Annotated in this window: 45 protein-coding genes, 1 tRNA gene and 1 riboswitch (1 of these 47 only partly in view); of the genes, 13 read left to right on the top strand and 33 right to left on the bottom strand. The window is 73.8% G+C overall.

Annotated elements, in window-relative coordinates:
• A protein-coding gene (locus AMK13_RS04855) for a response regulator (protein WP_049659617.1) crosses the window boundary here: on the top strand, positions 1 to 484 show its 3' portion. The gene continues 164 nt to the left of window position 1, outside the view; 484 of the gene's 648 nt are visible here — the last part of the coding sequence; the start codon falls outside the window, past its left edge; it ends in the stop codon at positions 482 to 484.
• Positions 485 to 525: 41 nt separating this feature from the next.
• On the opposite strand, the gene AMK13_RS04850 is transcribed toward AMK13_RS04855, so the two are convergent.
• The 4 genes from AMK13_RS04850 to mca all read right to left on the bottom strand — a co-directional run bounded on the left by AMK13_RS04850 (position 526) and on the right by mca (position 4,398).
• Positions 526 to 1,443, bottom strand: coding sequence for a winged helix-turn-helix domain-containing protein (locus AMK13_RS04850; protein ID WP_158077669.1), 918 nt, complete (start codon positions 1,441 to 1,443; stop codon positions 526 to 528).
• Between the two features lie 316 nt (positions 1,444 to 1,759).
• Entirely contained in the window at positions 1,760 to 3,115 is a 1,356-nt protein-coding gene (locus tag AMK13_RS04845; protein ID WP_143204486.1) for a sensor histidine kinase, read from the bottom strand.
• Between the two features lie 136 nt (positions 3,116 to 3,251).
• The gene (locus AMK13_RS04840; RefSeq protein WP_049654716.1) at positions 3,252 to 3,443 is read right to left on the bottom strand and encodes a hypothetical protein; all 192 of its coding nucleotides are present in this window, start codon (positions 3,441 to 3,443) and stop codon (positions 3,252 to 3,254) included.
• 49 nt (positions 3,444 to 3,492) lie between these two features.
• A complete protein-coding gene (mca, locus tag AMK13_RS04835; protein WP_049654715.1) occupies positions 3,493 to 4,398 on the bottom strand; it encodes a mycothiol conjugate amidase Mca in 906 nt (301 codons plus the stop codon).
• A gap of 244 nt (positions 4,399 to 4,642) precedes the next feature.
• Between mca and AMK13_RS04830 the strand changes: the two genes are divergently transcribed.
• Positions 4,643 to 5,056 carry a DUF4307 domain-containing protein gene (locus AMK13_RS04830; RefSeq protein ID WP_049654714.1) on the top strand — a complete coding sequence of 138 codons (414 nt, stop codon included), beginning with the start codon at positions 4,643 to 4,645 and terminating at the stop codon, positions 5,054 to 5,056.
• Between the two features lie 352 nt (positions 5,057 to 5,408).
• Positions 5,409 to 5,909, top strand: coding sequence for a transcription elongation factor GreA (gene greA, locus AMK13_RS04825; RefSeq protein WP_049654713.1), 501 nt, complete (start codon positions 5,409 to 5,411; stop codon positions 5,907 to 5,909).
• A gap of 161 nt (positions 5,910 to 6,070) precedes the next feature.
• On the opposite strand, the gene AMK13_RS04820 is transcribed toward greA, so the two are convergent.
• The 3 genes from AMK13_RS04820 to ilvA all read right to left on the bottom strand — a co-directional run bounded on the left by AMK13_RS04820 (position 6,071) and on the right by ilvA (position 9,365).
• Positions 6,071 to 6,928, bottom strand: coding sequence for an ABC transporter permease (locus AMK13_RS04820; protein ID WP_049654712.1), 858 nt, complete (start codon positions 6,926 to 6,928; stop codon positions 6,071 to 6,073).
• Between the two features lies 1 nt (position 6,929).
• On the bottom strand, positions 6,930 to 7,997 hold the full coding sequence (locus tag AMK13_RS04815; RefSeq protein WP_079271856.1) for an ATP-binding cassette domain-containing protein: 1,068 nt from the start codon (positions 7,995 to 7,997) through the stop codon (positions 6,930 to 6,932).
• A gap of 153 nt (positions 7,998 to 8,150) precedes the next feature.
• The gene (gene ilvA / locus AMK13_RS04810) at positions 8,151 to 9,365 is read right to left on the bottom strand and encodes a threonine ammonia-lyase (RefSeq protein ID WP_074001308.1); all 1,215 of its coding nucleotides are present in this window, start codon (positions 9,363 to 9,365) and stop codon (positions 8,151 to 8,153) included.
• A gap of 122 nt (positions 9,366 to 9,487) precedes the next feature.
• Here ilvA and AMK13_RS04805 point away from each other — a divergent pair, with 122 nt between their 5' ends.
• Complete coding sequence (locus AMK13_RS04805; protein ID WP_049654708.1) at positions 9,488 to 9,973, top strand: MarR family winged helix-turn-helix transcriptional regulator; 486 nt, start codon at positions 9,488 to 9,490, stop codon at positions 9,971 to 9,973.
• Between the two features lie 23 nt (positions 9,974 to 9,996).
• Here the strand turns inward: AMK13_RS04805 and AMK13_RS04800 are convergent, their stop codons facing one another.
• The gene (locus AMK13_RS04800) at positions 9,997 to 11,151 is read right to left on the bottom strand and encodes a cystathionine gamma-synthase (protein ID WP_049654707.1); all 1,155 of its coding nucleotides are present in this window, start codon (positions 11,149 to 11,151) and stop codon (positions 9,997 to 9,999) included.
• Positions 11,152 to 11,428: 277 nt separating this feature from the next.
• Here AMK13_RS04800 and msrA point away from each other — a divergent pair, with 277 nt between their 5' ends.
• Together msrA and AMK13_RS04790 are read left to right on the top strand one after the other, a co-directional pair.
• Entirely contained in the window at positions 11,429 to 12,094 is a 666-nt protein-coding gene (gene msrA, locus AMK13_RS04795; protein ID WP_049654705.1) for a peptide-methionine (S)-S-oxide reductase MsrA, read from the top strand.
• A gap of 169 nt (positions 12,095 to 12,263) precedes the next feature.
• Entirely contained in the window at positions 12,264 to 12,626 is a 363-nt protein-coding gene (locus AMK13_RS04790; protein ID WP_049654704.1) for a cupin domain-containing protein, read from the top strand.
• A gap of 34 nt (positions 12,627 to 12,660) precedes the next feature.
• On the opposite strand, the gene AMK13_RS43355 is transcribed toward AMK13_RS04790, so the two are convergent.
• From AMK13_RS43355 to AMK13_RS04765, 5 genes are all read right to left on the bottom strand, one after another.
• Positions 12,661 to 13,446: a hypothetical protein gene (locus AMK13_RS43355; protein WP_074001307.1), complete on the bottom strand. Its 786-nt coding sequence runs from the start codon at positions 13,444 to 13,446 to the stop codon at positions 12,661 to 12,663.
• Positions 13,443 to 13,994 carry a SigE family RNA polymerase sigma factor gene (locus AMK13_RS04780; RefSeq protein WP_074001306.1) on the bottom strand — a complete coding sequence of 184 codons (552 nt, stop codon included), beginning with the start codon at positions 13,992 to 13,994 and terminating at the stop codon, positions 13,443 to 13,445. Before AMK13_RS04780 ends, AMK13_RS43355 begins: the two co-directional genes overlap by 4 nt.
• Positions 13,995 to 14,101: 107 nt before the next feature.
• The gene (locus tag AMK13_RS04775) at positions 14,102 to 15,382 is read right to left on the bottom strand and encodes a L,D-transpeptidase (RefSeq protein WP_049656491.1); all 1,281 of its coding nucleotides are present in this window, start codon (positions 15,380 to 15,382) and stop codon (positions 14,102 to 14,104) included.
• A 202-nt stretch (positions 15,383 to 15,584) separates the two neighbouring features.
• On the bottom strand, positions 15,585 to 15,923 hold the full coding sequence (locus AMK13_RS42785; protein ID WP_063780291.1) for a hypothetical protein: 339 nt from the start codon (positions 15,921 to 15,923) through the stop codon (positions 15,585 to 15,587).
• A gap of 513 nt (positions 15,924 to 16,436) precedes the next feature.
• Complete coding sequence (locus AMK13_RS04765; RefSeq protein WP_074001305.1) at positions 16,437 to 17,837, bottom strand: cystathionine beta-synthase; 1,401 nt, start codon at positions 17,835 to 17,837, stop codon at positions 16,437 to 16,439.
• Between the two features lie 228 nt (positions 17,838 to 18,065).
• On the opposite strand from AMK13_RS04765, the gene AMK13_RS04760 reads away from it, so the two are divergent.
• The 3 genes from AMK13_RS04760 (at position 18,066) to AMK13_RS04750 (ending at position 21,661) form a co-directional block, all read left to right on the top strand.
• Positions 18,066 to 19,148, top strand: a complete 1,083-nt coding sequence (locus tag AMK13_RS04760; RefSeq protein ID WP_074001304.1) for an SGNH/GDSL hydrolase family protein — start codon at positions 18,066 to 18,068, stop codon at positions 19,146 to 19,148.
• Between the two features lie 63 nt (positions 19,149 to 19,211).
• On the top strand, positions 19,212 to 20,432 hold the full coding sequence (locus AMK13_RS04755) for an acetyl-CoA C-acetyltransferase (protein WP_074001303.1): 1,221 nt from the start codon (positions 19,212 to 19,214) through the stop codon (positions 20,430 to 20,432).
• A gap of 290 nt (positions 20,433 to 20,722) precedes the next feature.
• On the top strand, positions 20,723 to 21,661 hold the full coding sequence (locus AMK13_RS04750) for a hypothetical protein (protein WP_049656499.1): 939 nt from the start codon (positions 20,723 to 20,725) through the stop codon (positions 21,659 to 21,661).
• A gap of 93 nt (positions 21,662 to 21,754) precedes the next feature.
• On the opposite strand, the gene AMK13_RS04745 is transcribed toward AMK13_RS04750, so the two are convergent.
• The 3 genes from AMK13_RS04745 to AMK13_RS04735 all read right to left on the bottom strand — a co-directional run bounded on the left by AMK13_RS04745 (position 21,755) and on the right by AMK13_RS04735 (position 23,345).
• Complete coding sequence (locus tag AMK13_RS04745) at positions 21,755 to 22,153, bottom strand: hypothetical protein (RefSeq protein WP_143204485.1); 399 nt, start codon at positions 22,151 to 22,153, stop codon at positions 21,755 to 21,757.
• A gap of 86 nt (positions 22,154 to 22,239) precedes the next feature.
• A complete protein-coding gene (locus AMK13_RS04740; RefSeq protein WP_074001301.1) occupies positions 22,240 to 23,124 on the bottom strand; it encodes a Bax inhibitor-1/YccA family protein in 885 nt (294 codons plus the stop codon).
• A gap of 139 nt (positions 23,125 to 23,263) precedes the next feature.
• A tRNA-Leu gene (locus AMK13_RS04735) sits at positions 23,264 to 23,345 on the bottom strand.
• A 288-nt stretch (positions 23,346 to 23,633) separates the two neighbouring features.
• On the opposite strand from AMK13_RS04735, the gene AMK13_RS04730 reads away from it, so the two are divergent.
• Both AMK13_RS04730 and AMK13_RS04725 read left to right on the top strand, forming a co-directional pair.
• Complete coding sequence (locus AMK13_RS04730) at positions 23,634 to 24,407, top strand: ABC transporter ATP-binding protein (RefSeq protein WP_049651964.1); 774 nt, start codon at positions 23,634 to 23,636, stop codon at positions 24,405 to 24,407.
• 48 nt (positions 24,408 to 24,455) lie between these two features.
• Entirely contained in the window at positions 24,456 to 27,011 is a 2,556-nt protein-coding gene (locus AMK13_RS04725; RefSeq protein ID WP_074001300.1) for an ABC transporter permease, read from the top strand.
• Between the two features lie 177 nt (positions 27,012 to 27,188).
• Here the strand turns inward: AMK13_RS04725 and AMK13_RS04720 are convergent, their stop codons facing one another.
• The 7 genes from AMK13_RS04720 to AMK13_RS04690 form a co-directional block, all read right to left on the bottom strand.
• Positions 27,189 to 28,556, bottom strand: a complete 1,368-nt coding sequence (locus tag AMK13_RS04720; RefSeq protein ID WP_049651966.1) for an NAD(P)/FAD-dependent oxidoreductase — start codon at positions 28,554 to 28,556, stop codon at positions 27,189 to 27,191.
• Positions 28,557 to 28,984: 428 nt separating this feature from the next.
• Positions 28,985 to 29,926, bottom strand: a complete 942-nt coding sequence (locus tag AMK13_RS04715; protein ID WP_074001299.1) for a Ppx/GppA phosphatase family protein — start codon at positions 29,924 to 29,926, stop codon at positions 28,985 to 28,987.
• Positions 29,923 to 30,594, bottom strand: coding sequence for a DUF501 domain-containing protein (locus AMK13_RS04710; protein ID WP_079271855.1), 672 nt, complete (start codon positions 30,592 to 30,594; stop codon positions 29,923 to 29,925). The genes AMK13_RS04715 and AMK13_RS04710 overlap by 4 nt, the downstream gene beginning before the upstream one ends.
• Positions 30,566 to 31,063, bottom strand: coding sequence for an FtsB family cell division protein (locus tag AMK13_RS45740; RefSeq protein ID WP_074001298.1), 498 nt, complete (start codon positions 31,061 to 31,063; stop codon positions 30,566 to 30,568). The genes AMK13_RS04710 and AMK13_RS45740 overlap by 29 nt, the downstream gene beginning before the upstream one ends.
• Before the next feature lie 118 nt (positions 31,064 to 31,181).
• On the bottom strand, positions 31,182 to 32,468 hold the full coding sequence (eno, locus tag AMK13_RS04700) for a phosphopyruvate hydratase (protein ID WP_049651968.1): 1,287 nt from the start codon (positions 32,466 to 32,468) through the stop codon (positions 31,182 to 31,184).
• A gap of 354 nt (positions 32,469 to 32,822) precedes the next feature.
• Positions 32,823 to 33,728 carry a LysM peptidoglycan-binding domain-containing protein gene (locus tag AMK13_RS45735; protein WP_074001297.1) on the bottom strand — a complete coding sequence of 302 codons (906 nt, stop codon included), beginning with the start codon at positions 33,726 to 33,728 and terminating at the stop codon, positions 32,823 to 32,825.
• A 5-nt stretch (positions 33,729 to 33,733) separates the two neighbouring features.
• Positions 33,734 to 33,902, bottom strand: a riboswitch (cyclic di-AMP (ydaO/yuaA leader).
• A 221-nt stretch (positions 33,903 to 34,123) separates the two neighbouring features.
• The gene (locus AMK13_RS04690) at positions 34,124 to 35,461 is read right to left on the bottom strand and encodes a cytochrome P450 family protein (RefSeq protein ID WP_074001296.1); all 1,338 of its coding nucleotides are present in this window, start codon (positions 35,459 to 35,461) and stop codon (positions 34,124 to 34,126) included.
• Positions 35,462 to 35,749: 288 nt separating this feature from the next.
• On the opposite strand from AMK13_RS04690, the gene AMK13_RS04685 reads away from it, so the two are divergent.
• Complete coding sequence (locus tag AMK13_RS04685; protein ID WP_049651970.1) at positions 35,750 to 36,172, top strand: SDR family NAD(P)-dependent oxidoreductase; 423 nt, start codon at positions 35,750 to 35,752, stop codon at positions 36,170 to 36,172.
• Positions 36,173 to 36,176: 4 nt separating this feature from the next.
• Here AMK13_RS04685 and AMK13_RS04680 read toward each other — a convergent pair whose 3' ends face one another.
• From AMK13_RS04680 to AMK13_RS04665, 4 genes are all read right to left on the bottom strand, one after another.
• A complete protein-coding gene (locus AMK13_RS04680) occupies positions 36,177 to 37,220 on the bottom strand; it encodes a MazG family protein (RefSeq protein ID WP_241852759.1) in 1,044 nt (347 codons plus the stop codon).
• A gap of 2,311 nt (positions 37,221 to 39,531) precedes the next feature.
• Positions 39,532 to 41,187, bottom strand: a complete 1,656-nt coding sequence (locus AMK13_RS04675) for a serine/threonine-protein kinase (RefSeq protein WP_274538667.1) — start codon at positions 41,185 to 41,187, stop codon at positions 39,532 to 39,534.
• Positions 41,184 to 41,849 carry a hypothetical protein gene (locus AMK13_RS04670; protein WP_143204484.1) on the bottom strand — a complete coding sequence of 222 codons (666 nt, stop codon included), beginning with the start codon at positions 41,847 to 41,849 and terminating at the stop codon, positions 41,184 to 41,186. Before AMK13_RS04670 ends, AMK13_RS04675 begins: the two co-directional genes overlap by 4 nt.
• A 304-nt stretch (positions 41,850 to 42,153) precedes the next feature.
• Positions 42,154 to 44,319, bottom strand: a complete 2,166-nt coding sequence (locus tag AMK13_RS04665; protein ID WP_241852758.1) for an N-6 DNA methylase — start codon at positions 44,317 to 44,319, stop codon at positions 42,154 to 42,156.
• A 243-nt stretch (positions 44,320 to 44,562) separates the two neighbouring features.
• On the opposite strand from AMK13_RS04665, the gene AMK13_RS04660 reads away from it, so the two are divergent.
• Positions 44,563 to 45,153, top strand: coding sequence for a DUF4352 domain-containing protein (locus tag AMK13_RS04660; protein ID WP_079271853.1), 591 nt, complete (start codon positions 44,563 to 44,565; stop codon positions 45,151 to 45,153).
• A 126-nt stretch (positions 45,154 to 45,279) separates the two neighbouring features.
• On the opposite strand, the gene mfd is transcribed toward AMK13_RS04660, so the two are convergent.
• The 6 genes from mfd to AMK13_RS04630 form a co-directional block, all read right to left on the bottom strand.
• A complete protein-coding gene (gene mfd, locus AMK13_RS04655; protein WP_074001293.1) occupies positions 45,280 to 48,909 on the bottom strand; it encodes a transcription-repair coupling factor in 3,630 nt (1,209 codons plus the stop codon).
• A gap of 743 nt (positions 48,910 to 49,652) precedes the next feature.
• Positions 49,653 to 51,017 (bottom strand): hypothetical protein, encoded by a 1,365-nt coding sequence (locus tag AMK13_RS04650; protein WP_074001292.1) that lies wholly within the window; start codon positions 51,015 to 51,017, stop codon positions 49,653 to 49,655.
• Positions 51,018 to 51,282: 265 nt separating this feature from the next.
• Positions 51,283 to 53,973, bottom strand: coding sequence for an SUKH-4 family immunity protein (locus tag AMK13_RS04645; RefSeq protein WP_074001291.1), 2,691 nt, complete (start codon positions 53,971 to 53,973; stop codon positions 51,283 to 51,285).
• A 103-nt stretch (positions 53,974 to 54,076) separates the two neighbouring features.
• On the bottom strand, positions 54,077 to 55,078 hold the full coding sequence (locus tag AMK13_RS04640) for an SMI1/KNR4 family protein (protein ID WP_049660184.1): 1,002 nt from the start codon (positions 55,076 to 55,078) through the stop codon (positions 54,077 to 54,079).
• A 138-nt stretch (positions 55,079 to 55,216) separates the two neighbouring features.
• Complete coding sequence (locus tag AMK13_RS04635; RefSeq protein ID WP_274538666.1) at positions 55,217 to 56,407, bottom strand: DegT/DnrJ/EryC1/StrS family aminotransferase; 1,191 nt, start codon at positions 56,405 to 56,407, stop codon at positions 55,217 to 55,219.
• The gene (locus AMK13_RS04630; protein ID WP_079271916.1) at positions 56,404 to 57,564 is read right to left on the bottom strand and encodes a Gfo/Idh/MocA family protein; all 1,161 of its coding nucleotides are present in this window, start codon (positions 57,562 to 57,564) and stop codon (positions 56,404 to 56,406) included. Before AMK13_RS04630 ends, AMK13_RS04635 begins: the two co-directional genes overlap by 4 nt.
• Positions 57,565 to 57,671 lie beyond the last annotated feature (107 nt).

Below are 57,671 nucleotides of genomic sequence, written 5' to 3'. Positions count from 1 at the left end.
CATCCGGATGCCGGAGCTGGACGGGCTGGAGGTCACCCGTCGGCTGGCCGGCATCACCCCGGAGGTGAAGGTCGTGGTGGTGACCACCTTCGACCTCGACGAGTACGTGCACACCGCGCTGCGCAACGGCGCCTGCGGCTTCCTGCTCAAGCACTCGGGGCCCGCGCTGCTCGCCGAGGCGATCCGCTCGGCGGTGGTCGGCGACTCGCTGATCAGCCCGCAGATCACCACCCGCCTGCTGCACCGCTTCACCGGCCCGCGCCGGGTCGACCGCTCCCCCGTCGAGCCGCTGACCAGCCGCGAGGAGGAGATCGCCGTCCTGGTCGCCGAGGGGCTGACCAACTCCGACATCGGCGCCGAGCTGTTCATCTCGCTGAGCACCGTCAAGACCCACCTGGCCAACCTCCAGCGCAAGTTGAAGGCCCGCAACCGGGTGGGCATCGCCACCTGGGCCTGGGAGTCGGGCCTGACCGAGCGCGGCTGAGCGGGCCCGCCCGCTCGGCCGCCGCCGGCCGCACCGGCCGCTCATCGCAGCGCCCGCCGACGGTCCCCGATCCACCGCGGGGCCGCGCCGCCGAGGGGCCGCCCCTCCCCGCCCGACGGGGCCTCGCCGCGCAGCAGTGCCCGACCCAGCGGGGTGACGGTGTGCAGCACGCCGTTGCCGCAGCGCCGGGTGTCGATCAGCCCGGACGCCCTCAGCACGGCGGTGTGCTGGCTGACCGCCGAGGCCGTCACTCCGAGCCGCCCCGCCAACTCGCCGGTGGTACAGCCGTCCAGCAGGGCCTGCAGGGCCGCGGCCCTGGTCCGGCCGACCAGGGCGGCCAGCGACTCCTCCCCGCCCCGGCCCGCGCTCTCCGCCGCCTCCCGCGCCCCCACGGGCACGGAGAGGCCGATCCGGTCGGGACGCATCGCGAAGAGCAGCGTCGGAGCCTCCTCGGGCTCCCCGTGCCGGGGCCGGAGCACCACCCCGGCACCCTGCAGGAAGAGCGACGGGGCCAGCCGCAACCCCCGCCCGTCGAGGGTGAGTTCGACGTCCCGCTCGGCGGGGATCTCCAGCACCGGGGCGGTCCAGCGGATCCGCGGGTGCAGCGTGCCGAGCAGCGCGTCCACCCCGCCGCGGCCGGCGATCTGGCGGCGGGCGTCCCGCTCCGCCTCCAGCCGGGACCGGACGTCCGCCCAGCAGGGCTGCAGCGCCACCCGGTGGAACTCGCGGACCGCCGCCGCGACGTCGGCCCACTGGACCACCGATTCGGCGCCGCGCCCGGACGACACGATCCGGCCATTCGCCCACACCCGCAGTACGTCCCGGAAACCACCGTTGGCTCCCGAAAGGCGCCGCAGCCGCTCGGCCAGCACCGGCTGCCGCGCCAATTGCCCGCGGACGGCCCGCTGCCAGGGGCGGAAGAATTCCCCGCCGCTCCGCCACGCCTCCAGTGCCAGCACCGCCTCCATCTCCTGGTCGACATTTCCAGCAATTCGTACACGAGCCAGATCCTCGGCGGACATCGCAATGCGAATCACAGACTGATCCCCCGATCGGGGTTCATGCATCGGGACGGCCCAGGGGAACCCCGCACCCTGATCGCCGCACCGACATCCTTGCCCGCCCGCGAGGCGCGTCGCCATCGGCCGATCGGCCCATTTGATCGTTGAGAACGCCGAAATCGGCGCCTCCGGATGTGCCGAATGGCCTGGATGGACCCGTCAGCGGGCTCGAATCAGCCCTCCGGACGGCCCCCGACGGAACCACCCCGCCCGGTCAGCCCCCGAGGCCCGCCACACCCTCCGTCGGCAGCACCGCGTCGACCCGCCAGCCGCCCTCCGGCCCCGGCCCGACCGTCAGTTCGCCGCCGGCCGCCTCCACCCGCTCCCGCAGGCCCGCGAGGCCGAAGCCGCCGCCCTCCCGCTCGGCCCCGCCGAGCCCGACGCCGACACCGCCCGCGCCGCCCGTGCCACCCGCACCACCCACGCCGCCGTCCGCACCGCCGGAGCCCCCGGCCCCGTCCGGCGCCCCGTCGTCGGTGACCGTGACGCGCAACGCCGGCCGCCCGCCGCACCGGTCCGGGCCGACCTCGATCGCCACCTCCCGGGCCCCGGGCGCGTGCCGTCGGACGTTCGTCAGCGCCTCCACCACCAGCCGGTAGCCGAGCCCGCTGATCGCCGCCGGCACCGCCGCCAGTTCGGCCTCCGCGGGGGCCTCCAGCCGCACCCGCGCGGAGCCGCTGCGGGTGAACCGCTCGGCCAGCGCGGGCAGTTCGCTCAGGTCACGGCGCAGACTGCGCGCACCGGCTCCCCCCGCCGCCGCCCGCCCCGCGCCCCGGTCGGCCGTCGCGACCGCCCCGGACCCGCGCGGCTCCGGATCGGCGTCGTCCGCCGTGAAGACCTGGACGGTCCGGTCCATGGTGACCAGTGCCTGCCGGCCGGCCGCCTCGATCCCCGCCAGCAGCTCGACCACCCGCCCCGGGTCCTTCTGGGCCAGCACCTGCGCGGCCTGGGCCAGCACCACCACCCCGGTGACGTCGTGCGCGGCGAAGTCGTGCAGGTCTCGGGCCAGGTCCAGGCGCTGCGCCCGCCGCTCGGCCACCACCGCCGCCCGCGCGCGGGTGTCCATCGAGCGCAGGTAGCGGCCGACCCCGACCACCACGCAGGCCAGCAGGGCCGAGCCCAGGCAGAGTTTGACGGTCACCACGGGCGGGGCCGGCGGCTCGGCCCAGAGGGCGATCCGCAGCGGCAGCAGCGCCACCGCCGCCACCAGCAGCGTGCCGTGGCCGAAGGCGGCGGCCGGGGACAGCCTGCGCACCGCGGGGACGACCGGCACGAGCAGCGCGACGGCCTCCAGCAGCCACCACAACTCGATGCCGCCGGACGCCGGCCCCCGGTAGCCGGCCGTCACCAGCAGCGACACCGCGCAGGCGGCCAGCACCGAGGGGCCCACCGCGCCGACCCGCCCCGGGGCCCAGAGCACCGGGAACAGCCCGGCCACCACCGCCACCGCGCCGGAGCCGACGATCAGCGGCCCCGGGTCCCCCGACCCGGCCAGCGCGGCCGCCAGCACCCCCGCCGCCGCCGTTCCGTACCCCGCCCTGCGCACCACGGTGTGCCACGACCACGTCATGGTTCGGGATCCTACGAAGCCTGACGGCCCGCCAGGACGGCTTCACCGAAGACGGGCCCCGCGGACGGCTCTCACCGCAGACGGGCCCCAGCCGGTTCCGGAGAAGGCCGGCCCCCACGGGGGACCGGCCGACGGCTCACTCCTTCGGGCCCTCCGGCTCCTCGACGAAGTCGACCTTCTTGAACTGCCGGTTCATCGACTTGGCCAGGAACCAGGTCGCGACGCCGAGGGCGGCGAAGACGACGAAGCCGAGGAGGCCGGGGGTGACCTTGGCGTCGTCGACGGCGAGGTCAGCGGCGAGATTGACGAGGTTCACGGAGGCGCTCATATCTCTATGGTGGCCCGGCTCACGGGGAGCCGGGCCATCGGGGGGTGGTTCAGTCGCGCGTGTCGGCGGCCTCGGCCGCCAGTGTGGGGGTGCGCAGGCCGGCGAACAGGTCGTCCTCCGGCAGGTCGACGTCGACCAGGGTACGGGCGAGCTCGTAGTCCTCGGTGGGCCAGACCTCGCGCTGGACCTCCAGCGGGACGCGGAACCACGGGCCGTCCGGGTCGATCTGGGTCGCGTGGGCGATCAGCGCGCGGTCGCGGGTCTCGAACCAGTCGCCGCAGCGGACCCGGGTGGTGATCTCGCGCTCCTTGCGGCCGCTCTTCTCCCAGCCCTCGATCCACTCGCCGTACGGCGACTCGTGGCCGTGCTCGGTGAGGTACTCGTGCAGGGCCCGGATGCGGCCCATCGGGAAGCCGTGGTTGTAGTACAGCTTCAGCGGCTGCCAGGGCTCGCCGGCCTCCGGGTAGGCGTCCGGGTCACCCGCGGCGTCGAAGGCCAGCATGGTGATCTTGTGGGTCATGATGTGGTCCGGGTGCGGGTAGCCGCCGTTCTCGTCGTAGGTCGTGATGACCTGCGGCTTGAACTCGCGGATCAGCCGAACCAGCGGCTCCGCCGCCGCCTCGACGTCCTGGAGGGCGAAGCAGCCCTCGGGCAGCGGGGGCAGCGGGTCCCCCTCGGGCAGCCCGGAGTCGACGAAGCCCAGCCAGGCCTGGTCGACGCCGAGGATCGCCCGCGCCTCGTCCATCTCCTTGCGGCGCACCTCGTGGATGTTCTCCTCGATGTACGGGTCCCCCTGGAGCTTGGGGTTGAGGACCGACCCGCGCTCGCCCCCCGTGCAGGTGGCCACCAGCACGTCCACGCCCTGCTCGACGTACATGGCCATGGTGGCCGCGCCCTTGCTGGACTCGTCGTCCGGGTGGGCGTGCACCGCCATCAGTCGCAACTGCTCAGTCAACGCCTTGCGTTCCTTCCACACTTGTCGGGCGTTCCGCGAAGTCCGGGTCTGCCCACCGTACGAACCGCTCACTCCGGGACCGCGTCGCCGCGGGGCCGGGCCGCGGATCGTCGCCGGCGCGGCCGAGCCCTGCCCCCGCCGGACCGGCCGCGGGCGTGCCCCTCCTATAGTGACGGACTGGAGGAGCGTCGCATTCCCCCGCACCACCCCGGGCGGCCCCTCCCCCAGGAGAGGACGGAGTCCGATGAGTGCAGACACCACCGCCACCGCACCGCCCGAGGGGCGCTACGGCCGTGGCGGCGACCGCGACTCGGACCGCCGCCTGAAGGTGATCGGCGCGGTCTGCGGCGTGCTGGGCCTGGGCCTGATCGCCTGGCTGGGCGGCTCCTACATGCTGCGCGAGTCGAAGATCAACGGCTCGGTGCCGACCTTCGAGGTGCTCTCCGACTCCGAGGTCCAGCTGCACCTCACCGTGCGCAAGAGCAGCGGGCAGGCCGGCAGCTGCACGGTCCGCTCGCAGGGCGACGACCACGGGGTGGTCGGGGTGGCCGACTTCCCCGTCCCGGCGGCCGGCTCCAGCTACGACGCGGTGGTCACCCTGCGCACCACCTCGCGCGGCACCACCGCCGAGCTGCTGGGCTGCACCCCCGCCAAGTAGCGCACTCCCGCCGAGTAGCGCACCCGCACCGCGCAACGCGCCCCGGGCGGGCGGCGCGCCCGGGCCGGACAGCGCACCCCGACCGGGGCGGCGCGCATATTCGATCCGGAGAACGGGCATCCGTAGAGGGTCCCGCACCCGGTTGCTGTACACCTCGGCGTAACGCCGCCGTCAATGGCGCGCAAACGCCCCTCCCGCTTGTCAGCAGGACTTGTTAGGCTCGTGGTTTCGCCCCTTCCGCACCGGATGGTACGGGAGCGGGCGTTGCTTTGTAGTTGAGACCGATATCACCACCGACCCCTGCTGACGACTCACACCCTCAGCACAGCCCCAGCACCTACGAGGAGCACCCGTGACCCAGACCAGTGAGAACGTGACCTGGCTCACTCAGGCCGGCTACGACCAGCTCAAGGCCGAGCTGGACCACCTGACCGGGCCCTGGCGCATCGAGATCGCCCAGAAGATCGAGGCGGCGCGCGAGGAGGGGGACCTCAAGGAGAACGCCGGCTACCACGCGGCGAAGGAGGAGCAGGGCAAGTACGAGCTGCGGATCCGTCAGCTCACCCAGCTGCTGGAGCGCGCCAAGGTCGGCGAGGCGCCGGCCGACTCGGGCATGGTGGCCCCGGGCATGGTCGTCACGGTCGCCTTCGACGGCGACGAGGACGACCTCATGGAGTTCCTGCTCGCCTCCCGCGAGGTCGCGGGCTCGGACGAGCTGGACGTCTACTCGCCGCAGTCCCCGCTGGGCCGCGCGATCGACGGCAAGCGGATCGGTGACGAGGCCACCTACGAGCTGCCGAACGGCAAGCCGGCCATGGTGAAGATCGTCAAGGTCGTGCCGCACGCCGGCTGATCCGGCCGCGCCACGACACGGGGACGACCGCGGGAGTCAGGGACTTCCGCGGCCGCCCTCCGGCGTTCCGGGCGGGGCCGGGCACGGGACCCGATAGCCCAAGGACCCGATCAGCTCCGGGACCCGATCAACCCAGGGGCCCGATCAGCCCCGGGGCCCGGTCAGGCGGTGGAGGAGCGGTACTTGCGCACCGCCAGCCAGGAGAACACCGCGGTGATCACGATCGACCACAGCACCGACACCAGCGCCGCGTGCTGCATCGGCCAGGCGCTGTCCACCGGCCCGACCTGGTTGCCGAACAGCACCCGGCAGGCCTGCACGGTGGCGCTGAACGGGTTCCAGTACGCGATCCCCTGGAGCCAGCCCGGCATCGAGGTGACCGGCACGAAGGCGTTGGACACGAAGGTCAGCGGGAACAGCCAGATCAGCCCGGCCGAGGTGGCCGCCTCGGGGCTGCGCACCGACAGGCCGATCAGCGCGCCGATCCAGGAGAAGGCGTAGCCGAGCAGGAGCAGCAGGCCGAAGGCGCCGAGCGCCTTGAGCACGCCCTCGTGGATCCGCCAGCCGACCAGCAGCGCGACCACCGCCAGCACGACCAGGGTGAACGCGGTCTGGCACAGGTCCGCGAGGGTGCGGCCGACGAGCACCGCGGAGCGGGCCATCGGCAGCGAGCGGAACCGGTCCACCAGCCCCTTGCTCATGTCCTCCGCGATGCCCGCCGAGGCGCCGGCGACGGCGAAGGTGACGGTCTGGGCGAAGATTCCGGCCATCAGGTACTGGATGTACGTGTCCGAGCTGGAGTCGGTGCCGGGGATCTTGATCGCCCCGCCCATCACGTACGAGAACAGCAGCACGAACATGACCGGCTGCATCAGCCCGAAGACCACGATCTCCGGGATGCGGGTCATCCGGCGCAGGTTGCGCTTGGCGACCACCCAGGAGTCGTGCAGGGAGGCGGCGATCCCCCGGCGCTGCCTGGGTATCGCCGGTCCGATGGCGTGCTCGGTGGCGGTGGTCATCTCAGCTCTCCTTCCCGGCCGCGACGGCCCGCTTGTCCGGCCCCGGGCCGCCCGGGCCGTCCGGGCCGCCCTTCCCCCTGCCCCGGCCGCGCGCCTTGGCGTCGGCGCCGTCCTCCTCCTCGGGCCGCTCCTCGGCGACGTGGCCGGTGAGGGTGAGGAAGACGTCGTCCAGGGTCGGGCGGCGCAGCCCGATGTCGTCCATCTCGATCCCGCGGGAGTCGAGTTCGCGGATCGCGTCGGCGAGCACCCGGGCGCCGCCGCTGACCGGCACGGTGATCCGGCGGGTGTTCTTCTCCACCGTCGGCTCGCTCAGCGCGTAGCGGGACAGCGCGGCGACCGCGTCGCCGACCAGGCCGGGCTCGTGCACCACGACCACGATCCGCTCGCCGCCGATCTGCGCCTTGAGCTGGTCGGCGGTGCCGCGGGCGATCACCCGGCCGTGGTTGACCACCGCGATGTCGTGGGCGAGCCGGTCGGCCTCCTCCAGGTACTGGGTGGTGAGCAGCAGCGTGGTGCCCTGCTCGACCAGCGTCTCGATGACCTCCCAGAGCGCGAGCCGGTTGCGCGGGTCGAGGCCGGTGGTCGGCTCGTCCAGGAACATCACCGGCGGGCGGACGACCAGCGCGGCGGCGAGGTCCAGGCGTCGGCGCATGCCGCCGGAGTAGGTCTTGGCGGTGCGGTCCTTGGCCTCGGTGAGGCTGAACCACTCCAGCAGCTCCAGCGCGCGGGCCTTCGCGGCGCGGTTGCTCATCTGGTACAGCTCGCCGACCATGGTGAGGTTCTCGAAGCCGGTCAGGTACTCGTCGACCGCCGCGTACTGGCCGGACAGGCCGATCAGGCTGCGGACCTGGTTGGGGTGCTTGAGCACGTCGACCCCGGCGACCACCGCGCGGCCGGAGTCGGGGCGGAGCAGGGTGGTGAGGACCCGCACGGTGGTGGTCTTCCCGGCGCCGTTCGGGCCGAGCAGCCCGAGCACCGTTCCCTCGGGGACGTCGAGGCTGACGCCGTCCAGGGCTCGTACGTCGCCGAAGGTCTTCACCAGGTTCTCGGCTTGGATGGCTGGCGCCATGGCCTTGCCTCATCTCCTCGGACGTATGGGGCGATCTGTCCCACTTTGCCCCGAATTTGGGCACACAGGCGACTCGATTCTCGGCCCGTGGGACTCGAACGCGATGTATCGCGAGTCTCCCAGCACGCGATATATCGCGTCAAGGGTGGGAGCTCAGCCGGCGACCACCACGTACCCCGCGTCCCGCAGCTCCCCGACCACCAGCGCGCAGTGCTCCGGCCCCTTGGTCTCCAGGTGCAGGTCCACCTCGACCTCGGTCAGCCCCAGCCGCGGGTCGGTCCGCACGTGCGCCACGTCCAGCACGTTGGCGTCCACCCTGGTCAGCACGCCCAACAGGTCGGCCAGCGCGCCCGGCTTGTCCGCCAGCCGCACCCGCAGCGACAGGTAGCGCCCGGCCGCCGCCAGCCCGTGCCGCAGCACCCGCTGCATCAGCTGCGGGTCGATGTTGCCGCCGGACAGCACCGCCACCACCGGCCCCTCGAAGGAGTCCGGCTGCTCCAGCAGCGCCGCGATCGGGGCCGCCCCGGCCGGCTCGACCACCAGCTTCAGCCGCTCCAGCCCGAGCAGCAGCGCCCGCGACAGCGCGTCCTCGGAGACCGTCCGGACGCCGTCCGCCAGCGTGTTGACCACCTCGAACGGGATGTCGCCGGGGCGCCCGACCATGATCCCGTCCGCCATGGTGGCGAAGTGCTCCAGCGACACCGGGCGCCCCGCCGCCAGCGAGGGCGGGTACGCGGCGGCGCCGGCCGCCTGCACCCCGACCACCCGGACGTCCGGCCGCAGCGGCTTGACCGCCGCCGCGATCCCGGCCAGCAGCCCGCCGCCGCCCACCCCGACCAGGATGGTCCGCACCTCCGGGCACTGCTCCAGGATCTCCAGCCCGACGGTCGCCTGGCCGGTGACCACGTCCCAGTGGTCGAAGGGGTGGATGAACACCGCGCCGGTCGCCTCCGCGTACCGCTGCGCGGCCTGCAGGGCCTCGTCCACGGTGGCCCCGTGCAGCCGCACCTCGGCGCCGTACTCCCGGGTGGCCGCGACCTTCGGCAGCGGCGCCGCGACCGGCATGAACACCGTGGAGCGCACGCCCAGCAGCGCGGCCGCCAGCGCCACCCCCTGGGCGTGGTTCCCCGCGCTCGCCGCCACCACCCCGCCGGCCCGCTGCACCGGCGAGAGTCCCGCGATCCGCACGTACGCCCCGCGCAGCTTGAAGGACCCGGTGCGCTGGAGGTTCTCGCACTTCAGGTGGACCGGCGCGCCGATCAGCCCGGAGAGGTGCCGGCTGCCCTCCATCGGGGTCACCCGGGCGACCCCGGCGAGCATCTTCTGGGCGCCGCGGACGTCGTCGAGGGTGATCGGCCAGGTGTGCATGGCGCCAGGGTACGGGGACGGGGAGAGGCAATCCGGCATGCCGGGCCTGTTCCCGGGCCCGCCCGGCCCGCGTACGCTGCTGCTTCTGAGTCTCTCTCACCGCACGACGATCGTGAGCCGCGATGACGACGACCTCGCCCCAGGCCACCGACCGCACCGACCCCGTGCACACCCAACTCCAGTACCAGCTCGCGGTGTTCGCGCGCCGAATGGAACAGGTCCGGACCTCCGGCGGCGGCGGGGTCGGGGTGCTGGACCGGGCCGCCTACCTGCTGCTCGACCGGCTGGAGCGGCACGGGCCGGCCAACGTCAAGGCGCTGGCCGAGGCGCTGGGCGTGGACTCCTCCACGGTGACCCGCCAGGTCGCCCCGCTGGTCGCGGCCGGGCTGGTCGGCCGGGTGCAGGACCCGGCCGACCGCCGTGCCGTACGGCTCGCGCTGACCTCGCACGGCGTCGGCCGGCTCACCGAAGTCCGGGACGGCCGGGCCGAGTTGACCCGCCGCCTGGTGGCCGGCTGGCCGCCGGAGGAACAGCGCGCGTTCTGCGCCCTGCTGGCCCGCTTCAACCTCGCGATGGAGTCGTACACGGCGGACCAGCAGGGGCAGTGAGGGGCCTCAGGCCCCCAACCGGCTCAGCCCAGCGCCTGCTTGAGGTCGGCCAGCAGGTCGTCGATCGACTCGATGCCGACCGAGACGCGCACCAGGTCGGACGGCACCTCCAGCGCCGAACCGGCCACCGAGGCGTGGGTCATCCGGCCCGGGTGCTCGATCAGCGACTCGACGCCGCCGAGCGACTCGCCGAGGGTGAACAGCTGCGCGCGGTTGCAGACCTCGACGGCCGCCTCCTCGCCGCCGGCGACCCGGAACGAGACCATGCCGCCGAAGGCCTTCATCTGCTTGGCCGCGATGTCGTGGCCGGGGTGCTCGGGCAGGCCCGGGTAGAGCACCTGGCTGACCTTCGGGTGGCTCGCCAGCAGCTCGGCGACCTTCTCCGCGTTGGCGCTGTGCCGGTCCATCCGGACACCCAGCGTCTTGATGCCGCGCAGCACCAGCCAGGCGTCGAACGGGCCGGAGACGGCGCCCATCGCGTTCTGGTGGTACGCGACCTCCTCGCCGAGGCCCGCCTCGGCCAGCACCAGCGCACCGCCGACCACGTCCGAGTGGCCGCCCATGTACTTGGTGGTGGAGTGCACGACCGCGTCCGCGCCGAGCGCGATCGGCTGCTGGAGGTACGGGCTGGCGAAGGTGTTGTCGACCACCAGCAGCGCGCCGGCGCCGTGCGCGATCTCGGCGAGCGCGGTGAGGTCGGTGATGCCCAGCAGCGGGTTGGACGGGGTCTCCACCCACACCGCGCGGGTGTTGGGGCGCAGCGCCTCGCGGACGGTGGCCAGGTCCTGGGTGTTGGCGACGGAGAACTCGACGCCCCAGCGGGTCAGCACCTTGGCGAACAGCCGGAAGGTGCCGCCGTAGGCGTCGTTGGGGATGACGATGTGGTCGCCCGGCTTGAGGATGGTCCGCAGCAGGGTGTCCTCGGCGGCCAGGCCGGAGGCGAAGGCGAGGCCGCGGGCGCCGCCCTCCAGTGCCGCGAGGCACTCCTCCAGCGCGGTGCGGGTCGGGTTGGCGCTGCGGCTGTACTCGTAGCCGCCCCGCAGGCCGCCCACCCCGTCCTGCTTGTAGGTGGACACCTGGTAGATCGGCGTGACGACAGCCCCGGTCTGGGGGTCTGCTTCCTGACCCGCGTGGATGGCGAGAGTCTCGAAGCCCTGAGGAAGCTGGTGCTCGGTCATGGGTCCGAGCCTAGTGTGCGAATGCCGCCAAGCCCGCACGAACCGGGAACCGGGACGAACCCGCAGGTCGGAGCGGGGGCACGGCGGGCCGGAACCCCGGTGCGCCGAACCCCCGGGGCCGCCGCGACCTCCACCGGTCGCACACGTGTTCACCATGCGAAAACCGCGCGGCGGGCCTTCCCGGCCCCCGCGCGGAACGGACGGCCGCTCCCGGAATCCGGGGGCGGCCGTCCGCGTTGGACACTGCGCCAGGTTTCCCGACCCGCTGGAGCAGGCCGTGCTGTTCAACCGCCACAAGACCTCGCTGGTCCCCGCCGACCAGGCGCTGCCCGGCCGGCCCACCCCGGCCTTCACCCTGACCGAGCCGCACACCGTGCTCGGGCACCCGCTGTCCGGCCCGTACCCGGAGGGCCTGGAGGTGGCCGACTTCGGGCTGGGCTGCTTCTGGGGCGCCGAGCGCGCCTTCTGGCGGCTGCCCGGCGTCTGGACGACGCTGGTCGGCTACCAGGGCGGCCACACCCCGAACCCGACGTACGAGGAGGTGTGCAGCGGGCTGACCGGGCACACCGAGGCGGTCCGGGTGGTGTACGACCCGGCGGTGATCCCGTACGAGCGGCTGCTGAAGACCTTCTGGGAGGCGCACGACCCGACCCAGGGCAACCGCCAGGGCAACGACGTGGGCACCCAGTACCGCTCCGCCGTCTACACCCACTCCCCCGCCCAGGCCGAGGCCGCGGTGGCCACCCGGGACGCCTTCCAGCCCTCGCTGACCGCGCTCGGTTACGGCCCGGTCACCACCGAGATCGCCCCGGCCGGCCCGTTCTTCCCGGCCGAGCCGTACCACCAGCAGTACCTGTCGGAGGCCAAGAACCCCAACGGCTACTGCGGTCTCGGCGGTACCGGCGCCTCCTGCCCGATCGGCGTGGCCCGCACCCGGGACTGACCTCCCGCCCCGGGCCGTCCCTCGGACCGCTCCGGCCCGCCCGGCCCCGCCCCGGGATCGACCACCCAACGTGACCGATCCCCGATCCGGGCGCAGACTGGAAGGGCCAGCAGGGCCGGCCCGGCCACCCACTGGCGGCCGGGCGGTCCTCGCGGGAGAGGAGTGCGCCATGTCCGGTCTCTACCAGCGGAACTTCGACGATCCCGAGGAAGTCCGCCCCTTCGAGGAGGGCACGGGGGAACTGCGGCTGGTCAACCTGGACGGCGGCCCGGTGGGCCGGGCCGTGTTCGAACCGGGTTGGCAGTGGTCCAAGCACGTGAAGCCGATCGCCGGGACCGAGAGCTGCCAGGCCGCCCACGCCGGGTACGTGCTCTCCGGCCGGATGAGGATCGTCATGGACGGCGGCCAGGAGGCCGAAGTGGGCCCCGGCGACTTCATGCTCTGCCCGCCCGGGCACGACGCCTGGACCGTCGGTGACGAGCCCTGCGTGATCGTCGACTGGCAGGGCTTCGCGGACTACGCGAAGCGATGAGCGGAGCTGTGAGCAGAGCTGCGGGCGGACCGGGTCACAGCTGCTGCGGGGCCCGCTCGTCGGCGCCGTCGGCGGTGGTGCCCGGCAGCTCCGCCAGGAGCCTGCCCTCGGAGTCGTACGCCGCGATCGCCGGGCTCACCGGACGCCGGTGGGCGGCCGGATCCGCCTCCGGCAGCGGCGGCAGCACCACGTAGTAGCCGATCCACCGCTGCATTCCGACGGTGCTGACCAGGGTGGCGACGGTCGCCCTGCCCCCCGTGAACGCGACGATCCTCGCCGGGGCGACCGGGCCCAGGTAGAAGCTCGCGACGATGAAGCGGTCGCGGTCGCCGTGCGACTGGGCGTAGAGGGCGGGTCTGTCGTGCTCCAGGTTGTCGCTGCGCACGTCCCGGCAGTCCGTGCCGGAGTCGGAGCCGTCCGGCTGGTAGTTGTCGCACTTCTCGAACGGGCTGACCCACATCCGGGCGCCGGCCGCCATCTCGATGCGCTGCCCCGGGCCGACCTGCCGTACCGGCGAGAGCGGCAGCGGCGTGGCGGTGGCCGTGGGGCTCGGCGTGGCGGTGGGCGTGGGGCTCGGGACGGCGACGGGGCTGAACGCCGCCCCCGCCTCGCCCGCGACCTGCCCGACGTGCCGGGCGCTGCCGGCCGTCACCGCCGTCGCCCCGCAGACCAGCGCCACCGCGACCGCGGCCGCGGCGGTCCCGGCTCTGCGCCTGGCCCGGCGCCGTCGGGCGGCGGCGATGATCGGCACCGGGTCCGGCCCGGTCGCGTACGGGTCCTGGTCCTTGAGCAGTTCGCCGAGCCGGTGTTCGAAGCTCATACCGTCACCTCGATGTGCGTCGTGGGACTCGCCGGCACGCCGGAACGGTCGGCGAGTTCGGGCAGTGCGCGCAGCTTCGACATGGCCCGGTGCAGCGTGCTCTTCACCGTGCCCTGGGCGATGCCCAGTTCGGCCGCGACGGCGGCCTCGCTGAGGTCCCCGTAGTACCGCAGCACGACGACCGTCCGCTCCCGGCGGGTGAGGGTGCCCAGCGCCTGGTGCAGCAGGGCGCGTTCGGCCTGCCGCTCGGCGAGGTCGTCGGAGAGCGGCCGGTCGGGGGTGTGCTCGACGGGCAGCTCGTGGTTGCGCAGTCGGCGCCACCAGTCGCGGTGCTGGTTGACCACGATCCGGCGGACGTACGCGGTGGGGTCGTCCCCGGTGATCCGGTGCCAGTGCAGGTAGGCGCGCTCCAGCGCCGACTGCACGATGTCCTTGGCCCGGTCCGGGTCGCCGGTCAACAGCTCGGCCAGCCGCAGCAGTTGCCGACCGCTCCCGGCGACGAACTCGCTGAACTCGTCGTCCTGCCGCTGTCTCTGCTCGCGTTTCACACCCGTCCTACTCCTCGGGCGGACCGCGAGGTTCGGTCCGCCCGGGGAGTTTTTCCGACCGGTGGGTTCTCCGACCGGGGTCCGGCCGGTCGGGGTGCGGGGCCGGGTCAGACGGCGCTGCCGGCCTTCCAGGCGGCCCAGCCCATGTTCCAGCCGTTCAGGCCGTTGTCCGGGGCGACCGTCTTGTCGCCGGAGTTCACGACCTCGACCACGTCGCCGACCATCGAGGACTTGTAGAACTTGAAGCCGTCCGTACCGCTGTCCTGGGCGCCCTTGGTGTCCCGGAGGCCGATGCAGCCGTGGCTGGTGTTCTGGCCGCCGAAGATCGACGGCGAGGACCAGTAGTTGCCGTGGATGAAGGTGCCCGAGGTGCTGAGGCGCTGGGCGTGCGGCACGTCCGCGATGTCGTACTCGCTGCCCAGGTTGACGGTCTGCGAGTTCATCCGGGTCTGGGTGTACTGCTCGGAGATCACCATCTTGCCGCCCCAGGTCATGTGCTCGGGCGAGCCGCCGGAGATCTTGTAGACCGCGCTGACCTGGCCGTCGGTGGTGACGGTGAGCTTCTTGGCGGCGAGGTCGGCGACGCTGGTCTGGGCCCGGCCGATGGTGAAGCTCACGTCCTTGGACTGGGTGCCGTACACGCCCTTGGCGCCCTCGACGTCCTTGAGCCGGAGCTTGAGGGTGACCTTGGTGCCCTTGGCCCAGTACTCCTGCGGCCGGAAGTCGAGGCGGGTGCTGGAGAACCAGTGGCCGACGATCTCGACGCCCGGCTCGGCTATCACGGTGATCGCCTGCTGGACGGCCTTGCGGTCGGTGACCGGCTTGCTGAAGTTGATCGAGACCGGCATGCCGACGCCGACCGTCGAGCCGTCCTCGGGGGTGAAGTAGCCGACGAAGGTGTTGGCCGGGGTCGCCGTGGTGAAGACGGCGTTGGAGTCCGCCTCCAGCTTGTCCTTGTCGAGGGCGACGGCGGCGACGGTGTACTTGGTGCCGCTGGCGGGGGCGGCGGCCGAGGTCCAGCCGGTGCCGTCGGCGGAGAGCTGGCCGGCCAGCTCCTTGCCGGCGGTGTCGGTGACCTTGACGCTGGTCAGGGTGCCGTTGGCGACGGCGACCTTGACCGGCTCGCTGAAGCTCGCGGAGGCGGCGCCGTCGGCCGGGGTGACGGTGATGACCGCGGCCGAGGTCTTGGGGGCGCTGCTGCCCGTACCGCCGGAGGCCGGGGTGCCGTTCGCGCCGCCGGAGCCGCCGCTACCGCCGCTGGCGCTGTTGGCGCTGTTGTCGTTGCAGGCGGTCAGCAGCAGGACGGGCGCTCCGATCAGGCCCGCGAGGACCCCGCGTCGGCTCCAGCTGCTTCCGGCCGCCCGTCCCTGACCGTCCCGTGCCGTCACGTCGCGTCTCCCTGCTGATCATCCCGGGCATTACGGATACAGAAACGCAATACGCCCGTTCACGGTTCCATCACCGAAGGGTAAGCGATCGTATGAGATGACCCAACTTCCCGACGAACAGGGACAAAACGCCCGGCCCGCGGAGCGGACCGGGCGTTCACGGGCGGTGACGGTGAGGACCGTCACCCGACGGTTCCCCGCCCTACTCGGCGGAGCCTTCCACCGCGTACTCGTCCCACTCCTCGTCGTCCGGGTCGAACTCGGTCTGCGCCGACTCCCAGGTCGCCGAGGCGAGCTCCACGCCGGGCACGTCGCCGAGCAGCGCGACGGGGTCGATGAAGTGGGCGAGCGAACCCGACGGGTCCACCTCGATGGCCTCGACGGACTGGGCGCGCTCCTCGTCGTCGAGGTACTCGTCCGCGGTGACGGCCTCCAGGGCGGCCGCCTTGAGCGCGCCCTCGTCGGTGATCTCCGCGATGAGCTCGATCTTCACCCGGACGTAGCGCGGGGCATCCTGGTCGGTCGTTTCAGTGCTGGTCATGCGTGCGAGCGTACGGGACGGGCGCGCCCGGCGCGGCGCACGGGCGGCCGCTCGGAGTGCACCCCGCGCGCCCGGCGTGAACGGCGCGAACGGAACGTGCGACGGCGCGAACGGAAGGGGCCGGTCCCTCGGAGAAGGACCGGCCCCACCGTTCCCCGCCTGGGCTCCCCCACCCGGGAGCCGCGGGACACGCGCCGTGCGGCGCGGTGCTGCCGCGGGAGCCGCCGCACCCTGTCGACCGGCCGGGGCCGGTCAGGGGCGGGACGACGGCGCCTCCCGCGGCGGGAGGACACAGCGGCCGGGTCAGGGCCACCCGATGTGTCCGGAGCCGACCGCGGTCGCCGGGGAGCCGCTCCCGGACGGTTGCCGTCGCCTCACTCGGCGTCCTGCCGTTGACCACCACGATGCCCGAGCCGTGTTAACCACGTGCTGCGGACAGGTGACGCCGGTGTACCACTTCCCCCGTGGACGAATCCTCCGCATCCATCCGCGGGGGGCGGTGGTGACGCCGGGTCAGTGCTGGGCGCGGCCGGTCAGGAAGCCCAGCAGGTCCTGGCGGGTGACGATGCCCTGCGGCTTGCCCTCCACCAGCACGACGGCCGCGTCGGCCTTCTCCAGCACGGTCATCAGGTTGGTGACCGTCTCGCCCGAGCCGACCACCGGCAGCGGCTTGGACATCACCTTGTCCAGCGTGTCGGTGAGCTCGATGTCCTTGGCGAAGATGCCCTCCAGCAGCAGCTTCTCCACCACCGAGCCGATCACCTCGCCGGCCATGATGTCCGGGTGGCCGGCGCCCGGGGAGACCACCGGCATCTGCGAGACGCCGTACTCGCGCAGCACCCGGACCGCCTCGGCGACCGTCTCGTTGGGGTGCATGTGGACGAACTGCGGGACGCCGCCCTGCGCGAGGGACTCCTTGCGGGCCAGCACCTCGCCGATGTGCGCCTCGTCGGTGGCCGAGGGCAGGAAGCCGTAGTCGGCCATCCAGTCGTCGTTGAAGATCTTCGACAGGTAGCCGCGGCCGCCGTCCGGCAGCAGCACCACGACGACGTCGTCCGGACCGAGCTTCTTGGCGACCTCCAGCGCGGCCACCACGGCCATGCCGCAGGAGCCGCCGACCAGCAGGCCCTCCTCCTTGGCCAGGCGGCGGGTCATCTGGAACGAGTCCTTGTCGGAGACCGCGACGATCTCGTCCGCGACACCGCGGTCGTAGGCGGTCGGCCAGAAGTCCTCACCGACGCCCTCGACCAGGTACGGCCGGCCGGTGCCGCCCGAGTAGACCGAGCCCTCCGGGTCGGCGCCGATCACCTTGACCCTGCCGCCGGAGGCCTCCTTCAGGTAGTTGCCGGTGCCGGAGATGGTGCCGCCGGTGCCGACGCCCGCCACGAAGTGGGTGATCTTCCCGTCGGTCTGCTCCCACAGCTCCGGGCCGGTGGAGTGGTAGTGCGAGGCCGGGTTGTCCGGGTTGGAGTACTGGTCCGGCTTCCAGGCGTTCGGGGTCTCCCGGACCAGGCGGTCGGAGACGTTGTAGTAGGAGTCCGGGTGCTCCGGGGCGACGGCGGTCGGACAGACGACCACCTCGGCGCCGTACGCGCGCAGGGTGTTGATCTTGTCGGTGGAGACCTTGTCAGGACAGACGAAGATGCACTTGTAGCCCTTCTGCTGGGCCACGATCGCCAGGCCGACACCGGTGTTGCCGGAGGTCGGCTCGACGATGGTGCCGCCCGGCTTGAGGGCGCCCGAGGCCTCGGCGGCCTCGATCATGCGCATCGCGATGCGGTCCTTGACCGAGCCGCCGGGGTTGAAGTACTCGACCTTGGCCAGCACTGTCGCGCTGATGCCCTCGGTGACCTTGTTCAGCTTGACCAGCGGCGTGTTGCCGACGAGGTCGATGATCGAGTTGTGGTACCGCACGGGGATCCTCCCGGTCTGTGGGCATGCGATTTCGGTACTGCGGAGTTCGGTACTGCAAAGCGTAGGGCGTGGCACCCGCCCCGCGGCTCCCCTCCTGCACCCCTCCCCCAATGGCCCACCCCCAGCGGCACCCCCGGTACTCCCGCCCTCCGCACGGGTAAGAGCGCTGTGCAGGCATGGCCGTGGCCCCGGAGGGGCCGGCAGGAGAGCACGTGAAGGGGGCACCGGATGCCAGGGGCACGGGACTCGCGGGCCCGGGTGGCCCGCCGGATCGCCACCGCGGCGGCGTACGGCGGCGGCGGCCTCGGCCTGCTCGGGGTGGGCGTCGTCGGCCTGCTGGTGACCGAGAGCAGACTCGCCATCCAGGCCATCGGCGTCCTGGAGACCGTCCCGCCCAAGGCGGACGGCGTCTACGGGGAGGCCTTCGCCGACCGCGCCGCCGACCCGCAGGCCCCGCTCGTGCTGGCCGTCCTCGGCGACTCCACCGGCGCCGGCCTCGGCGTGGCCCGGGCCGGCGAGACCCCGGGCGCGCTGCTGGCCGCGGGCCTCGCCTCGGTGGCCGAGCGCCCGGTCCGGCTGGTCAACGTGGCCCGCTCCGGCGGCCGCTCCGCCGACCTCTCCGGCCAGCTGGAGCAGGCCCTGCCGCACCACCCGGACGTCGCCGTCATCATGGTCGGCGCCAACGACGTGACCCGGCACAGCCCGGCCCAGCTGGCCGTCCGCCAGCTCGGCGAGGCCGTCGCCGCCCTGCGCGCCAACGGCTGCGAGGTGGTGGTGGGCACCTGCCCGGACCTCGGGACGATCAAGCCGGTGCGGCCGCCGCTGCGCTGGGTGGCCCGCCGGCTGAGCCGGCAGCTGGCCGCCGCGCAGACCATCGCGGTGGTGGAGGCGGGCGGCCGGACGGTCTCGCTGGGCTCGCTGCTGGGCCCGGAGTTCGCCGCCCGCCCGGAGATGTTCGCCGCCGACCGCTACCACCCCTCCGCCCAGGGCTACGCGACCGCCGCGATGGCCGTGCTGCCCTCGGTCTGCGCCGCGCTCGGGCTCTGGCCGGAGGAGGAGCGTCCTGCCACGGCCGTCCCGGGCGGCACGGTGCTGCCGGTCGCGGTCGCGGCCGCCACGGCGGCCGGTCGGGAGGGCACCGAGGTGGCGGCCGTACCGGCGGAGGGCGCAGGCCGCCGCTGGGCCCAGTTGAGGCAGCGGCTGCGGATCGGTCTGCCCGGCCCGGAGAGCGGGAAGGAGCCCGGTACGACCCCCGACGGGGGCCCCGGGAATACGTCGGCCAGCTCACACGCTGCGGCGGGTGACGCCTGATCTACCAGGCGGTAACTTTCCTCCCGGACGTCAGGTCCGCCGTCACCCAGCGAGGAGCCCGCCATGCCCGAAGCCGTCATCGTCAGCGCCACCCGTTCGCCGATCGGCCGGGCCTTCAAGGGCTCGCTCAAGGACGTCCGCCCGGACGACCTGACCGCCCACGTCATCCAGGCCGCCCTGGCCAAGGTGCCGCAGCTCGACCCGCGCGAGATCGACGACCTGATGCTGGGCTGCGGCCTGCCCGGCGGCGAGCAGGGCCACAACCTGGCCCGCATCGTGGCCGTCCAGATGGGCATGGACTACCTGCCGGGCGCCACCATCACCCGCTACTGCTCCTCCTCGCTCCAGACCACGCGGATGGCGCTGCACGCGATCAGGGCGGGTGAGGGCGACGTCTTCATCTCGGCCGGCGTGGAGACCGTCTCGCGCAGCGTCAACGGCACCTCGGACGGCCTGCCGGGCACCATGAACCCGGTCTTCGACGAGGCCCAGGCCCGTACGAAGAAGCGCGCCGAAGAGGGTGGCGGCGAGTGGCACGACCCGCGCGAGGACGGCCTGGTGCCGGACGCCTACATCGCGATGGGCCAGACCGCCGAGAACCTGGCCGCGCTCAAGGGCATCACCCGCGCCGAGCAGGACGAGTTCGGCGTCCGCTCGCAGAACCTCGCCGAGGCCGCCATCAAGGCCGGCTTCTGGGAGCGCGAGATCACCCCGGTGACGCTCCCGGACGGCACCGTGGTCAGCACGGACGACGGCCCGCGCGCCGGCGTCACCCTGGAGGGCGTGGCCGGCCTGAAGCCGGTGTTCCGCCCCGACGGCACCGTGACCGCGGGTAACTGCTGCCCGCTGAACGACGGCGCGGCCGCGCTGGTGATCATGTCCGACACCAAGGCCCGCGAGCTGGGCATCACCCCGCTCGCCCGGGTGGTCTCCACCGGTGTCAGCGCGCTCTCCCCCGAGATCATGGGCTACGGCCCGGTCGAGGCCTCCAAGCAGGCGCTCAAGCGGGCCGGCCTGACCATCGGTGACATCGACCTGGTCGAGATCAACGAGGCCTTCGCCGCCCAGGTGATCCCGTCCTACCGTGACCTCGGCGTCGACCTGGACCGGCTGAACGTCAACGGTGGCGCGATCGCGGTCGGCCACCCCTTCGGCATGACCGGCGCCCGGATCACCACCACGCTGATCAACTCCCTGCAGTGGCACGACAAGCAGTTCGGCCTGGAGACCATGTGCGTCGGCGGCGGCCAGGGCATGGCGATGGTGATCGAGCGCCTCAGCTGACCCTCCGGGCGCCCTCCGAAGGGTCTGGACCACCCATTTGGAGTGACGCAGCGTAATTGAGGGCCGGATCACACCGAGAGGTCGATCCGGCCCTCAATTCGTTCGTTTTCGACCCGGAAATCGACACTGCGGAGCGGATCAACTCCACTGCGTAGAACGGTGTTACCTAACAATTTGGGGACAAGAGCGAAAGTCCGGGATGAATTGGACATTCGCCCCTGCGGTAACAGCCCCGCATGCGGCAGTGTGGACACGTAACCCCGTTCCGCTCCTCGCTAGGAGTACGTTCCGTGAGCGCCGTCTACACCATCCTGCTGCTGATCCTGATCGCCGTGTCGACCGCCGTGCTGCTCCACCTCCGCGGGCTCTCCCGCCGGCTGGACGCACGGGCCGCGGCCCCGTCCGCGCCCGCACCCGTGGACGAGGCCGCGATACGCCGGGCCGTCACCGAGGCGCTCGCCGCCGACCGCGAGCGGGAGATCACGGAGGCCCGGGCGTTCTGGGCCGAGCAGGAGGCCCGCGCGGCCGAGGACGCGCCGCTGTTCGACTCCCCGTTCTCCGGCACCTTCTCCGGCACCGAGGAGTGGCCGCTCTTCTTCCCCCGCCCCACCGGCCCGCAGGACGCCGTCGACAACGCCGGGACGATGGACCCGGAGTTCGGCGAGGCGCTGCGCTCCGCGCTGGAGGACCTGATCAACGAGGGCGGCTCCGCCCCGGCCGAGCCCGGCGGCGAGGGCGGCGTGCCGCTGCGCCCCGGCCACCCGGCCGGCGAGACCAAGGACGCCCGGGCCCGCCGCGAGGCCGACCTGCTGGCCACCGGCCTGGAGGCCGGGCTGCTGGACGCCGACCAGGCCGTCGAGGAGGCCCCGGTCGCCGCGCCCGACCCGCGCCGCCACCCCTCGCACCCCGACTTCGTGCCCAGCCAGGCGCCGTCCCGGGAGTGGACGGACAGCCGGCTGGCCGCCCTCGCCGAGGAGGCCGTCGCCCTGGTCGACGTCCGCCCGGGCCCGCTGGGCACCCTGGACGTGTACGCCTTCGCCGACGGCACCACCCTCTGCGTGGCCCCGGGCGACCGGGAGGCCGCCTACCGGCTGATCGACGCGGTCCGCGCCGGTGAGCACGTCCGGCTGCTCGGCGGCTCGCGCTTCTCCGGCTCGTACTCGCTGACCTTCTCCACCGACGAGGAGGCCGTCTACGTGCTGGCCGACCGGGTGGTCGCCAGCATCTGACACCGGCTCACCAGCAGCAGCGCGCCGAAGGCCGGCCGGGTCACGGGGTTACCGACCCGGCCGGCCTTCGGCGTGTCCGGACTCCTCCGGGCCTCAGCCGCAGAGCGCCGCCGTCTCCCGCGCCGCCGCCACCGCCCGGGCCAGCACCGCGGCCGCCGCCACCGGCCCCTCCGGCAGCCCCACCGGGGCGTCCTCCCGCAGCCCCGCGAGCGCGGCCGCCAGGTCGTGCCCGGCGACGGCCAGCTGGTCCCCCACCGCGAAGGCCCCGGCGTCCGGGAACTCCCGCCGCGGGCCGCCCTCCACCGCCGCCGTCAGCGCGACCAGCCGCCGGGCCAGCTCCAGCGCGGCCGCCGCCCGCGACCCGTACCCGGGCACGGCGCCCAGCAGCCTGCTCTGCGGCAGCGAGCGGAAACGATCCGCCAGGGACTCGACGGCTTCGACCAGGGGATCCACGTCCAGGGGCGCTACGTCGTGGGGCTCTACGTCATGCATGGCAGCGAGCCTAGGCGAAAAGCCGCCGGGCCCCGGAGCGAGTCGCTCCGGGGCCCGGCGGCAGTGGTTCACGAAGGAAGGGACCGTCAGTCGTCGCCGCGCAGGATCGCGATCAGCCGCAGCATCTCCATGTAGATCCAGACCAGCGACAGGGTCAGCCCGAAGGCGGCCCGCCAGGACTCCCGCTGCGGGGCGCCCTGGGCGATGGCCTCCTCGATCGCCGCGAAGTCCAGCGACAGGAAGAAGGCGCCCAGGCCGATGCCGACCAGACCGACCACGATGCCCAGCGGGCCGGAGCGCAGGCCCATGTCGGCGCCGAAGGCCATCGCGATCATGTTGACCATCATCAGCAGCACGAAGCCCAGGGCGATCGCGATGCCGATCCGCTGGTACCGGGCGGTGACCCGGATCCGGCCGCTCTTGTAGGCGAACAGCATCGCCCCGAAGACCGCCGCCGTACCCAGCACCGCCTGGATCACGATGCCGTTCAGCATGGTGTTGAAGGCGTGCGAGACGGCGCCCATCGCGAAGCCCTGGAGGGCCGCGTAGGTCAGGATCAGCGGCGGGCTGACGCTGCGCTTGAAGGAGACCACCAGGCCGACGACCATGGCCACCAGGCTGGCGGCGATCGCGAAGCCGAAGTTCTCGAACGGCAGCGCGAACCAGGCCACCGCGCCGGCGACGACCAGCGTCAGCAGCGTCATGGCGGTGCGGGCGACCACGTCGTCCAGCGTCATCCGCCCGGTGGCCGCCGGGCCCGCCGAGGGCCCGTTGTACAGCTCGTAGAGCTGCTCGTCGGTCATGGGCTGGCCCTGCGGCTGCTGCTGGGCGTAGGGCGTACCCGCGTAGGGGTTCTGGCCGTACTGGTTCTGGCCGTGCTGGGTCCCGGCCTGCGCGGTACCGAACCCCGCGTAGCCGGAGTCGCGGGTGAAGGACCCCTCCCGCGAGAAGACCGGGTTGCTGCTTCTCATTGCTCATTCCCTCCGTGGCGGCACTGCACCGCCCATGCACAAGGGTAATGGCTTGGCAAAAATTCCGGGATACGCCGCGAGGAGGATCCGGTGAACAACGACCGGCGGGGACGCCGTCGCGCCCCCGCCGGGTGATCGGTGCCCGGAGCCGGACTCGAACCGGCACGGCCTCGCGGCCAAGCAGTTTTAAGCTGCCCGTGTCTGCGTTCCACCATCCGGGCGTCTGTGGGACCCCCTGAGCCTAGTCTCCCGGATCACCCTTTCGCATGTTCCCAGCCCCGGAAGTTGTCATGTTTCCTTGCCATCTGACGAACTGTCCGGGATTCGGCCACGAAGGATATCCGTTCCGGCCACCCGTCCGCCTCAGGGTTCACGTCATACCGCAGGAGGAGGGGGTCGCCCGCCCCTACGCCCAGCGGTGGTAGGACCAACCGTCCGGCGGAGCGACGCAGAACCATGATCACGTCGCGGAGCATGGAGGTACAAGTCCGCGAGCACTAGGAGTCCCCGTGACCACGTCGACCGCAACCGCCGTCCGCACCGGCCTGGCGGCCGCCCGAGCCACCGGCCTGAACAAGGTCTACGGGGAGGGGGAGACCCGCGTCGTCGCCCTCGACAACGTCAGCGTCGTGTTCCCCCAGGGCGAGTTCACCGCCATCATGGGCCCCTCCGGCTCCGGCAAGTCCACCCTCATGCACTGCATGGCCGGCCTCGACACCGTCACCTCCGGCTCCTCCACCATCGGCGACACCGAGCTCGTCGGCCTCAAGGACAAGCAGCTCACCCAGCTGCGCCGGGACCACATCGGCTTCATCTTCCAGGCCTTCAACCTGCTCCCCACGCTGACGGCCCTGGAGAACATCACCCTCCCCATGGACATCGCCGGCCGCAAGGTCGACAAGCCCTGGCTCGACCGCGTCGTCGACACCGTCGGCCTCTCCGGCCGCCTCAGCCACCGCCCCTCCCAGCTCTCCGGCGGCCAGCAGCAGCGCGTCGCCTGCGCCCGCGCCCTGGCCGGCAAGCCCGACATCATCTTCGCCGACGAGCCCACCGGCAACCTCGACTCCCGCTCCGGCGCCGAGATCCTCTCCTTCCTGCGCAACTCCGTGCGCGAGCTCGGCCAGACCGTCGTCATGGTCACCCACGACCCCGTCGCCGCCTCCTACGCCGACCGCGTCGTCTTCCTCGCCGACGGCCGCATCGTCGACGAACTCCACCAGCCCACCGCCGACACCGTCCTGGACCGCATGCGCCGCTTCGACGCCAAGGGCCGCACCAGCTAGTCCGGCGCAGCAGTCGCAGCCCGCTCACCGACCTTCCCAGGACACCCCATGTATCGCACCGCACTGCGCAACGTGCTGGCCCACAAGGGCCGGCTGCTGATGACGGCCCTGGCCGTCATGCTCGGCACCGCCTTCGTGGCCGGCACCATGGTCTTCTCCGACACCTTCGGCAAGGCCATGCGGGACAGCAACTCCAAGAGCTACTCGGACGTCTCGGTCCAGGTGGTGGACCGCGCGGCCGGCTCCAACGCCTCCGCCCGGCAGAAGAGCGAGGGCGGCTCCGCCACCCTCACCGACGCCACCGTCCAGCAGCTGGCCGCCCTGCCGGGCACCGCCGGCGCCCGCGGCGTGGTCAGCGGCTTCACCGGCGTGGCCGACAAGAAGGGCAACCTGATCGGCCAGGTCTGGGCCGCCAAGGGCGCCAACTTCGCACCCGGTCAGGACGGCAAGGACCCGCGCTACCCGATGGCCGAGGGCCAGGGCCCGAAGGCCGCCAAGGAGGTCGCGCTCGACCGCAAGACCGCCGACAAGGCGGGCTACAAGGTCGGCGACACCGTCCGGGTCGCCGCCAACGGACCGGTGATCGAGGCGAAGCTCACCGGGATCTTCACCACCGACGACCCGGTGGTGAACACCGGCGGCTCGCTCACCCTGTTCGACCGGGCCACCGCCCAGCAGACCCTGCTGGAGCCCGGCCGCTACAGCAGCGTCGTGCTCACCGCCAAGCCCGGCACCAGCCAGGACGCGCTGCTCGCCCAGGCCCAGCCCGTGGTGCCTTCCGGCCACCAGTTCGACATCGAGACCGGCGCCAAGCTCAAGGCCGACGAGCAGGAGATGATCACCAGGAGCACCAGCAGCATGCGCACGATGCTCCTGGTCTTCGCCTTCATCTCGCTCTTCGTCGGCATCTTCATCATCGCCAACACCTTCACCATGCTGGTCGCCCAGCGCACCAAGGAGCTGGCCCTGATGCGGGCCATCGGTGCCAGCCGCAAGCAGGTCACCCGGTCGGTGCTGATCGAGGCGCTGCTGATCGGCACCGTCTCCGCGGTGGCCGGTCTGGCCGCCGGCATCGGGATCGGCGCCGGGATGCAGTCGCTGATCGGCGCGATGAACGAGAACATGCCGAACGGCTCGCTGGTGATCAAGCCGCTCACCGTCGTGGTGACGGTCGTGGTCGGCGTCCTGGTGACGGTCACGTCGGCCCTGCTGCCCGCCATGCGCGCCTCCCGGATCGCCCCGGTGGCCGCGATGAGCAGCGGCGACCAGCCGGTCTCCCAGAAGAGCCTGGTGGTCCGCAACACGATCGGCTCGGTGCTCGCCGGCGGCGGCCTCGCCCTGATCGGCTACGGCGCCTCCACCGGCAACGACAGCGGCCGGCTGCCGGTCGGCCTGGGCGCCTTCCTGGCCCTGATCGGCGTGTTCGTCCTGCTGCCGCTGCTCTCCCGTCCGGTGGTCGCGCTGGTCGGCCCGCTGCTGCTGCTCGGCGGCACCCCGGGCAGGCTCGCCCAGCGGAACGCGGTGCGCAACCCGCGCCGCACCGCGGCCACCGCCGCCGCGCTGACCATCGGTCTGACCCTGGTCACCGGGCTCACCGTGATCGGCGCCTCGGTCAACGACACCATCGACCGGGCCGTCACCGGCTCGATGAAGGCCGACTTCATCGTCGGGGCCGCCAACGGCATGAGCCTGTCCGCGCAGGTGCCCGCCCAGATCGCCAAGGCCCCCGGGGTGGCCGCCTCCTCGGCGATGACGACCGCGTACTGGGAGCTCGACGGCACCAGCAGGACGGTCAACGGCCTGGACGCCGCCGTCCTGGACCAGCTCGCCGACGTCGAGCTGACCAGCGGCTCCACCGCCGGCTTCGGCCAGGGCCAGCTGCTGCTCGACGAGGACGCCGCCAAGAAGCTGAACGTCACCACCGGCTCGGTGCTGACCGTGGCCTACCCGGACGAGTCCACCGGCAAGGTCACCGTCGGCGGCGTGTACAAGACCGGCGGCATGCTCGGCCCGGTCATGCTGGCCAACAGCGAGATCGCCAAGCACGAGCCGAAGCCGTACATCTCCGACGTCCTGGTCAAGGGCAAGGACGGCGCCACCGACGGCCTCAAGCAGGCCCTCAAGGACGCCACCGGCGCCAACCCGGTGATCGAGGTGAAGTCCAAGCAGGACGTCCGGGACGAGTTCAGCCAGACCATCACCTTCGCGCTGAACCTGATGTACGGCCTGCTGGGGATGGCGGTCCTGATCGCGATCCTGGGCGTGGTCAACACGCTGGCGATGTCGGTCTTCGAGCGCAAGCGCGAGATCGGGATGCTGCGGGCGATCGGCCTGGACCGCGGCGGCATCAAGCGGATGGTCCGTCTGGAGTCCGTGGTGATCTCGCTGTTCGGCGCCGGCATCGGCCTGCTGCTCGGCTGCTTCATCGCCTGGGCGATCAACGGCACCCTGAAGTCCAGCCTCTCCGGCCTGACCACGGTCCTGCCGTTCGGCCAGCTGGCGATGTTCCTGGCGCTGGCCGGGGTGGTCGGCCTAGTGGCCGCGATCTGGCCGGCCCGCCGGGCGTCCAAGCTGGACATCCTGGAGAGCATCAAGACCGACTGACCGGTCCCGCAACGAGAGAGGTCCCCTGCCGGAGGGTTCGGCAGGGGACCTTCTACTTCTGTACTCCGCCCGGTCGCACGGCCGGCTGAGCACCACGGAGGTCGTGGTCCGGCAACGCTGCCGGGCGGAGAGCCTCCGACTCATACCCCGGTGCTCCCACACCGGGGTCTCAGTCGCTTACTTGCTGGCGAGTTCCTTGTCGGCGGCCGGCTTGGCGGCCTCGACGGGCTTGGTGGGCGGAGTGACCTCCTGGATGGGAAGCTGCGGCTTCTCCATCTGGGCGAGGCCGACCATCTCGCGCTTGAGGAACATCGCGAGGGTCCAGTCGGTGAAGACGCGGACCTTGCGGTTGAAGGTCGGCACCATCGCACCGTGGTACAGGCGGTGGAACCACCAGGCCGGACGGCCCTTCAGCTTGTACTTGCCGAAGAGGATCGCCACGCCCTTGTGCAGGCCGAGACCGGCGACCGCACCCAGGTTCTTGTGCTTGTACTCCTTCTGCGGGAAGCCGCGCATGCCGGAGATCACGTTGTCGCCGAGGACGACGGCCTGACGGCTGGCGTGCTGGGCGTTCGGCGGGCACCAGGCGCCCTCGCCCGCGGCGAGGTCCGGCACCTGGGCGTTGTCGCCGGCGGACCAGACGTAGTCGAAGCCCTGGACCTGGAGGGTCGGCGCGGTGTCGACGTGGCCGCGCGGGCCCAGCGGCAGGCCGAAGTTGGCCAGCACCGGGTTCGGCTTCACGCCGGCCGTCCACACGATGGTGGAGGCGTCCATCTCCATGCCGTTCTTCAGCATGACGTGGCCGTCGACGCAGGAGTCCATCGAGGTCTCGATGTAGACCTCGATGTTGCGCTCCTCGAGCTTCTCCTTGGTCCACAGACCGAGGTCCGGGCCCATCTCGGGGAGGATGCGGTTGGCCGCCTCGACCACCACGAAGCGCATGTCCTCGCGGCTGACGGTCTTGTACAGCTTGGCCGCGTCGCGGGCCATGTCCTCGACCTCGGCGACGGTCTCGATGCCGGCGAAGCCGCCACCGATCACCACGAAGGTCAGCGCCTTGCGGCGGATGTCCTCGTCCGTGGTGGACTCGGCCTTGTCGAGCTGGGCCATGACGTGGTTGCGGAGGCCGATGGCCTCCTCGACCGTCTTCATGCCGAGGCCGTTCTCCGCCAGACCCGGGATCGGGAAGGTGCGGGAGACCGAGCCGGTCGCGACGACCAGGTACTCGAAGGGCAGCTCGTAGCTGTCACCGGCCGCGGGCTGGATGGTGGCAACCTTGCGGGCGTGGTCGATGCCGGTGACGGACCCGGTCAGCACCTCCGCCTTCTTCAGGGTGCTGCGCAGCGGCGCGATGAGGTTGCGAGGCGCGACACTGCCGCCGGCCGCCTCGGGGAGGAAGGGCAGGTACGTCATGTACGACCGCGGGTCGACGACCGTGACGGTCGCTTCGCCGTAACGCATCTTCTTGAGGATGCGCATCGCGGCATACAGGCCGACGTAACCACCGCCGACAATGAGGATGCGAGGACGCTCCGTGGTGCTCATATCCGAAAGTATCCAGCACCGTCCGGAGCAGCCTTCGTGAGCCCGGTCACAAGTTGACGGACCCCCCGTGCTACACTGCGCGGCCGCAAAACCGGGCCCGGCGCGGTGGCCCCCACCCCTGGGCGGCCCCGCGCGAACGCACGGCGGAGCACCACCGGCCTGAGCAGCAACGATCCGCACAACGCCCGGGTTCCCGCACGTGATTTCGATTTTCAAACCTCAAACGAGGCCTGACCTGCGATCCCATGGGCCACCCGGCCGACGGGCCTTCGGTCCCACATTTCGGACGTAGTGGGCGGGCCGGTGCGGCGAATGGCCGGATCCCCATGTGAAGAAATTCACGAACTTTCCCACCCGCGCTCGGGCGCGCCCCGGCCCCGGCCCCCCGAAAGGGGTGCCGGGGCCGGTCGGGTAAGCCCCGCACGGGGTCAGGAGGCGATACCGAAGGCGATTCCGTCCAGGATGTCGTGCTCGCTCACGACCACCTCGGCGGCGCCGGTGCGCTCCATGATCTCCAGCAGTTCCAGCGCCCCGGCCGCGATCACGTCCACCCGGCCCGGGTGCATCGACGGGATGGCCGCGCGCTCGGCGTGGGTGGCGGCCAGCAGCTCCCGGGCGATCCCGGCGACCCGCTCCCGGCTGATCCGCGAGTGGTGGATCGCCGCCGAGTCGTAGCCGGGCAGGCCCTGGGCGATCGCCGACACCGTGGTGACCGTCCCGGCCAGGCCCACCAGGGTGGCCGCGCCGGTCAGCGGGACGACCTCCTCGGCCCGGTCCAGCTCGGCCCGCACGTGCGCCCGGGCGGCCTCGACCTGCGCCTCGGAGGGCAGCTCGGCGTCGCCGAAGTACCGCTCGGTGAGCCGCACGCAGCCGATGTCCACCGAGCGCGCCGCCTGCACGTCGTCCGTGCCGAGCACGAACTCGGTGGAGCCGCCGCCGAGGTCGAACACCAGGTACGGGCCGGGGAACTGACCGCCGGTCAGCTCCTTGGTGGCGCCCACGAAGGACAGCCGTGCCTCCTCCTCGCCGCTCACCACCTCGGGCTCGACGCCCAGGATGTCGCGCACGCCCTTGACGTACTCGTCGCTGTTCTCGGCGTCCCGGGAGGCGCTGGTGGCGACGAAGCGGACCCGCTCGGGGCCGACCCCGAAACCGGAGATGACCTCCTGGTACTCCCGGCAGGCCGCGAAGGTGCGGGCCAGCGCGTCCGGGTGCAGCCGGCCGGTCCGGTCCACGCCCTGGCCCAGCCGGTTGACGATCATCCGGCGGTCCAGGTCGGTGATCTCCCCGGTCTCCGGGTCGAGGTCGGCGACCAGCAGGCGGATCGAGTTGGTGCCGCAGTCGATCGCGGCCACCCGGGTCGCGCTCACTCGGACTCCCGCTCCGCCGCGGCGTCCTCGGCGGCCCGCTTCTTCGCGGCGCGCTCGGCGGCCTTCTGCTGCTTGGCGGCGATCACGGCCTCGTGGTCCTGCTCCTTGGCGCGGTTGCGGGCGACCCGCTCACCGGCCGCCTCGACCTCGGCCGGGGAGACGCACGGGCCCTTGGCCCACCAGTCCTCCAGCATGCCGATCGCCTCGTCGCCGAGCGGGTTGACGCCCTCGCCGGCCGCCAGCGAGTGGCCGACCAGCACGTGCAGGCACTTCACCCGGTCCGGCATGCCGCCGGCGCTCGGGAAGCCCTCCAGCACCTCGATCGCGTCGCGCCGGGCGATGTAGTCCTCGTGCGCCTTCTGGTAGGCGGCGGCCAGCTCCGGGTCCTCGGCGAGCCGGGCGCTCTGGTCCTTCATCACGCCCTCCGCCTCCAGGGTGCCGATCAGCGAGGCGGCCTTGGGGCAGGTCAGGTAGTAGAGCGTGGGGAACGGCGTGCCGTCCGGCAGCCGGGGAGCCGTCTCCACGACGTCCGGGTTGCCGCAGGGGCAGCGGTGCGCCACGCCGCGCAGGCCGCGCGGCACCCGGCCGAGCTGGGCGGCGATGGCCGCGACGTCGGCGTCGGAGACGGTGGGGTGGTTCTCAGTGGTCATGGGGGGAGGTGTCTCCAACGGGGGACGGTGGGAGGGGAAGGGGGGTGGCGGGGGCCGCCGCGGCGGTGTCGGCGGCGTCCACCGAGTCCCAGATGCTGGCGTACCAGGGCTTGGCGGCCTTCGCCTGGCCGGCGGCGCCGCCGGGCGCCGCGTTCGGCCCGGAGGCGGCCCCGCCCGCGGACGAGGAGGTCCTGGCGGAGGCCTGGCCGGCCGGGTCCACCGCGATGTACGGGGTCTCCCCCGGCACCGCGTAGTGCAGCCGGGCGCGGGCCTGCGCCTTGACGTACTCCGGGTCCTGCCAGCGGGCCTTCTCCCGGCGCAGCTGCTCGACCTGCTGGCGCGCGTGGTCGGCCTTCGCCCGCTGGGCGGAGATCTCGGCGCGCTGGGAGATGAACTGCCGCGTCGGGTAGGCGAGGATCGCCACCAGCGAGCAGAGCACCAGGACGAGGACGGTCGCCCGGCTCGTGAACCGGGGCCGGGCCGCCAAGCCCGGGATCCTCCAGCCAGCCATCTCCCGTATCCCCTCCTGGTCGCGACGGTGCCCCGCCGTCCACCCTACGGGGTGAACGGCGGGGCACCGGTCAGGCGTGCGCTACCGGGAGCGCTCAGCCCTCGTGGCGGAAGCGCGGGAAGGCGCCGCGGCCGGCGTACTCGGCGGCGTCGTCGAGGATCTCCTCGATGCGCAGCAGCTGGTTGTACTTGGCGACGCGCTCGGAGCGGGCCGGGGCACCGGTCTTGATCTGGCCGCAGTTGGTGGCGACGGCCAGGTCGGCGATGGTGACGTCCTCGGTCTCGCCGGAGCGGTGCGACATCATGCAGCGGTAGCCGTTGCGCTGGGCCAGCTCGACGGCGTCCAGGGTCTCGGTCAGCGAACCGATCTGGTTCACCTTCACCAGCAGCGCGTTGGCGGTGCCGGTCTCGATGCCGCGGGCCAGACGGGCCGGGTTGGTGACGAACAGGTCGTCGCCGACCAGCTGGACCTTGTCGCCCAGCTTGTCGGTCATGGCCTTCCAGCCGGCCCAGTCCGACTCGTCCAGCGGGTCCTCGATGGAGACCAGCGGGTAGGCGGCGACCAGCTCGGCGTAGTACTCGATGAGCTCGGCGGCGGTGAGGTCCTTGCCCTCGAACCGGTAGGCGCCGTCCTCGTAGAACTCGGAGGAGGCGACGTCCAGGGCCAGCGCGACGTCACGGCCGGGCACGTAGCCGGCCTTCTCGATGGCCTCGACGATGAGGTCCAGGGCCTCGCGGTTGGAGTCCAGGTTCGGGGCGAAGCCGCCCTCGTCGCCCAGACCGGTGGACAGGCCGCGCTCCTTCAGCACGCCCTTGAGCGTGTGGTAGACCTCGACGCCCCAGCGGACGGCCTCGGAGAAGGACTCCGCGCCGATCGGGGCGATCATGAACTCCTGGATGTCGACGTTGGAGTCCGCGTGCGACCCGCCGTTGAGGATGTTCATCATCGGGACCGGCAGGACGTGCGCGTTCGGGCCGCCCAGGTAGCGGAACAGCGGCAGGTCGCTGGCCTCGGAGGCGGCGTGCGCGACGGCCAGCGAGACGCCCAGGATGGCGTTGGCGCCGAGCGAGGACTTGTCCGGGGTGGCGTCCAGGTCCAGCATGGCCTGGTCGATCAGGCGCTGCTCGGTGGCGTCGTAGCCGACCAGCTCCGGGCCGATCTGCTCGATGACGGCCAGGACGGCCTTCTCGACGCCCTTGCCGAAGTAGCGGTTCTTGTCGCCGTCGCGCAGCTCCAGCGCCTCGAAGGCACCGGTGGAGGCACCCGACGGGACAGCGGCACGACCCGTGCTGCCGTCGTCGAGGCCGACCTCGACCTCGACCGTGGGGTTGCCGCGGGAGTCGAGGATCTCACGGGCTACGACGACATCGATGGACGGCACGAGGCATCTCCTTGCGAGAGCAGGGTCCGGTCTGACGGTGGTGCTGCCAGCAGGACGATTGCGGAGTCGTTACGACCAGAGCCTAACCGCCCGGGCTGCCGTGGCCGCGTCGGCCTCGGTCCCGTCTCACCGTGTGGCCCTGCTACCCACCGGTAGTTCACCTGCTTGTCCCAGCTTGTCCCACCGGAGCGGGCGAATGCGGACGAAGGGGACCGGTAGGACCGGCCCCCTTCGGACGGCGGGGTGGAGCGGCGTCGACGCCGAGCGCTCCGGCGCGGCGGCGGGCGCCCCGGCGGGCACCCCGGTCTCGGGGTGCTGCCGGCCGCGGGCGGTCCCGGCGTCGGGCGGGGCGGCTCAGCCGAGGTGCAGCACCTGGCCGGGCATGATCAGGTTCGGGTCGCCGCCGACGGTGGAGTGGTTCTGCTCGTACAGCGCGCTCCAGCCGCCGGACACGCCCTGGGCGGCGGCGATGGTCGACAGGGTGTCACCGGCACGGACGGTGTAGTCGTGGCCGGCGGCCTGCGGGGCCTGCTGCGCGGCGCGCGGGGCGTACTGCGGCTGGGCGGCGGCCTGGCCGGCGTACTGCTGGTAGACGCTCTGGTGGCTGGTCCAGTACCAGCCGCCGTTGTTCTGGTACCAGTACACCTTGGCGTCGGCGTCCCAGCCGGCCTTGCCGGAGAAGCCCGGGGTCTGCGGCTGCGCCTGCTGCTGCGGGGCGACCTGCTGGACCGGCTGCGCGGCGGGCTTCTGGGCCGGCTTCTGGGCGGCGGGCTTCTGCGCGACCGGCTTCTCGGCGGGCTTGGCGGCGGGCTTCGGGGCCTGCTGCTTGGGGGCGGACTGCGGCTTGGCGTCCGAGGAGGTGTCGACCGAGGCCGGGGCACCGCCCTTGGTCAGACCGGCCTTCTGGGAGCAGACCGGCCAGGCGCCCGGACCCTGCGAGGCCAGCACCTTCTCGGCGACCGAGATCTGCTGGGCCTTGCTGGCCTGGTTGGCCTGCGCCGCGTAGGCGGTGCCGCCGTACGCCTTCCAGGTGCTGGACGTGAACTGGAGGCCGCCGTAGAAGCCGTTGCCGGTGTTGATGCTCCAGTTGCCGCCGCTCTCGCACTGGGCGACGGAGTCCCAGGTGGAGGCCGGGGCGGCGGAGGCGCCGGTGGCGGTGAGGAGCGGCATCGCGAGTCCGACGCCGGCCACACCGGCGACGGCGATGGCCTTCTCGGCCTGGGTGCGACGACGGTGACGGCCAGTTCCAACGAACAGCATGAAGAGGTCCCTCTCCGTACGCCTGCGAGGTGAGCTGTCGGGTTCGGACCGGGAGGTGGCCCGGCCGCCGTACGCGGAAACGATTCCGCTCGGGCGGCTTCACCCCAAGCCGTGGGGAGACGGCAACAAACCTGGTTCCCCCGCCCCTGCCCAGGGTTCTGGTCGGTTTCCCGTGACGCGGCGGGCAGGATTCGGCGTTCCGCGTACGAGGTCCGCAGCTGCGAACTCCAGGGAGAGTAGACAGATCATCAGACCAATCACAAGCTCATATCACCGATATCACACAACAATTACGGCCCGTGTCCGATCGCCTACCAACAGCGGCGTTATGTCCGGATTGATGGGTGTTCACACCCCCGTCGGCGGGCGATCGGCGACGTCCAGTCAGCGTGATCTCAGCAGGTCGGAGGCGTCGAAGAGGCATCCGGAACGGGGTGCGGAGGGGCGTGCGGGGAACGGCTCTCCGGACTGAATTCCACCGGGAGTTCGCGCAGGCCACGCATGATCAGACCACCCCGCCAGCGCAGATTCTCCGGGCTTTCCGCGAGCCGCAGATCGGGCAGCCGGGAAAGCAGCGTGGCCAGCGCGGCACGCCCTTCGAGCCGCGCCAGCGGAGCGCCGATGCAGTAGTGGATGCCGTGCCCGAAGCCCAGGTGGGGGTTGTCCTTCCGGGCCAGGTCCAGGGTGTTCTCCGCCGCGAACCGGGCCGGGTCGCGGTCCGCCGCGGCCAGCACCACCAGCACCGGGTCGCCGACCGGGATGTCCACCCCGCCGATGGTCAGCGGACGGGTCGCGAACCGCCAGGTCGCCAGCTCCACCGGCCCGTCGTAGCGCAGGAGTTCCTCGATCCCGGTCTCCAGCAGCGCGCTCTCCCCGCGCACCACCGACTCCTGCAGCAGCCGGCGCTGCTCCGGATTGCGCAGCAGCGCGTAGGTGCCGTTGCCGATCAGGTTCACGGTGGTCTCGAAACCCGCGAACAGGAGGATGAAGGCCATCGCCGCGGCCTCGTTCTCGGTCAGGTGCTCACCGTGGTCGCCGGCCCGGATCAGGCCCGAGATCAGGTCGTCCCCGAGGTCCGCCCGCTTGCGGTGGATCAGCTCCAGCAGGTACGCCCGCATCCGCTTCACCGCCCGCCCCACGCCGCCGCGTTGGCCCCCGCCGTGGCGGATCATCATCCCGGCCCAGTCGCGGAAGTCGTCCTGGTCCTCGGCCGGCACTCCGAGCATGTCGCAGATCGCGTAGATGGGGAGCGGGAAGGCGAACTCGTGGATCAGGTCCGCCGAACCGCGCTGCGCGAAGCCGTCGATCAACCGGTCGGTGAGCTGCTGCACCCGCGGCTCGAACTCGGCCACCCTGCGCGGGGTGAACGCCTTCGACACCAGCCGGCGCAACCGGGTGTGGTCCGGCGGGTCGATGTTCAGCAGGTGGGTCATCAGGTCCGCCTGCCGCTCCCCCGGGATGCCCACCCGGCCGGTGCGGTGCGCCTGCCCGCTGTGGTGCGCCGGGTTCTTCGACAGCCGGCTGTCCGCGAGCGCCTGCCGGGCGTCCGCGTACCTGGTCACCAGCCAGGCCTCCACCCCGCTCGGCAGGGTGGTGCGGTGCACCGGGGAGTGCTCGCGCAACCAGGCGTAGGCGGGGTACGGGTCGGCGGCGAACTCCCAGGTGAACAGCTGCGGGGCGGGGGCGTCGGACGACGGGGCGGCGGGCCGGGCGGGGACGGGCTGAGCTGGCATGGACCGACCGTATCCGGTGCGACGGGCGCGCCCTCCCTCCGGCGGGGCGCCGCTCCTCCGCCACTCCTCCGCCGCGCTTCCGCAACCGGACGCGTCGGGCGCGCCAACACTCCGTGGCCGGTCCGTGGCCGGTCCGTGGACAGCTCTTGGCCGACTCTTGGCCGCGGGGCGGGCGTGAGCCTGGTCACCTGAGGGGTAATCCCTGTTGCGGAGGGTCAGGACGTGCCTACGATCCTCCGCAGTACGCGTGGGCGCCGGTGCGGTGTCGCCCACAGGGAGGAGCAGACCATGCGGGTCAGCGGGTCAGTCGTCGTCATCGCGGTCCTCGACGGCGGGTCGGGCGCGGGCCTCGCCCGCCGGTTCGCCGCCGCCGGCACCGCCGGAATGCTCATCGCCGACCAGTACGCCGGCATCGCCGAGGACCTCGCCGCCGAACTCGACCGGCCGGGCTGCCCCGTCGTCGGCGTCTGCGGCGACATCCGCCGCCCCAGCGACGTCGCCGCCCTCGTGGACACCGCCGAGAAGCACCTCGGGCCGATCGACCTGTTCGCCGTAGCCGGCCCCGACGGCGAGCGGATCATCTCGCTGGCGGACCTGCCCGACCACCTCGACCTGGAACGGCTCGCCGAACTCGTCCTCCTCGTCGGCGAGGCCATCGGCGAACTCGTCCCGCCGCAGCGGCGCCCCGAGCGCACCGCCACGGCGGCCTGAGCGCCTACTCCCCGACCGGACCGAGGCCCTCGGCCGCGCGCACCGCGTCCCGGTAACCGCGCGCGGCCGACCGCAGCGCGGCGTCCACGTCCACCCCCGCGTCATGCGCCCGCTGCACCACCGCGAGCAGCAGCCGGCCCGCCGAATCGGCCGTCAGCTCGGCCGGCAGCCCGTACGCCTCGTCCGGCACCCCCGTGAAGCCCGCCCGGCGCACCCGCGACACCAGCTTCGCCGCGTACGCCAGCGAGGGCAGCCCGGCCGGCACGCCGTCCAGCACCGACTCGCGGTCCGCCTTCTCGGCCGCCTTCAGCTGCTCCCAGTTCGCCTCCGCCTCCGTGGCGCCCTCGACCTCGACGTTCCCGAACACGTGCGGGTGCCGGTACATCAGCTTCTCGACGATGTCCCCGGCCACGTCGTCGACGGTGAACGGCTCCGTCGGGTGGTCCTCGGCGATCCGGGAGTGGAAGAACACCTGGAACAGGACGTCGCCCAGCTCCTCGCGCAGCGTCTCCCGGTCCCCCGCCTCGATCGCCTCGACCAGCTCGTACGCCTCCTCGACCAGGTACTTCACCAGACTCTCGTGCGTCTGCTCGGCGTCCCAGGGGCAACCGCCCGGGGAGCGCAGCCGGTCCATCACCGTCACCAGGTCCAGCAGCCGCGACCCCGGCAGGTCGTACGAGCCGGGCAGCACCTCGATCTCCGGCACCTCGCCGGCGTGCTCCACCGCCAGCCGCGCCAGCGCGTCGGTCAGCCCCGGGTCCCCGTCCGGGCTGCCCAGCCACACCGTCGGCCCGGCCCCCGCGGGCTGCCCCGTCAGCAGCCGCGCCAACGCGGGCGCCGACCCGGCCGGCACCGCCTCCACGACCACCCCGGCCTGCCGCACCGCCGCCACCTGCGGATGCCCCTCGTCCCCCACCAGCACCCGCCCCGCCGACCGCAACGCCTCCCACGCCGGCCACGCCAGCAGGCCGGGAGCCACCCGGTGGGTGGTGGTCAGCAGGATCAACTTCGCGCCCGGAGTCTCCGTCGGCACAGCATTCGTCGTCACCCCCCGAACCTACCCCCGCACCCCCACCCCGGGCCGGGCCGGGAAGCCACCACCCCGCTGTCCCCACCCCGCCCGCACGAGCACAGGAAGTCGACCCGGCCGACTTCCCACTCCCCCGCACCGGCCAGACCACCATCCCCGAGGCCCCCACGCACACACGCGAGCACAGGAAGTCGACCCAGCCGACTTCCCACTCCCCCGCACCACGCCCCGCGCCGGTCGGCGCCCGCCCAGGGAAACACCACATCCACACGGTCGTCCGGCGGCCAGTGAGCCAGAGCCGCAACCAGCCACGACGGACGCCGTCCAGGGCAGCGCGGGAAGCCACCGCCCCGCTGCCCTCCCCTGCCCCCTCCTGCCGTCCCCCACCACGCCCGCACAAGCACAGGAAGTCGACCCCGCGACTCTGCTGGCGAAGTCGATTTGCCGGGTATGTCGCAGCGAGCACTTCGTGACAAAACAGCTGGAAGCGCCCATCCTGTGGTCTCATATCGTGAGACAAACCTGTCGCAATACCACAGAACCAGCCCGCGACTTTGCCAGCAGAGTCACCCCGCCGACTTCCTGCTCCCACCCGCGCCGGTCGGCGCCCGCACGGGGAAACACCACATCCACACGGTCGTCCGGCGGCCGGTGAGCCCGAGCCGCAACCAGCTACTGGAGACGGCATCCCAGGCAGCGCGGAAAGCCAGCCTCAGCCGCCGCTACCCGACGCCCCAGCCCTGCCGTCCCCCACCACGCCCGCACAAGCACAGGAAGTCGACCCGGCCGACTTCCCACGCCCACCCGCACCGGTCGGCGCCCGCACCGGGGAACGCCGCGGCCGCGCGGTCGTCCACCGTGTGGTGGGCCAGAGCCGCAAGCGGCCACGGGGGACGAGGAGCGCTGGAAGTCGATCCGGCCGACTTCCCACTCCCAGCCGCCCCGCACCGGTCGGCGCCCGCACGGGGGAACGCCACGCCCACGCGGTCATCCGGCGGCCGGTGAGCCCGAGCCGCAACCGGCGACGGAGGACGGCGCCCAGGAGGGGCATGCGCCAGGTGCTGTCGTGGCGGTTGCCGCCGGTTGGCGTGACAGCCGACAGCATGCGCCAGCCACCAGCCGTCACACGGCGCCTCGAACCCGGCCCGACGCAGCCGACGGACCCAGCCGCCTTGCCAGTCACCGCGACGGCCCCAACAGCGCGGAGCCACCTCCCGGCATGACAGCCGACGGCACGCCCCGGCCGCCAACCGTCACACGGCGCTCCGGATTCGAACCGGCGCAGCCGACCGGACCCGACCCCCGTGCGGGCCATCGCGACGAACCCAACGATGCGAGCCGCCGGTCGGTATGACGCTCCTGACCACCAGCCGCCACATGCCGCTCCGAGCCCCGCACGGCACGGCACGGCCGACCGGACCCGCTCCCGTTGCGGGCCGCCACGGTTGGCCCGCCGATGCGAGCCGTCGATCGCCGCCCGCGACCGGTCCACGTCACCGGCATGGTGCCGCCCGGTGGGCAGCCGCTGCGGCGGCCGCTCCCCCGTCCCAGTGCGTGCCAGTCCCGAAGCCGCGCTCCTGCGGCAGACGGCTCCGGTCGTCCAACGGCGGGCGGCCGGATCCCTGGAGGCGCCGCCGCACCAGCGGCGGCTCGGTCCTGCCCCACAGGTTGTCCGGCACCGACCACGGCGGTCTCCTTCCCACGGCCTGCCCAATGCCCCGCTCGCTCAGCGGCGGGGCGGGTGCCAGGGGCGGCGGCGAGAGTACGGGTGAAGCGGTCCCCTCCCCACAGCCCGCCCGACACCCCGCCCCCTCAGCGGCGGGATGGGAGCCAGGGGGCGGCGGTGAGGGTGAGGGTGGAACGGTCTCCTCCCCACGGCCTGCCCGATGCCCCGCCCCTCAGGGACGGAATGGGGGCCAAGGGGCGGCGGTCGGGGTGAGGGTGGCGCGGTCTCCTCCCCTTACCTGCCCGATGCCCCGCTCGCTCAGCGGCGGGGCGGGGCCGGGGAGTGGCAGTGAGTGTGAGGACGAATCAGTCCCCTCCCCACAGCCCGGCCGACGCCGCGCCCCCTCGGTGACGGGGCGCGGTCCAGGAAGCGGCGGTGAAAGTGAGGGTGAAGCGGTCCCCACCCCACGGCCCGCCCGACGAGCCACCGCCTCGGCGGCGGGATGGGAGCCAGGGGCGGCGGTGGGAGTGGGGGTGGAACGGTCTCCTCTCCACGGCCTGCCCGATGCCCCGCCCCTCAGGGACGGCATGGGGGCCAAGGGGCGGCGGTGGGGGTGAGGGCGAAGCGGTGTCCTCCCCTCGGCCCACCCGACGAGCCACCGCCTCAGAGGCGGGGTGGGGGCCAGGGGGTGGCGGTGGGGGTGAGGGTGGAGAGGGATTGGCGGAGGCGGCGGACGGTGGGGTGGTGGGGGCCGTCGCGGCGTTCGCGTTCGAGGAGGAGGGGGAGGAGCCACTGCCAGGCGTTCTGGGGGTCTCCGGTGGCGGCGAGGTGGAGGCCGATGCGTTCGCGGAGGTCGTAGCCGCGCTCGGGGTCGGTGTCGAGGCCGGATTCGAGGCGGGTGGTGTGGGCGGTGAGGAGGGCCTGGTACTCGGCGAGGGCTTCGGGGCCGTGGCCGAGCCGGTCGAGGCAGATGGCGGCGCGGTAGCGGTGGTCGAGGCCCTGGGGTCCGTGCGGGCCGCCGTCGGCGGTGGCGGCGAGGCGGCGGTACTCGGGGAGGGCCTGCTGGGGGTGGCCCTCGTGCAGGAGGGTGCGGGCGTAGATGCTGCGGATGGTGCGCACCAGGGGTGCGGCGTCGCCGAGTTCGGCCTCGGCCCGGGGCAGCAGGCGGGCGGCGAGGCCGAGTACCTCGGTGTGGCGGCCGGCGTCGACCAGGTCGGAGAGCCGGGCGCACTCGGCGCCGAGGTCCGGGCCCGCGGGGACGGGGGCAGGCGTCGGAGGGGTTGAAGGCGCGGGCGGGATGAGGAAGGGTCGCGGCTCGGAGCGCACCACCGACGGCGGGGCGGCCGGGGCAACCGGGGCGGCCGCCTCGGCCGGCGGCTGCGGCTGGTGCGGGTAGCGGAAGGGCCGGGCCGGGTCCGGCAGCGGGGTGTAGCGGGGCTGCGGGGCGCCGTCGGCCGGGGGCAGCAGCGGGAGCAGCCGCGCGTAGACGGTCCGGGCGTCGGCCGGGCGGTCGGCGGGCTGCTTGGCGAGCAGGTCGAGCACCAGCTGTTCCAGCGGCTGCGGCACCTCGGGGCGCAACTCCCGCAGCGGGACGGGCGGTTCGTCGACGTGCCGGCGCAGGACGCCGAGCGCGGTGGGGGCCCGGAACGGCTCCTCCCCGGCCAGCATCTCGTGCAGCAGGCAGCCGAGTGCGTAGAGGTCGCTGCGCGGGTCGGTGGTCGCGGCGAGGGCCTGTTCGGGGGCCATGTAGGAGGGGCTGCCGACGGGCACGCCGGTGAGGGTGAGCCGGGTGGTCTCGGTGTCGAGGGCGGTGGCGATACCGAGGTCGAGCAGGACGGTGCGGCCGTCCTCGCGGACCATGACGTTGCTCGGCTTGAGGTCGCGGTGGACCACCGGGATGGCGTGGACGGCGGCCAGCGCGGTGCACAGCTGCGCGGCGACGGCCGCCGCGCGCTCGATCGGGAAGGGCGCGTCCTCGGCGATGAGGTCGGCCAGGCTGACGCCGGGGATGCGCTGCATGACGAGGTAGAGCTCGCCCTCGTCCTCGCCCGCGTCGAAGACGGTGACCAGCCCGGGGTGGTCGAGCGCGGCCGTGACCCGGCACTCGCGCAGGAAGCGGCGGCGCAACTCGTCACCGTGGCGGGCCCGTTCGCCGCCGGAGCCGGTCCCGCCGGGGACCAGGTGCTCGGGGCGGAGCAGCTTGACCGCGACCGGGCGGTACAGCCGTTCGTCCTGGCCGGCCCAGACCTGGCCCATGCCGCCGTGGCCGATCTTCTCGGTGAGCCGGTAGCGGCCGGCGATCAGCCGGGTGGCGGTCACGGCCGGTCCTCGCGGGCCTGGCGGCGCAGCAACTCGCCCAGCTCGCGCAGGTCGTGGGCGGTCTCGGGGGCCGGGGTCACCGGGCCCTGGGCGGCGGGAGCGGGTACGCCGTACCCCGGTACGGTCGCCGCGTACGGCGAGACGTCGGGCACCGCGTACGGCGAAACGGCCTGCGGTACGCCCGGCGGTACGGCCTGCGGCGCCGGCCGCCCGGCCAGCCAGACCGCGCGGCTGTCCATCACCAGGAAGTGCGCTGTCGGCAGGAGCCAGAGCACGGCCAGGGTGATCGAGCCGGTGGTGTCGGCGGCCGGATTCTTCAGGGTGCCCGCGATTCCGGCGGAGACGATCATGGTGAGCAGCAGCGCGCAGAACACCGCCGCGCCGAGGATGTCGTACGCCCGTCGGCGCCGGACCGCCAGCAGCAGCGAGGGGACGGCCCCGAGCAGACCGAAGGTGAGCAGCGGGGCCAGCGCGCAGAGCACCCGCGCGACCACCCCGAACCGCCCGGGCACCGGAGCCTGTCCGGCCACCATCGCCGGCCGGGGCAGCCCACCCGGCCGTCCGCCCGGCACCGTGCCCGGCGCGTACCCCGGCCCCGGCCCCGGCCCGTACGGCGTTCCGCCGGGCGGCGGTCCGAACTGCCCGGGGTACTGCCCTGACATGCGCGCTCCTGAGCTGGTGAGGACCGGCACCGACGGACGGTGCGAACGGCTGCGCCCACCGTACCGCCAGGCCCGGTCGCCCCGGAGGGCTTCCGTCCGCCTGCTGCCGCATTGGTATCACGCCGGTACCGCGCCGGTACTGAGCCGTGGTCACCTCCGGAACGGACCCCGCCCCACCCTCGGCCACCGCCGTCCACCAGAGCGGATACGACGCCGACCCGAGGACGGGCCCCGGGGCGGGACCGGTCGTCCACGTCGGAGCCGCACGCCGCCTCGGGGTGCGTGCACCGCTGGGAGGTGTGCCCTACTCCGGCGGCGCCAGGGCGCCGGTCGCCAGGGCGTCGGTGGCGGCCCGGGCGAGGCCGCGGCCGAGGGCGGCGGCCTGGGTGAGGGCGGCGTCGAAGGCGGCGAGGCGGGCGAAGGCGGTGCCGAGGCGGTGCTGGGCGGGGAGGGGGAGGCGGGGCAGTTCGACGCGGCGGATGTCGAGGCGGGCGGTGGTGGTGGCGTGGCTGGCGGCGCGTCGGGTGCCGGCGGTGGAGCGGAACTGGCCGGCCAGGAACTCGGGGTCGAGGGCGGCGGGGTCGGGCCGCAGGAGGTGGAGTTGGCGGCCGAGGGCGGCGCCGACCAGCGGGCCCTCGGCGGGGACGACCCGGGCGGTGCCGCCGCCGAGGGCGGGGACCAGGACGTCGCCGGGGCGGGTGCGGACGTCCCCGGCCGGGCCGGGGCCGGTGGCGAGGACGGCGCTGGGGGCGGCTCCGGTGGCGAGGTCCTGGTCGGTGACGACGGGGGTGCCGCCCGAACCGGCCGGCCGGGTGGCGGCGCCGGTGCCGGAGGAGTACACCTCCAGCACGCCGCCGCGGACCAGCTCGCCGATGGTGACCACCCCGACGGGCGCGGCACCGGAGGCGCCGTCGGTCGCGGCGCCCGGCCGCGGCAGCAGCGTGACCGGGTCGGGCAGGTCGGCCAGCAGTTCGGCGAGCCGGCCGCCGAGGTGGGAGAGTTCGGCCGCGCCGCCGAGCGGGGCGGCGGGCGGGACGTGCCGGGCCGGGGAGAGGTCGGTCTCGTCGTCGAGCAGGTCGATGGCGGCCATCACCCGGTGGACGCCGGGGCGGTCGGCGGGGACGGGCAGGCCCTCGCGCGCGGCGAGGTCGAAGCCGCGCCAGGCGTCCAGGATGGTGCGGCGCAGCCCGGTCCAGTCGACCTTGTCCCGGCCCCCCTCGGCGGCCTGCGCCCCGGCGGCCCCGCCCGGTCCGGTAGGTGCCGGGCCGGAGGCCGACGCCCCGGCGTCCAGCATCAGCACCTGTCGGAAGTCGCTTCCCGGCAGGGGCGCGCGCAGCACCCACAGGTGCAGCGGGACGCCGTACGGCGGGGCGGCGCCGGCCGGCAGCGCGATGACGGCCCGCAGCGCGCCGGAGCGGAGCAGTTCGGCCCGGATGCGGCGGCCGGCCCGGCGGGCGGCGACGGTCGGCGGGAGCAGCAGCGCGGCGAGGCCGCCGGGGCGGGTGTGGGCGAGGCAGTGCAGCACCCAGGCGAGTTCGGACTCGCCGCGCGGCGGGACGAGCCCGCCGGGCCAGCGGGTGTCGTACTGCAGCTCGTCGTGGCCCCAGTCGCGCTCGTTGTACGGGGGCTGGCAGAGCACCGCCTCGAAGGTGTCGCCGGGGAAGCCGTCGGCGCGCAGGGCGTCGCCGGCCCGCAGGTCGAGCGGCAGCGGGCCGGGCTCGTCGGCGGGGGTGTGCAGGGCGATCCGGAGCCGGGCGAGGGCGGCGGCGACCGGGTCGGCGTCCTGGCCGTAGCGGCCGGTGGTCGGCGGGTGGGCGAGCAGGACGGAGCCGAGGCCGACGGCCGGGTCGAGCACGGTGGCGGGGACGCCGGCGACGGCGGCGAGCAGCTCGGCGGCCTCCGGCGGGGTGGGGCTGAGCTGGCGGGTGTTGGCCTCGGCGTACCGGGTGAGCAGCTGCTCGTACGCGCCGACCGGGCCGGCCTGGGCGGCGAGTTCGGCGAGCAGCCGGGCGAGGTCCAGCTGGGTGCTGCCGAGCAGGCCGGGGAGGCCGAGGGTGCGGGCGCCGTCCGGGCCGAAGGCGTGCACGGCGGTGCCGGCGACGGCCCGGGGCAGTGCGAGGGCGAGCCGGGTGTCGGGCCGGTCGGCGAGTTCGGCCCACTGTCCGGGCTCGCGGTGCAGCAGCAGGAGCAGAGCGCCCGCCTCGACCAGCGGGGCGGCGGGGTGGCCGGCCGGGTCGCGGAGGGTGTCGACGAGCTGCCAGACCCGCTCCAGCAGCGGGAGTTCGGCGATCTTGCCCTGGGCGCGCAGCCAGGACTCGACCTCGGCGAGCGCGAAGGCCGGGCTGGCGTCGGTGCCGCCGACCGGGCGCGGGAAGTCGGGGTGGCGGCGGCGCCAGTTGCTGACCGCGGCCCGGCCGACGCCGGCCAGCCGGGCGATCTCGGCGGCGGTCACTTCGGGACGGTCCGGCACGGGGGCTCCTTCGGTGGGGCTGCGACCGCACTGCGGGCGGGGGCTGGGCGCCGGGCCGGGGGTGGGCGGCTCGGGGCTGTGACCGCACAGCATAGCGACGGGCCCCTCGATCCCAGTTCACATGTGAACAGAGCTCTTTTGTGAAATCGCATTGACATGATTCACGCCCGAGTGGTGTGATCTCTCCGTCGCCACCGAACGGGGGCGGCGCCAGGAAGACCACCGATCACCGGGAGAACACCCATGTCCGCGACCCCCCGCCGCCGCACCGCCTCCCTGCTGCTGGGCGCCGCCCTGATCACGCTCACCGCGACGGCGTGCAACTCCACCGGCGGCCCGTCCGTCGCCACCGAGCCCAAGCAGAGCGCCGCCGCGAGCGCGCCCGCCGGCGGCGGCAAGCCGGCCGACGCCCCCAAGGTGGCGCAGGTCGGCGACACCATCCCGCTCAAGGGCAACGACCCGGCCGACACCGCCGAGGTGACGCTGGTGAAGGTGGTCGACAACGCCGAGGCCGACAACGAGTACGTCCACCCGGCCGACGGCAAGCGCTTCGTCGCGGTCCAGTTCCGGATCAAGGCCAGCGGCAAGAAGGCCTACAGCGACGCCCCGGGCAACGGCGCCAAGGTGCTGGACGCCCAGGGCCAGTCCTTCGGCACCACGGTCGCCGACACCAAGGCCGGCCCGAGCTTCCAGGTCCCGGCCACCATCGCTCCCGGCGAGAGCGCCCTCGGCTTCGTCACCTTCGAGGTCCCGAAGGACGTCAAGCTCGACAAGGCCCAGTTCGGCCTGGACAGCGGCTTCGCCCCGCAGACCGGCCAGTGGAAGATCGGCTGACAGCCCTGTTCACAGCCGCAGCCCCGCCCCGCCCCACCCGGAGGGACGGACGGACAGCCAGGCAGACACGAAACGGCGGCCCCGGGCAGAGCCCGAGACCGCCGTGGACCACCCGAGGGGCGGACGCTACTTCTTCGCCCCCGCCAGGTCGTCGAACATCGCCGACAGGAACTCGCTGCACCAGCCCAGCAGCTCCCGCCCGACCAGCGGCTTGCCGCCGATCCGCCCGGTGCTCGGGCGCGGCACCAGCAGCTGCTGGGCCGCCGCCTTCACCTGGCTGCGCGGGTAGAGCCGGTTCAGCCGCAGCTGCTGGGACTCCCGCAGCTCCACCGGCCCGAAGCGGACGTTGGAGCCCTGGAGGGTGATGTCCGAGATCCCGCACCGCCGGGCGTACAGCCGCAGCGCCGCGACCAGCAGCAGGTTCTCCACCGGCTCGGGCAGCTTGCCGTAGCGGTCCACCAGCTCGTCCCGGACCTGCTGGATGTCCTCCTCCGAGTTGACCGCGGCGATCGAGCGGTACGCCTGCAGCCGCAGCCGCTCGCCGGGCGCGTAGTCGTGCGGCACGTGGGCGTCGACCGGCAGCTCGATCTTCACCTCCAGCGGCTCCTCCTCCGCCTCCCCGCCGCCGGCCAGCGACTCGCGGAACTCCGCCACCGCCTCGCCGACCATCCGCATGTAGAGGTCGAAGCCGACGCCCGCGATGTGCCCGGACTGCTCGCCGCCGAGCAGGTTGCCCGCGCCGCGGATCTCCAGGTCCTTCATCGCGACGTACATGCCCGCGCCCATCTCGGTGTGCTGGGCGATGGTGGCCAGCCGCTCGTGCGCGGTCTCGGTGAGCGGCTTCTCCGGCGGGTACAGCATGTACGCGTAGCCGCGCTCGCGGCCTCGGCCGACCCGGCCGCGCAGCTGGTGCAGCTGGGAGAGGCCGAAGGTGTCGCCGCGCTCCACGATCAGGGTGTTGGCGTTGGAGATGTCGATGCCGGACTCCACGATCGTGGTCGACACCAGGACGTCGAACTCCTTCTCCCAGAAGTCGACGACGACCTTCTCCAGCTGGGTCTCCCCCATCTGCCCGTGCGCGGTGGCGATCCGCGCCTCGGGCACCAGGTCCTTCAGCCGGGCGGCCGCCTTGTCGATCGACTCCACCCGGTTGTGGATGTAGAACACCTGGCCCTCGCGCAGGAGTTCACGCCGGATCGCGGCCGAGATCTGCTTCTCGTCGTACGGCCCGACGAAGGTCAGCACCGGGTGCCGCTCCTCCGGCGGGGTGGTGATGGTGGACATCTCGCGGATGCCGGTGACCGCCATCTCCAGGGTGCGCGGGATCGGGGTCGCGGACATGGTGAGCACGTCCACGTTGGCGCGCAGCTTCTTCAGCTGCTCCTTGTGCTCGACGCCGAAGCGCTGCTCCTCGTCGACGATGACCAGGCCGAGGTCCTTGAACCTGGTCTCGGAGGAGAACAGCCGGTGGGTGCCGATGACGACGTCCACCGAGCCCTCGAACAGCCCCTCCAGGACGGCCTTGGCCTCGCTGTCGGTCTGGAAGCGGGACAGCGCCTTCACCGTCACCGGGAAGTTGGCGTAGCGCTCGGCGAAGGTCGAGAAGTGCTGCTGCACCAGCAGCGTGGTCGGCACCAGCACCGCCACCTGCTTGCCGTCCTGGACGGCCTTGAACGCGGCCCGCACCGCGATCTCGGTCTTGCCGTAGCCGACGTCGCCGCAGATCAGCCGGTCCATCGGGACGGACTTCTCCATGTCGGACTTGACCTCGGCGATGGTGGTCAGCTGGTCGGGCGTCTCCGCGTACGGGAAGGCGTCCTCCAGCTCGCGCTGCCACGGGGTGTCCGGGCCGAAGGTGTGGCCGGGGGCGGCCATCCGGGCCGAGTACAGCTTGATCAGGTCAGCGGCGATCTCCTTGACCGCCTTCTTGGCCCGCTGCTTGGTCTTCGCCCAGTCCGCGCCGCCGAGCCGGTGCAGCGTCGGGGCCTCGCCGCCGACGTACTTGGTGACCTGGTCGAGCTGGTCGGTCGGCACGAACAGCCGGTCGCCGGGGTGGCCGCGCTTGGCCGGGGCGTACTCCAGCACCAGGTACTCGCGGGTGGCACCCTGGACGGTGCGCTGCACCATCTCGACGTACTTGCCGACGCCGTGCGCCTCGTGGACGACGTAGTCGCCGGCCACCAGCGCCAGCGGGTCGATCGCGTTGCGGCGGCGCGAGGGCATCCGGCGCATGTCCTTGGTGGAGGACTTCTGACCGGACAGGTCGGTCTCGGTGATGACCGTGAGCTTCAGGTCCTCGTCGACGAAGCCGTGCTCGATCGAGCCGCAGGAGACGTGGACGACGTCCCGGGTGGGCGCCTCGGCGAGGTCGGCGACGAGGCGGGCCGGGATGCCCTCGTTGCCCAGCACCTCGGCGAGCCGGGAGGCCGGTCCGTGGCCCTCGGTCACCATGACGACCCGCCAGTCGGCGGCCAGCCGCTCCTTGGCGTCGGCGATCGCCCGGGCGGTGTCGCCCCGGTAGGCCTCGACGGCGTGCATGCCGAGGGTCAGCGTGTTGGCGTCGAACTCCAGGATGCCGTCGACGGTCGACTCGCTGGTCGCGAACGGGCTGACCGACCACCAGGGCAGCCCGATCTCGGCGGCGTGCTCGCGCACCTCGGCGAGCGAGCGCAGCGAGGCGGCGGAGACGTCGATGGCCTCCAGGTCGATCGGCCGGTCCCCGCCCGCCGCGGCCGCGACCCAGGACGCGTGCAGGAACTCCTGGCTGGTCGCGACCAGGTCGGCGGCCCGGGTGCGGACGCGCTCCGGGTCGCAGACCACCGTGACGGAGCCGAGCGGCAGCACGTCCAGCAGCAGCTCCATGTCGTCCACCAGCACCGGCGCCAGCGACTCCATGCCCTCGACCGCGATCCCCTCGGCGATCCGGTCGAGGATCTCGGCCAGCCCGGGGTGCTCGGCGGCCAGCTCGGCGGCCCGGGCCCGCACCTCGTCGGTGAGCAGCAGCTCCCGGCAGGGCGGCGCCCACAGGCCGTGCTCGGCGATCTCCAGCGAGCGCTGGTCGGCGACCTTGAAGTACCGGACCTCCTCGACCTCGTCGCCCCAGAACTCCACCCGCAGCGGGTGCTCCTCGGTCGGCGGGAAGACGTCCAGGATGCCGCCGCGGACGGCGAACTCGCCGCGCTTCTCGACCAGTTCGACGCGCGCGTAGGCGGCGGCGGAGAGCCGGCGGGCCACCTCCTCCAGGTCGTACGACTCACCGCGCCGGACGGCCACCGGCTCCAGCTCGGCCAGCCCCTTGACCTGCGGCTGGAGCACCGAGCGGACCGGGGCGACGATCACCTGGACCGGCCCGGCCGCCGGGTCGTCCGCCCTCGGGTGCACGATCCGGCGCAGCACGGCCAGCCGGCGCCCGACGGTGTCCGAGCGGGGCGACAGCCGTTCGTGCGGCAGGGTCTCCCAGGCCGGGAACTCGGCGACGGCGTCGGCGGGCAGCAGCGAGCGCAGCGATGCCGCGAGGTCCTCGGCCTCCCGGCCGGTCGCGGTGACGGCGAGCACCGGACGGCCCCGTTCCCCGGCGGCCTGCCCGGCGAGCGCGCGGGCCAGCGCGGCGATGGCGAACGGCCGGGCGGCGGGCGGCCCGACCAGGTCCAGGTGGCGGCGTCCGCCGGCCGCGGCTCCGGTGGCGGTGGCCGCCTCGATGGCCTCGGCGAGCGCCGCGTCCCGCGCGACGACATCGAGCAGTCCGGTCAGACTCATCTGGGGTCTCTTCTTCGTCCCGTGGCTGGTGCTGTCCCGGGGCGGCGAAGGCCCGCCGGGGCAACGCGAACGGCCCGGCACGCCGAGCGGCCGGGGGTCTCCAGCCTACGCCGCGGCACGGACACGCACGCGGTCCACGGCTCCGGCGGGGCCGGACCCAAGCCGGACCGGGGACCGCGCCAGGACCGCGCCGGGGCCGTACCGGGGCCGTACCGGGGCCCGGGGTGTCGGCCCCCGCCCCGGGCCGGCCCCAAGTTTTGTCAGGAACACATCCGGGAACGAACGGCTGGACGGACCACCGGTCCGGCCGGTGGACGAACCGACCGGAACCCGCACCGAACCGGGCACGGCCATCCGCCACGAACTGGACATACTCCTGTCACTGGCCGTCCATGGAGATCGCGCACCATGGTGAACGTGCCCGCCGCACCCAACCGTGGGGGATGGCTGTGGGGGCACTGTCGCACCCCCGATGGGGGTCGGAGGTGCGAGGCCGGGCGGCCCTGGGTGGGGGCGCCCGCCCAAGCGCCGGGAACCGTGGCGCCCTTTCCTGGAGGGCGCCACGGGTCTCGGCCTCTTTCGTTCCCGGGGCCTACCCCGTCGGCCGCCGTCCTATCCCGAACCCGGCCCCCTGTTCCGCCCCCGCCCCCGCCCCGGCACGACCGGCACCCCGGCACGACGAAGGCCCCGGCCCGCCCGGTGGGGGCGGTCGGGGCCTTCGCGGCGCGCGGTCTGGAGCCCGGTCAGCGGCGGTTGTAGCTCACCGTGTGCGGGGTCGCGTAGTCGCTGCCGTCGTCCACGATGATGATCTTCGGGACGATCCGGGTCTCGTCCTCCGACGGCTTCCCGACGCCCTTCTCCACCGCGGCCGTCCCGTCGGCGGTCCCGCCGACCGTCTCCTCGGCGGGCGGCGCGGCCGGCTTCGGCGGCACCGGGCCGGTCGCCACGGGCCCGCCGATGGCCCTGGTGGCACTGCTGCCGACCACCGGCGTCCGCAGCACGGTCGCCGCCCCCTCCCGGGCGGCGGGGGCCTTGGCCCCGGCCGGAGCCGCGGGGGCCAGGGCCTTGCGCAGGTTCGCCACCGGGATCTCCCCGGTGTCCGCCTCCGAGTCCACCGGCGCGGCATCGACGACGGCGTCCGCGACGGCGTCCCGCGGCGCGGGGGTCGTGGCGGCCGCGCCGGAGGCCTGGACGGCCGCGGCGGCCGCGGCCGCCACCTCGGGCTCGATCTGGCCGACCGCCGCCCCGGTGAGCGAGGCCAGCGTGGCCTTGATGTGGTCCAGGTGCTGCTGCACCGTGTCCAGCCGGGTGTCGAACTCGCGCTGCTCGCGCTCGCTCTCCGCGTTGATCTTCTCGGCCTCCCGGCGGGCCTGCTCGATCAGCTGGTCGGCCTTGGCCTGGGCGTCCGTCTCCAGCTGCTTGATCCGGTTCAGCACGGTCTCCCGCTGCTGCTCCGCTTCCTTGACCCGGCGCTCGGCGGTCGCCGAGACCTCGGTGTCCTCGGCGTCGGCCTTGGCCTGGGCGGCGGCGAAGGTCTCGTCGGCCTTGCGGCGCCGGGTGGCCAGCTCGGCCTCGGCCTGCTCGCTGGCCTCGGCGGCGGCCACCCGCACCTTGGCGGCGTAGGCGGTGGCGGTGTCCCGGGCGGAACGGCTCTCCCGGTCGGCGTCGGACCGGATGCCCTCGGCCTCGGCCCGGGTCCGCTCCTCGGTGCGGCGGGCGGCCGCGTCGGCGTCGGTACGGGTCGTGGTGCCGTACTCCTTGGCGGCGCGGTCGGCGGCCTGGCCGGCCTCGTAGACCTCGTCCCGCAGGTCCTCGGCGAAGCGCTCGGCCTTCTCCCGGACGGCGCGCGCCTCGTTCTCGGCCATCGCGGCCAGTCCGGCGGCCTGCTCGCTGAGCACCTGGTAGTCGGGCTCCGGAGCGTCCTCGGCGGTCCGGCGGATGTCGGCCAGTCGGGCCTCCATCTGCCGGATGCCTGCGCCCAGGACGCTCAGCCGCTCCCACGCCTCGTCACGCTGCGCGGTGAGGGCGGCCAGGGCTCGGTCGACCTGCTCGGGCACGTAGCCACGGCGGGCCTGGGTGAAGCCGTACTGGGGGACGGCGTCGCTCATGGGCTCTTCCCCTCGTTTCGCGGGCTGCGGAGCCCATGATCGGACGGAACGGACGGATCCGGAACCGGTTCGGAGGCCGGGGCCGGATTCCGCCGTCGTACGGACCGGAATGTGTCGAGGACCGGACGAATAGACCCATCCTCTTGACCTATTTTGCGCAGATCCGGGCGAAACCCCAACGAGGCACGGCTGCGTCGGCATGCCGAAGGGGTCGTTCCGGACACCGGAACGACCCCTCCCACCTGCGAGGATCAGCGACGACCCGCTACAGCAGGCCGTCCCAGAACTGCTCCAGCAGCACGGCCCACCACGTGTCCGCGTTCTGCAGGGCCGCCGGGTCGATCGCGGCGAGCTGGGCCTGGAAGTCGGTCGTCCATCGACCGGCCTGGTCCGGCGTCAGCCCGTACCGGAGCCGCCACATCCGGCCCAGCAGGGCCAGCGAGCGGACGAACTCCGGTACACCGCTGTTGACGAACCGGGGCGGCTGGCCGGTTCCATCGATGTCCACGGCCACCACGTGCGCGGTGCCGTACTGGACGCACAGCTGGCGGCCGTAGTCGTTGCCCAGCACCAGGTAGCCGCCGAAGTCCGGGCCCGCGGCGAGGCCGCGCTCGGCGGCCAGCTCGGCGAGCGTCGGGATCGGACGGCCCTCCTGCGCCTGCGCCCAGAAGAACGGCCCGAAGTCGCGCGGCAGCCCGGCCCACATCAGGGTCTGGGACACCGGCTCGGGCACGCCCTGGCGGGAGACGGCGCGCTGCTCGTAGCGGAACAGGTTCTGCCCGAAGGCGGCCCCGGTCTCCTGGGCGAGCTGCTGCGGCGGGAGCGGCGGCAGCGCCTGGACCGTCCCCGGCGCGGGCGGCGGCACCCGGAACGGGCGGACCCGCTGGGCGCCGGACGCCAGCTGGTGCAGCTCGTCCAGGTGGTCGAGCAGCTCGGCCATCCCGGCCTGCCGGGAGGCGTGGTCGCGGCCGTACGGGGCGGTGTGGGTGAGCCGGACGTTCGGCCAGGACGCGGCGATCATGCGGTTGCAGTAGCCGCCCGGCAGGTCGCAGGACTCCAGCTCGGTGTAGAGCTCCAGCACCTGCTCCGGCGGCACGTTGAGCCGGCGCAGGTCCTGGAGGATCTTCCACTCCGGGTGCGGGGTGCCGGGCTCGCTGCGGTGCAGCAGCTTCTGCTCCGAGCCGTCCGGGCCCCGGTAGCTGAGCGCGGCGAAGTACCCCGGGCCGACCGCGGGCACGCCCGGCGGCACCGGCGCGGGCGGCGGCGAACCGGGCACCACCGCCGGCGGGACGACCCCGGCGGCGCCGGGCGCGTTCGGGTAGCCGTAGCCGGCCGCGGGCGCGGCGGGGGCCGCCGGACCGCCGGGCGGCGGCGGGACTGCGGGACCGCCGGACGGCGGGGTGCCCGGGTCCGCCGGGGCGCCCAGCAGCGCCGGGTCGATCGCGCCCGCCAGCTGGGTCGCCTCGTACGACGGACCGGACGCGGCCGGGCCGGCGGCCGGCGCGGCCTGCGGGGCCACCGGGGCCTCGCCGCCCCGCAGGCCCGCCGGGGGCGGGGGCGGCGGGGCGGAGGCGGCGCCACGACCACCGGGGTGGGCGGCGGGCGTGCCGGAGCCCGGGGTGTGCTTCAGCCCGGCGGGCGGAGGCGGCGGCGGACCCGAACCCGCACCGCGCCCAAGCCCGGCGGAGGCGGCGGGGCCGGGGGAACCGGCGGGGCCACCGCGCAGCGCGGCCGGCGGGGGCGGCGGCGGACCCGAACCCGCACCACGGCCCAGCCCGCCCTGCGGCGCGGCGGCCTCCGGGGCAGCGGGGACCGGGACGCCGGGGACCGGGGCGCCGGGAGCCGGGACACCGGGGGCCGGGGCGCCCGGGGCCGGAGCGCCGGGCAGGCCGGCGAGGCCGGGCAGGCCGCCGGGCGGGGCCAGCATCGTCGGCGCGTGCTCCACCTGCGGACCACCGGCGGGCGGGGCCACCGGGGCACCCGGCAGGCCCATCAGCCCGGGCATCGCGTCCGGCGAGGCGAGCAGCGTGGGCGCCGGCTCGGCGGCCGGGGCGGGCGCCGGCACTGGCGCCGGTCCCGGGGCCGGCGGCGCGACGGGCGGCGCCGGGGGCTGCGCGGCGGGCGGCTGGGCGGCGGGCGGCGGGACCGGGGGCATGCCGTAGCCGCCACCCGTCGGCGGCATCAGCATGGTCGCGGCCTCGGCACCCGCCGGCGCGGCGGGCTCGGGCAGGTCCGAGCCGGTGGTCCGCAGCCCTTCGGACATCAGGACGGTCGCGGCCTCGCCCTCGACCGGCGGCCGGCCGGGCGCCACGGACGGAACGGGCGCGACCGGAGCCGCGACCGGCGGCACCGGCGCGACGGCCGGCTCGTCGTGCCCGGCCGGCGGCGCGAGCATGGTCGGCGCGTCCCCGGCGGGCCGGTCGGAGACCGGCGGCTCGGTCAGCACGGCCGGCCCGGGCCGCGGCGCCGCGGCGGGCGGCTCCTCGACGGGCGCGACAGCCGGAGCGGGCGCGGCAGCGGCGGCAGCAGCGGCCGGAGCCGTCCCGAGCCGCTCCGCCTCCGCCGCGATCGCCGCGGCCCCCGCCTCCTGGAGCCACTGCGGCGGGCTGAGCAGGAAGGAGGTCGCCTCCACCGGCCCGGGCGCGGGCTTCGCCGCCCCCGCCGGGTTGGCCGCCACCGGCCGCCCGTAGACCTCCTCGTACTGCCGGACCACCTCGTTGACGGGCAGCGCGGGCCAGAGCGTGCTGGCGCCGGAGTCCCGGGCGATCACCAGCCGCGCCTCCCCCGAGCCGCCGCCCGCACCGCCCGAGCCGTCGGCCGGGCCCGTGGGCGCCACCGCCCAGCAGACGAAGCCCAGGTCGAACTCCCGGACCCGCACCTCGCGCTGCTGCGAGCGCGGCACCCCGCCGTTGATCCACTCCTCGGCGAGCTCCTGCGCCTGCGCGTACGTCACCACGCCCGGTTCACCCCTGTCCGCATCCTCTTCGTCCCCCGTTCCACCGCGACCACCTCGGCCACCGACACCACCGCGAGCACCACGAACACCGCGCCCACGCGCCTCAGCCGACCGGGACGGCCCGGGCGAACCCGCCGTCCACCATCAGCTCCGCGACCGTCTCCAGCTCCGGCGGGCTGCCGGCCAGCCGGAGCAGGAAGGCGTCGAAGTCCTCGCCGCAGGGCAGCAGCAGCCGGGCGCAGCGGTCCTCCGGCGCCTCCGGGCCGCCGGCGTCGCGGGCGTCGTCGTACAGGTGGAACCAGACCGAGCCGGTCCGCTCGCCGCGCACCTTGAGCGCGACCAGGCCGCCCTGCGCGTAGGCGATGCCCAGGTAGTCCTTGGTGAGGTGGTCGCGCAGGCACTTGTTGGCGTACACGACGTCGTCGGTGCCGTACTCCTCGGTGAGCGTCAGGAACGGCTGGTCGAGCAGCAGTCCGAGCTCGGTGTCCAGCGCCACGCCGACCGGGGCGCGGCCGCCGCCCAGCTTGAGGAAGGTGCGGTAGGCGTCGGGCAGCCGGTAGCCGAGGCGCTCCTCGGCGCGCTGCACCAGGTCCTCGGGGACGCCGATCGGGTCGCCGCCGTCCCCGGCCAGCGAGAAGTGCACCGGCCGGCGCTCCTGCAGCGGGCGGGTGCCGCGGCGGGTGTGGTCGGCGGCGGAGGTGGCCAGGCCGCCGTGGTGCCGCAGCAGCGCCTTGACCTCGACCGGGACGAGCTCCATCCGCCGCCAGCCGGGGGCGGCCCGGCCGACCGCGTGGTGCCAGGTCCAGCCGGGCGGGGTGGCGACGGCGGTCGGGAGGTCGGCCCAGAGCGGGTGGCCCTGGGTGTAGAGCGCGGCGTTGGCCGAGACGTAGTCGGTCAGCCGCAGTTCGTCCACGCCGAAGCCCGCCGGCGGGTCGGCCACCTCGGCCGCGGCGGCGGCGTACGGACCGAAGTCCGGGAAGCCGTACTCGTCCACCCTGACCCCGGCGGGGTGCCGCTCCGCGCGGACCGGGTCCGGGAACTGCACCACCTGACCTGCGTACGCCGCGTTCGGTGCGGCGGCGACGCCGGGCCGACCTGTCGTCATCTGGGAGCCCCCACTGGCTGCTGCAAAATACGGTGCTTGCTGGGCACCAGCCTAGGGCCTGCCCTCAACCCCCGGTCAGCCAGGCGGACGACGGGCCCCTGCCCCGGAGAGCCCGGAGCGCGGGCAGTGCCCCCGCCGTCACAGCCGCCCGCCCAGCGCCCGCGCCAGCGCCTCGGCCACCCGCAGCTGCCGGGCCTCGGTGAGGTGCGGGTGCAGCGGCAGGCTGAGCAGTTCGCGGGCGGCCCGCTCGGCGACCGGGAACGTCCCCTCGCGGTGGCCGAGGTGACGGAACGCGGGTTGCAGGTGGACCGGCACCGGGTAGTGCACCCCGGCGCCGATCCCGGCGGCGTGCAGCGCGGCCAGCACCGTGTCGCGGTCCCGGCCGGGGCCGATCCGCACCGGGTACAGGTGCCGGACGTGCTCGTTGCCGGGCGCGGTACGGGGCAGGGCGAGTCCGTCCAGCCCGCCCAGCAGCGCGTCGTAGCGGGCGGCGGCGGTCCGGCGGGCGGCGTTCCAGGCGGGCAGCCGGCGCAGTTTGGCGCGCAGCACGACGGCCTGCAGCGCGTCCAGCCGGGAGTTGCAGCCGAACCGTTCGTGCCGGTACCGGTCGCGGGCGCCGTGGTCGCCGGTCAGCCGGACGGCGTCGGCCAGGGCGTCGTCGTCGGTGAGCACCGCCCCGGCGTCGCCGTAGGCGCCGAGGTTCTTGCCCGGGTAGAAGCTGGTGGCCGCGATCCGCCCGTACCAGGTGCGCCCGTGCTGCCGGGCGCCCTGGGACTGCGCCGCGTCCTCCACCACCGGACGGCCGTCGGCCGCCGCCAGCAGCGGGCCCATCGGGGCGAGTTGGCCGAAGAGGTGGACGGGCAGCAGCGCGACCGCGCCGGGCAGCGCGGCGGCGGCCCGTTCCGGGTCCATCAGCAGGTACTCCGGGTCGGCGTCGACGAGCACCGGGCGCAGCCCGGCCCGCAGCACCGCCTCGGCGGTGGCGACGAAGGTGTTGGCGGGCAGCACCACCCCGCCGCCGGGCGGCAGGTCCAGGGCGCGCAGGGCCAGTTCGAGCGCGTCGGTGCCGTTGGCGGCGCCCACGCAGTGCCGGACGCCGACGAAGGCCGCGTACTCCCGCTCGAAGGCGGCCACTTCGGGGCCCTTGACGAAGGCTCCGGAGGCGAGCACCCGGTCGAAGCCGGCCCGCACCTCCTGCGCCACCTCGGCGTGCGCCGCCGCCAGATCGACCAGCGGAACGCCCTCCCCCGCCGCACCGCCGCCCTGGGCCGGAACGCCCACCCCCGCCCCCGCCGCACCGCTCCCCGAACCGTGCACCACCCCGCTCACCGCGCCTCCGCCCCGGCCCGGACCGCCGCGCCCACCGGCACGGTGACCCCGCCGAGTTCGAGGCTGAGCGAGGCCGCCTCCAGCAGCTGCAGCACCCGCACCCCGGCCCGGCCGTCGGTGAGCGGGGCCCGGCCCTCGGTGATGGCGGCGGCGAACTCGGCCATCACGTTGCGCAGCGCCTCCTGCTCGACCAGCGCCGGCGCGACCATCTCGCCGACCCGGTAGGAGATCAGCGCCCGGTGCCGGATCTCGTCGGTGAGCTGGTCGGGCGGGGTGAGGTCGACGCCCCGGTCGTGCACCGCCAGCCGGGCCTGCGGGTTGAGGTCGTCCCAGACCAGGGTGCGCCGCGAGCCGCCGATCAGGGTGGTGCGGACCTTGGTCGGGGAGAGCCAGTTGACGTGGCAGTGCGCGAGCGCGCCGTTGCTGAGCCGGACCGTCAGGTACGCGACGCAGGCGCGGCCGGCCCCGATCGGGTCGGCGCCCTGGGCGGACACCCCGACCGGTTCGACCCCGGGCGGCAGCACGAAGTCCAGGATCGACAGGTCGTGCGGGGCGAGGTCCCACAGCACGTCGACGTCCGGCTGCACCAGGCCGAGGTTGATCCGCACCGAGTCGAAGAACTGGACGTCCCCGATCTCCCCGCCGTGGACCAGCTCGCGGATCCGCCGCACCGCCGGGGTGTAGCAGAAGGTGTGGTCGCACATCAGCACCAGCCCGCGCCGCTCGGCCAGGTCGACCAGCTCCTCGGCCTCGGCGGCGGAGGTGGTGATCGGCTTCTCCACCAGGACGTGCTTGCCGGCCTCCAGCGCCGCCCGCACCAGCGCGTAGTGGGCGCCCGCCGGTGTGGCCACCGCGACCGCGCCGACCCGTTCGTCCGCCAGCACCCGCCGGTAGCTGGCGGTCGCCCCGACGGTGCTGTACTCCCCCAGCACCGCGCGGGCCTTGGCCTCGTCCAGGTCGCACAGCCAGTGCAGCCGCAGCGCCCGGGTCTGCTGCGCGTTGCGGACCAGCTTCGGGCCCCAGTAGCCGGCCCCGACCACGGCCAGCCCGACGGGGCGCTCGGGCACCGGCCGGGGCGGCTCGTCCGGTGCGGGTACGTGGCCGCCGGGTGCCTGGTTGGCGGCCTGCCAGTGGTCGTCCTGCGGTTCCGACGTCATCGCACGGGCCCCTTCGCTCAGCGCCGGGGTGGGCGGCAGGCCCTCCCCGGTGGCCTCAACGTCCGGCGCGGGCACGGGAGTCGGGCCCGCCCGGCGGTTGCTCCGCG

Origin of the sequence: Streptomyces sp. CB02056 (genome assembly GCF_001905545.1) — a bacterium.
Taxonomy (GTDB): Bacteria; Actinomycetota; Actinomycetes; order Streptomycetales; family Streptomycetaceae; genus Kitasatospora.
Note: the sequence above shows the minus strand (reverse complement) of the source record. Positions and strands in the feature narration are given on the sequence as shown.

Bases quoted from the DNA above. Each gene is read 5' to 3' on its own strand.
- AMK13_RS04670 (WP_143204484.1), bottom strand. From the start codon at position 41,849: ATGTCAGGGCAGTACCCCGGGCAGTTCGGACCGCCGCCCGGCGGAACG.
- AMK13_RS04650 (WP_074001292.1), bottom strand. From the start codon at position 51,017: ATGAGCGACGCCGTCCCCCAGTACGGCTTCACCCAGGCCCGCCGTGGC.
- AMK13_RS04760 (WP_074001304.1), top strand. From the start codon at position 18,066: ATGCCAGGGGCACGGGACTCGCGGGCCCGGGTGGCCCGCCGGATCGCC.
- AMK13_RS04755 (WP_074001303.1), top strand. From the start codon at position 19,212: ATGCCCGAAGCCGTCATCGTCAGCGCCACCCGTTCGCCGATCGGCCGG.
- AMK13_RS04720 (WP_049651966.1), bottom strand. From the start codon at position 28,556: ATGAGCACCACGGAGCGTCCTCGCATCCTCATTGTCGGCGGTGGTTAC.
- AMK13_RS04740 (WP_074001301.1), bottom strand. From the start codon at position 23,124: ATGAGAAGCAGCAACCCGGTCTTCTCGCGGGAGGGGTCCTTCACCCGC.
- AMK13_RS04800 (WP_049654707.1), bottom strand. From the start codon at position 11,151: ATGACCGAGCACCAGCTTCCTCAGGGCTTCGAGACTCTCGCCATCCAC.
- AMK13_RS04690 (WP_074001296.1), bottom strand. From the start codon at position 35,461: ATGCCAGCTCAGCCCGTCCCCGCCCGGCCCGCCGCCCCGTCGTCCGAC.
- ilvA (WP_074001308.1), bottom strand. From the start codon at position 9,365: ATGCACACCTGGCCGATCACCCTCGACGACGTCCGCGGCGCCCAGAAG.
- AMK13_RS45735 (WP_074001297.1), bottom strand. From the start codon at position 33,728: ATGCTGTTCGTTGGAACTGGCCGTCACCGTCGTCGCACCCAGGCCGAG.
- AMK13_RS04840 (WP_049654716.1), bottom strand. From the start codon at position 3,443: ATGAGCGCCTCCGTGAACCTCGTCAATCTCGCCGCTGACCTCGCCGTC.
- AMK13_RS04725 (WP_074001300.1), top strand. From the start codon at position 24,456: ATGTATCGCACCGCACTGCGCAACGTGCTGGCCCACAAGGGCCGGCTG.
- mfd (WP_074001293.1), bottom strand. From the start codon at position 48,909: ATGAGTCTGACCGGACTGCTCGATGTCGTCGCGCGGGACGCGGCGCTC.
- AMK13_RS04660 (WP_079271853.1), top strand. From the start codon at position 44,563: ATGTCCGCGACCCCCCGCCGCCGCACCGCCTCCCTGCTGCTGGGCGCC.
- AMK13_RS43355 (WP_074001307.1), bottom strand. From the start codon at position 13,446: ATGAGCTTCGAACACCGGCTCGGCGAACTGCTCAAGGACCAGGACCCG.
- AMK13_RS04640 (WP_049660184.1), bottom strand. From the start codon at position 55,078: ATGACGACAGGTCGGCCCGGCGTCGCCGCCGCACCGAACGCGGCGTAC.
- AMK13_RS42785 (WP_063780291.1), bottom strand. From the start codon at position 15,923: ATGACCAGCACTGAAACGACCGACCAGGATGCCCCGCGCTACGTCCGG.
- AMK13_RS04820 (WP_049654712.1), bottom strand. From the start codon at position 6,928: ATGACCACCGCCACCGAGCACGCCATCGGACCGGCGATACCCAGGCAG.
- AMK13_RS04630 (WP_079271916.1), bottom strand. From the start codon at position 57,564: ATGACGTCGGAACCGCAGGACGACCACTGGCAGGCCGCCAACCAGGCA.
- AMK13_RS04790 (WP_049654704.1), top strand. From the start codon at position 12,264: ATGTCCGGTCTCTACCAGCGGAACTTCGACGATCCCGAGGAAGTCCGC.
- AMK13_RS04815 (WP_079271856.1), bottom strand. From the start codon at position 7,997: ATGGCGCCAGCCATCCAAGCCGAGAACCTGGTGAAGACCTTCGGCGAC.
- AMK13_RS04805 (WP_049654708.1), top strand. From the start codon at position 9,488: ATGACGACGACCTCGCCCCAGGCCACCGACCGCACCGACCCCGTGCAC.
- AMK13_RS04745 (WP_143204485.1), bottom strand. From the start codon at position 22,153: ATGCATGACGTAGAGCCCCACGACGTAGCGCCCCTGGACGTGGATCCC.
- AMK13_RS04845 (WP_143204486.1), bottom strand. From the start codon at position 3,115: ATGACGTGGTCGTGGCACACCGTGGTGCGCAGGGCGGGGTACGGAACG.
- AMK13_RS04830 (WP_049654714.1), top strand. From the start codon at position 4,643: ATGAGTGCAGACACCACCGCCACCGCACCGCCCGAGGGGCGCTACGGC.
- AMK13_RS04685 (WP_049651970.1), top strand. From the start codon at position 35,750: ATGCGGGTCAGCGGGTCAGTCGTCGTCATCGCGGTCCTCGACGGCGGG.